At 27.8% G+C, this 57,671-nt stretch carries 55 protein-coding genes (2 of these 55 cut by a window edge); 41 read left to right on the top strand and 14 right to left on the bottom strand.

What is annotated here, in order from left to right; translation table 11 throughout:
- Positions 1–534: the 5' portion of a uroporphyrinogen-III C-methyltransferase gene (cobA, locus tag AC2TY9_RS00535; protein WP_489778731.1), read on the bottom strand. Its footprint begins 198 nt before the window's first position; only the first 534 of its 732 coding nucleotides appear in the window; it begins with the start codon at positions 532–534; the stop codon falls past the left edge of the window.
- A 136-nt stretch (positions 535–670) separates the two neighbouring features.
- Between cobA and moaA the strand changes: the two genes are divergently transcribed.
- Positions 671–1,639 carry a GTP 3',8-cyclase MoaA gene (moaA, locus tag AC2TY9_RS00530; protein WP_489778730.1) on the top strand — a complete coding sequence of 323 codons (969 nt, stop codon included), beginning with the start codon at positions 671–673 and terminating at the stop codon, positions 1,637–1,639.
- An 18-nt stretch (positions 1,640–1,657) separates the two neighbouring features.
- On the opposite strand, the gene AC2TY9_RS00525 is transcribed toward moaA, so the two are convergent.
- The 3 genes from AC2TY9_RS00525 to AC2TY9_RS00515 form a co-directional block, all read right to left on the bottom strand.
- Entirely contained in the window at positions 1,658–2,476 is an 819-nt protein-coding gene (locus AC2TY9_RS00525; protein ID WP_489778729.1) for a hypothetical protein, read from the bottom strand.
- 15 nt (positions 2,477–2,491) lie between these two features.
- The gene (locus AC2TY9_RS00520; RefSeq protein ID WP_489778728.1) at positions 2,492–3,148 is read right to left on the bottom strand and encodes a hypothetical protein; all 657 of its coding nucleotides are present in this window, start codon (positions 3,146–3,148) and stop codon (positions 2,492–2,494) included.
- 83 nt (positions 3,149–3,231) lie between these two features.
- Positions 3,232–4,020, bottom strand: a complete 789-nt coding sequence (locus AC2TY9_RS00515; protein WP_489778726.1) for an ABC transporter ATP-binding protein — start codon at positions 4,018–4,020, stop codon at positions 3,232–3,234.
- A gap of 113 nt (positions 4,021–4,133) precedes the next feature.
- Between AC2TY9_RS00515 and rpsO the strand changes: the two genes are divergently transcribed.
- The 4 genes from rpsO to AC2TY9_RS00495 all read left to right on the top strand — a co-directional run bounded on the left by rpsO (position 4,134) and on the right by AC2TY9_RS00495 (position 7,692).
- Entirely contained in the window at positions 4,134–4,406 is a 273-nt protein-coding gene (gene rpsO, locus AC2TY9_RS00510) for a 30S ribosomal protein S15 (protein ID WP_489778724.1), read from the top strand.
- A 141-nt stretch (positions 4,407–4,547) separates the two neighbouring features.
- Positions 4,548–4,949: an Rrf2 family transcriptional regulator gene (locus tag AC2TY9_RS00505; protein WP_489778723.1), complete on the top strand. Its 402-nt coding sequence runs from the start codon at positions 4,548–4,550 to the stop codon at positions 4,947–4,949.
- A complete protein-coding gene (locus AC2TY9_RS00500; protein WP_489778722.1) occupies positions 4,946–5,995 on the top strand; it encodes a DHH family phosphoesterase in 1,050 nt (349 codons plus the stop codon). Before AC2TY9_RS00505 ends, AC2TY9_RS00500 begins: the two co-directional genes overlap by 4 nt.
- Positions 5,996–6,072: 77 nt before the next feature.
- Positions 6,073–7,692, top strand: a complete 1,620-nt coding sequence (locus AC2TY9_RS00495) for a diguanylate cyclase domain-containing protein (RefSeq protein ID WP_489778720.1) — start codon at positions 6,073–6,075, stop codon at positions 7,690–7,692.
- 16 nt (positions 7,693–7,708) lie between these two features.
- On the opposite strand, the gene AC2TY9_RS00490 is transcribed toward AC2TY9_RS00495, so the two are convergent.
- A complete protein-coding gene (locus AC2TY9_RS00490; protein WP_489778719.1) occupies positions 7,709–10,492 on the bottom strand; it encodes a response regulator in 2,784 nt (927 codons plus the stop codon).
- Between the two features lie 232 nt (positions 10,493–10,724).
- Here AC2TY9_RS00490 and AC2TY9_RS00485 point away from each other — a divergent pair, with 232 nt between their 5' ends.
- On the top strand, positions 10,725–11,156 hold the full coding sequence (locus AC2TY9_RS00485) for a CoA-binding protein (RefSeq protein WP_489778717.1): 432 nt from the start codon (positions 10,725–10,727) through the stop codon (positions 11,154–11,156).
- On the opposite strand, the gene AC2TY9_RS00480 is transcribed toward AC2TY9_RS00485, so the two are convergent.
- Together AC2TY9_RS00480 and hsrA are read right to left on the bottom strand one after the other, a co-directional pair.
- A complete protein-coding gene (locus tag AC2TY9_RS00480) occupies positions 11,143–12,471 on the bottom strand; it encodes an ATP-binding protein (RefSeq protein ID WP_489778715.1) in 1,329 nt (442 codons plus the stop codon). The genes AC2TY9_RS00485 and AC2TY9_RS00480 overlap by 14 nt on opposite strands.
- 13 nt (positions 12,472–12,484) lie before the next feature.
- Complete coding sequence (hsrA, locus tag AC2TY9_RS00475; RefSeq protein WP_138151530.1) at positions 12,485–13,165, bottom strand: homeostatic response regulator transcription factor HsrA; 681 nt, start codon at positions 13,163–13,165, stop codon at positions 12,485–12,487.
- A 327-nt stretch (positions 13,166–13,492) separates the two neighbouring features.
- On the opposite strand from hsrA, the gene AC2TY9_RS00470 reads away from it, so the two are divergent.
- Entirely contained in the window at positions 13,493–14,314 is an 822-nt protein-coding gene (locus tag AC2TY9_RS00470; RefSeq protein WP_489778713.1) for a peptidylprolyl isomerase, read from the top strand.
- Positions 14,315–14,333: 19 nt separating this feature from the next.
- Entirely contained in the window at positions 14,334–15,401 is a 1,068-nt protein-coding gene (gene fbaA, locus AC2TY9_RS00465) for a class II fructose-bisphosphate aldolase (RefSeq protein WP_489778711.1), read from the top strand.
- 65 nt (positions 15,402–15,466) lie between these two features.
- Here fbaA and AC2TY9_RS00460 read toward each other — a convergent pair whose 3' ends face one another.
- On the bottom strand, positions 15,467–15,859 hold the full coding sequence (locus AC2TY9_RS00460; protein WP_489778710.1) for an ExbD/TolR family protein: 393 nt from the start codon (positions 15,857–15,859) through the stop codon (positions 15,467–15,469).
- Positions 15,860–16,339 carry a MotA/TolQ/ExbB proton channel family protein gene (locus tag AC2TY9_RS00455; protein WP_489778708.1) on the bottom strand — a complete coding sequence of 160 codons (480 nt, stop codon included), beginning with the start codon at positions 16,337–16,339 and terminating at the stop codon, positions 15,860–15,862. It lies immediately after the preceding gene.
- Positions 16,340–16,385: 46 nt separating this feature from the next.
- Here AC2TY9_RS00455 and AC2TY9_RS00450 point away from each other — a divergent pair, with 46 nt between their 5' ends.
- From AC2TY9_RS00450 to AC2TY9_RS00370, 17 genes are all read left to right on the top strand, one after another.
- On the top strand, positions 16,386–17,285 hold the full coding sequence (locus AC2TY9_RS00450; RefSeq protein WP_489778706.1) for a 1-aminocyclopropane-1-carboxylate deaminase/D-cysteine desulfhydrase: 900 nt from the start codon (positions 16,386–16,388) through the stop codon (positions 17,283–17,285).
- Positions 17,286–17,325: 40 nt separating this feature from the next.
- Positions 17,326–20,190 carry an ABC transporter substrate-binding protein gene (locus tag AC2TY9_RS00445; RefSeq protein ID WP_489778705.1) on the top strand — a complete coding sequence of 955 codons (2,865 nt, stop codon included), beginning with the start codon at positions 17,326–17,328 and terminating at the stop codon, positions 20,188–20,190.
- Positions 20,191–20,192: 2 nt separating this feature from the next.
- On the top strand, positions 20,193–20,864 hold the full coding sequence (locus tag AC2TY9_RS00440; RefSeq protein WP_489778704.1) for a response regulator transcription factor: 672 nt from the start codon (positions 20,193–20,195) through the stop codon (positions 20,862–20,864).
- Positions 20,865–20,937: 73 nt separating this feature from the next.
- Positions 20,938–23,484 (top strand): PAS domain S-box protein, encoded by a 2,547-nt coding sequence (locus tag AC2TY9_RS00435; RefSeq protein WP_489778702.1) that lies wholly within the window; start codon positions 20,938–20,940, stop codon positions 23,482–23,484.
- 11 nt (positions 23,485–23,495) lie between these two features.
- On the top strand, positions 23,496–24,038 hold the full coding sequence (locus AC2TY9_RS00430) for a SiaB family protein kinase (protein ID WP_489778700.1): 543 nt from the start codon (positions 23,496–23,498) through the stop codon (positions 24,036–24,038).
- 3 nt (positions 24,039–24,041) lie between these two features.
- Positions 24,042–24,425, top strand: coding sequence for a DUF1987 domain-containing protein (locus AC2TY9_RS00425; protein WP_489778699.1), 384 nt, complete (start codon positions 24,042–24,044; stop codon positions 24,423–24,425).
- Positions 24,422–25,288 carry a hypothetical protein gene (locus tag AC2TY9_RS00420; RefSeq protein WP_489778697.1) on the top strand — a complete coding sequence of 289 codons (867 nt, stop codon included), beginning with the start codon at positions 24,422–24,424 and terminating at the stop codon, positions 25,286–25,288. The genes AC2TY9_RS00425 and AC2TY9_RS00420 overlap by 4 nt, the downstream gene beginning before the upstream one ends.
- Positions 25,285–25,665: a DUF1987 domain-containing protein gene (locus AC2TY9_RS00415; RefSeq protein ID WP_489778696.1), complete on the top strand. Its 381-nt coding sequence runs from the start codon at positions 25,285–25,287 to the stop codon at positions 25,663–25,665. The genes AC2TY9_RS00420 and AC2TY9_RS00415 overlap by 4 nt, the downstream gene beginning before the upstream one ends.
- 12 nt (positions 25,666–25,677) lie before the next feature.
- Entirely contained in the window at positions 25,678–26,475 is a 798-nt protein-coding gene (locus AC2TY9_RS00410) for an HD-GYP domain-containing protein (RefSeq protein WP_489778695.1), read from the top strand.
- Positions 26,476–26,632: 157 nt separating this feature from the next.
- Positions 26,633–27,145: a shikimate kinase gene (locus AC2TY9_RS00405; protein ID WP_489778694.1), complete on the top strand. Its 513-nt coding sequence runs from the start codon at positions 26,633–26,635 to the stop codon at positions 27,143–27,145.
- Entirely contained in the window at positions 27,145–28,443 is a 1,299-nt protein-coding gene (hisD, locus tag AC2TY9_RS00400) for a histidinol dehydrogenase (protein WP_489778693.1), read from the top strand. The genes AC2TY9_RS00405 and hisD overlap by 1 nt, the downstream gene beginning before the upstream one ends.
- Positions 28,444–28,446: 3 nt before the next feature.
- A complete protein-coding gene (locus AC2TY9_RS00395) occupies positions 28,447–28,743 on the top strand; it encodes a DUF2018 family protein (RefSeq protein ID WP_489778691.1) in 297 nt (98 codons plus the stop codon).
- 8 nt (positions 28,744–28,751) lie between these two features.
- Positions 28,752–29,648, top strand: a complete 897-nt coding sequence (locus tag AC2TY9_RS00390; protein WP_489778690.1) for a polyprenyl synthetase family protein — start codon at positions 28,752–28,754, stop codon at positions 29,646–29,648.
- 38 nt (positions 29,649–29,686) lie between these two features.
- Complete coding sequence (hemA, locus tag AC2TY9_RS00385) at positions 29,687–30,976, top strand: glutamyl-tRNA reductase (RefSeq protein ID WP_489778688.1); 1,290 nt, start codon at positions 29,687–29,689, stop codon at positions 30,974–30,976.
- 11 nt (positions 30,977–30,987) lie between these two features.
- Positions 30,988–32,694 (top strand): proline--tRNA ligase, encoded by a 1,707-nt coding sequence (locus AC2TY9_RS00380; RefSeq protein WP_489778686.1) that lies wholly within the window; start codon positions 30,988–30,990, stop codon positions 32,692–32,694.
- Positions 32,695–32,848: 154 nt separating this feature from the next.
- Positions 32,849–33,658, top strand: coding sequence for a mechanosensitive ion channel family protein (locus tag AC2TY9_RS00375; RefSeq protein ID WP_489778685.1), 810 nt, complete (start codon positions 32,849–32,851; stop codon positions 33,656–33,658).
- Complete coding sequence (locus AC2TY9_RS00370) at positions 33,633–35,039, top strand: CCA tRNA nucleotidyltransferase (protein WP_489778683.1); 1,407 nt, start codon at positions 33,633–33,635, stop codon at positions 35,037–35,039. Before AC2TY9_RS00375 ends, AC2TY9_RS00370 begins: the two co-directional genes overlap by 26 nt.
- On the opposite strand, the gene AC2TY9_RS00365 is transcribed toward AC2TY9_RS00370, so the two are convergent.
- Positions 35,029–36,213, bottom strand: a complete 1,185-nt coding sequence (locus AC2TY9_RS00365) for an apolipoprotein N-acyltransferase (protein ID WP_489778682.1) — start codon at positions 36,211–36,213, stop codon at positions 35,029–35,031. The genes AC2TY9_RS00370 and AC2TY9_RS00365 overlap by 11 nt on opposite strands.
- A gap of 78 nt (positions 36,214–36,291) precedes the next feature.
- Between AC2TY9_RS00365 and yajC the strand changes: the two genes are divergently transcribed.
- The 12 genes from yajC (at position 36,292) to AC2TY9_RS00305 (ending at position 49,511) form a co-directional block, all read left to right on the top strand.
- Positions 36,292–36,564: a preprotein translocase subunit YajC gene (gene yajC, locus AC2TY9_RS00360; protein ID WP_489778681.1), complete on the top strand. Its 273-nt coding sequence runs from the start codon at positions 36,292–36,294 to the stop codon at positions 36,562–36,564.
- 67 nt (positions 36,565–36,631) lie between these two features.
- Positions 36,632–38,197: a protein translocase subunit SecD gene (secD, locus tag AC2TY9_RS00355; RefSeq protein WP_489778680.1), complete on the top strand. Its 1,566-nt coding sequence runs from the start codon at positions 36,632–36,634 to the stop codon at positions 38,195–38,197.
- Positions 38,197–39,165, top strand: coding sequence for a protein translocase subunit SecF (gene secF, locus AC2TY9_RS00350; RefSeq protein WP_489778679.1), 969 nt, complete (start codon positions 38,197–38,199; stop codon positions 39,163–39,165). The genes secD and secF overlap by 1 nt, the downstream gene beginning before the upstream one ends.
- A gap of 245 nt (positions 39,166–39,410) precedes the next feature.
- Complete coding sequence (locus AC2TY9_RS00345) at positions 39,411–39,899, top strand: hypothetical protein (RefSeq protein WP_489778677.1); 489 nt, start codon at positions 39,411–39,413, stop codon at positions 39,897–39,899.
- 74 nt (positions 39,900–39,973) lie between these two features.
- On the top strand, positions 39,974–40,318 hold the full coding sequence (locus AC2TY9_RS00340; RefSeq protein WP_138151509.1) for a DUF6394 family protein: 345 nt from the start codon (positions 39,974–39,976) through the stop codon (positions 40,316–40,318).
- Complete coding sequence (gene leuS, locus AC2TY9_RS00335; protein WP_489778675.1) at positions 40,318–42,783, top strand: leucine--tRNA ligase; 2,466 nt, start codon at positions 40,318–40,320, stop codon at positions 42,781–42,783. The genes AC2TY9_RS00340 and leuS overlap by 1 nt, the downstream gene beginning before the upstream one ends.
- Positions 42,784–42,785: 2 nt before the next feature.
- Complete coding sequence (gene lptE, locus AC2TY9_RS00330; protein WP_489778673.1) at positions 42,786–43,295, top strand: LPS assembly lipoprotein LptE; 510 nt, start codon at positions 42,786–42,788, stop codon at positions 43,293–43,295.
- 3 nt (positions 43,296–43,298) lie between these two features.
- On the top strand, positions 43,299–44,462 hold the full coding sequence (locus AC2TY9_RS00325) for a Mur ligase family protein (RefSeq protein WP_489778672.1): 1,164 nt from the start codon (positions 43,299–43,301) through the stop codon (positions 44,460–44,462).
- A complete protein-coding gene (locus AC2TY9_RS00320) occupies positions 44,452–45,381 on the top strand; it encodes a peptidoglycan DD-metalloendopeptidase family protein (protein ID WP_489778670.1) in 930 nt (309 codons plus the stop codon). The genes AC2TY9_RS00325 and AC2TY9_RS00320 overlap by 11 nt, the downstream gene beginning before the upstream one ends.
- Complete coding sequence (locus tag AC2TY9_RS00315; RefSeq protein WP_489778668.1) at positions 45,324–45,767, top strand: bactofilin family protein; 444 nt, start codon at positions 45,324–45,326, stop codon at positions 45,765–45,767. Before AC2TY9_RS00320 ends, AC2TY9_RS00315 begins: the two co-directional genes overlap by 58 nt.
- Complete coding sequence (locus AC2TY9_RS00310; protein WP_489778667.1) at positions 45,751–47,862, top strand: TOTE conflict system archaeo-eukaryotic primase domain-containing protein; 2,112 nt, start codon at positions 45,751–45,753, stop codon at positions 47,860–47,862. The genes AC2TY9_RS00315 and AC2TY9_RS00310 overlap by 17 nt, the downstream gene beginning before the upstream one ends.
- An 8-nt stretch (positions 47,863–47,870) precedes the next feature.
- Entirely contained in the window at positions 47,871–49,511 is a 1,641-nt protein-coding gene (locus AC2TY9_RS00305; RefSeq protein ID WP_489778666.1) for a cation:proton antiporter, read from the top strand.
- A 21-nt stretch (positions 49,512–49,532) separates the two neighbouring features.
- On the opposite strand, the gene olsF is transcribed toward AC2TY9_RS00305, so the two are convergent.
- Entirely contained in the window at positions 49,533–51,242 is a 1,710-nt protein-coding gene (gene olsF, locus AC2TY9_RS00300) for a bifunctional ornithine lipid synthase OlsF (RefSeq protein ID WP_489778664.1), read from the bottom strand.
- Positions 51,243–51,373: 131 nt separating this feature from the next.
- Between olsF and AC2TY9_RS00295 the strand changes: the two genes are divergently transcribed.
- The 4 genes from AC2TY9_RS00295 to AC2TY9_RS00280 all read left to right on the top strand — a co-directional run bounded on the left by AC2TY9_RS00295 (position 51,374) and on the right by AC2TY9_RS00280 (position 55,121).
- Positions 51,374–52,078: a DUF445 domain-containing protein gene (locus tag AC2TY9_RS00295; protein WP_489778663.1), complete on the top strand. Its 705-nt coding sequence runs from the start codon at positions 51,374–51,376 to the stop codon at positions 52,076–52,078.
- A gap of 143 nt (positions 52,079–52,221) precedes the next feature.
- Entirely contained in the window at positions 52,222–53,070 is an 849-nt protein-coding gene (locus AC2TY9_RS00290) for a universal stress protein (RefSeq protein ID WP_489778661.1), read from the top strand.
- A gap of 19 nt (positions 53,071–53,089) precedes the next feature.
- Complete coding sequence (locus tag AC2TY9_RS00285; RefSeq protein ID WP_489778659.1) at positions 53,090–53,746, top strand: response regulator transcription factor; 657 nt, start codon at positions 53,090–53,092, stop codon at positions 53,744–53,746.
- 1 nt (position 53,747) lies between these two features.
- Entirely contained in the window at positions 53,748–55,121 is a 1,374-nt protein-coding gene (locus AC2TY9_RS00280; protein ID WP_489778658.1) for a sensor histidine kinase N-terminal domain-containing protein, read from the top strand.
- A 2-nt stretch (positions 55,122–55,123) separates the two neighbouring features.
- On the opposite strand, the gene AC2TY9_RS00275 is transcribed toward AC2TY9_RS00280, so the two are convergent.
- The 3 genes in view from AC2TY9_RS00275 to AC2TY9_RS00265 are tightly spaced (at most 9 nt apart) and all read right to left on the bottom strand, a layout consistent with a single transcriptional unit that may run on beyond the window.
- Positions 55,124–56,086 carry a tripartite tricarboxylate transporter substrate-binding protein gene (locus AC2TY9_RS00275; protein WP_489778657.1) on the bottom strand — a complete coding sequence of 321 codons (963 nt, stop codon included), beginning with the start codon at positions 56,084–56,086 and terminating at the stop codon, positions 55,124–55,126.
- 9 nt (positions 56,087–56,095) lie between these two features.
- Positions 56,096–56,845, bottom strand: a complete 750-nt coding sequence (locus tag AC2TY9_RS00270) for a TSUP family transporter (protein ID WP_489778656.1) — start codon at positions 56,843–56,845, stop codon at positions 56,096–56,098.
- Between the two features lies 1 nt (position 56,846).
- Positions 56,847–57,671, bottom strand: the 3' portion of a protein-coding gene (locus tag AC2TY9_RS00265) for a 2-methylaconitate cis-trans isomerase PrpF family protein (protein WP_489778654.1). The gene runs 246 nt beyond the window's last position; only the last 825 of its 1,071 coding nucleotides appear in the window; its start codon lies off the right edge, out of view — the gene reads right to left on this strand; the stop codon is at positions 56,847–56,849.

Below are 57,671 nucleotides of genomic sequence, written 5' to 3'. Positions count from 1 at the left end.
AATCAAGCTTATATTGTGTAATCCCATTAAAAAAACAATAGTCTCATCTTCAATAAAAGATTGCCAATTTATGTTTGCCATATTATCACTAGATTTTCTATGCCCGGTTACTACTCTAAATGATGGAGTTACACCTCTATTTGTAACTGGAATTCCTGCATAAGCTGGAACACTTATTGCTGAAGTTACACCAGGAATTATTTCAAATTTTATATCTCTTTGTTTTAGATATAAAGCCTCTTCTCCTCCACGTCCAAAAACAAAAGGATCACCACCTTTTAGTCTTACAACTGTTTCGTACTTTAAAGCACTTTGATAAATAAGTTCATTTATCTCATCTTGGGGAATTTTATGGTTCCCTTTCTCTTTTCCTACAAAAATAAATTCTGCGTCTTTTCTTGCTTCTTTTAAAATTTCAGGGTTTGCTAATCTGTCGTAAATTATTACATCTGCTTTTTGGATTGATTTTAAAGCTTTTATTGTTAAAAGTTCAACATCACCAGGTCCTGCTCCTGTTAAATATACTTTACTCATGCCATATCTTTTTTGGTGGAATTATAACCTATAAAAGTAGTATAAACCTTAACATTAAGGATAGTATTTATACATATTCTAGATTTAAGCTAGATTATAATAAGCTTCATAAATTTTAAAAGATAAGTAGGATGTTATGTTAATTGATGGACATGGTAGAAAAGTTGATTATCTAAGGGTTTCTGTAACAGAACGATGTAATTTTAGATGTCAATATTGTATGCCTGAAAAACCGTTTTCTTGGGTACCTAGAGAAAATTTACTATCATATGAAGATCTATTTAAATTTGTAAAAGTTTCAATAGATGAGGGTATTAGAAAAGTTAGAATCACAGGTGGGGAACCACTCTTAAGGGAAGGGCTTGAAAATTTTGTAAAAATGATTGCTGATTACAAAAGCGACATTGATTTAGCCCTTACAACAAATGCATATTTATTACCTAAAGCTGCACAAAAATTAGCAGATGCTGGTTTAAAAAGAATAAATGTATCTTTAGATTCATTAAATGATGAAACTGCAGCTAAAATTGCACAAAAAGATGTTTTAAAAACAGTTTTAAAAGGTATTCAAGCAGCAAGTGATGCTGGGTTAAAAGTAAAAGTTAATTGTGTACCCATGAAAGGGATCAATGATGGTGAACTTGTTGAGATTATGGATTTTTGCAAAGAGAAAGGTTATCCAATTAGATATATTGAATATATGGAAAACCAACATGCAAAAGATACTGCAAAGGGTTTAGATTCTGAAGAGATTCAAGCAATAATTAGAGAAAAATACAATTTCAAGATGATTGAAAGGGAAGGAAGTTCCCCTTCTCAAAACTACAAGCTAGATGATGGTTATGTATTTGGGATAATTGAACCTCATAAAGATGATTTTTGTGCTACATGTAATAGAATTAGATTAACTGCAAGTGGAGTTTTAATTCCATGTTTATATTTTGAAGATTCTCAAAGTATTAAAGAAGCAATTCAAGCTAATGATATAGATAAAGCTGCAGCAATTTTAAAAGATGTATTAGCCAATAAGCCTGAAAAAAATAAATGGGCAGAGGAAGAAGGAAATGAAACCTCTTCTAGAGCATTTTACGAAACAGGTGGTTGATTTGAAAGTTTGATTGGATTAAAATCCAATCTTCTTTCTATGTCCTAACTCTTTCAAGGTTTTAAACTCTTCAATTTTTGGGACATTATAAAGCTCTATAAATAAACCTATTGCATTTGATCTTAGATAGATAAAGCTATCTTTCTTATCGTGATTTTCAACTAAATACTCATTGTTCCCATTTTTAACAATTTTTTTGTAATCAGTATATCTAGCTTCAATTTGAAGTCTTAAAGATAAAAACTCTTTTTTATTTTTTGATAAAAAACCATAATAATAAGATTTTCCATCTTTTTTTGTAAATTTGAAATCCTCTTTTGTTAAGTCTATATTTTTCTCTTTTACTAATTTTGCAAATTTCACGTCTTGGTCATGACCAATCTCATTGTCAAGTAAAAACCTACATAAATCTTCTGCTTTTTTTAATCCAAAATCATAAAAAATACCATCTGTTAGAACCATCTCTTCATTATTATTTAAAATAAAAGTTACTGAAAAACTTGAATAAAAATTTCCAGTTAAATAGTTTATTTCTGTTTTTACCTCTTTTATATTATCTCTAGAGATATGTTTTTCATTAACAAGTTTAGTATTATCAAATATTTTCCATGAGATATTCTTTTCATCAATATTTAATTCAACACTTCTTTTTACAAAAGTAACATAAATAGCTGATGCAATTTGAAAAGCACAAAGGGCTAATGCTCCAAAAAATAAAATTGAATAAACACCGCCACTTTTTAAATGACCTTGATACATAACAAGAGCGAAGATACCAAAAGCTAAAAGCATAAAAAGTTTGTAAGAAAACCCTTTATCTAAAATATATTTTTGCAAATTTAAACCTTAATATTAGATATATGTGCTTAAAAGTTTATCATCTTTATCATTAGGGTTTGAATTTTTTTCAAACAGCTTTACTCCAGATTGTAATAAAAGCTTCTGATGGGTTGATGATATACTATTATCAGTTTCTATTGTATCATCCCTTCTTCTACCACTTATCTCATTTTTTCTTCTATCGTTTAGCTCTTGATAAGCTCTTTTATCAATTTTGAACTTTTTTATAAATAGGTTTTTTTCCAATAAAAAAATTAATGAGTATAACTCATCTTTCGAGATTTTAGATTCACTATTTTCATTAAACTCGCTCTTCATCCAAAATAAGGTTGTAATTAAATCATGACTTACATGATTTATTATCCCTAAAATTTTTGCATATTCAATTAGATTGTGTTCATTGATTTTTAACCATCTCTCTTTTAATTTTGATGATTGAAAGTTATATTCATCTGAATCTTTTAAAATATTACTAAGGTTTTTTATTCCAAAAAATTCAATTCTTCTTTGAAGATTTGTAATTACACAATCCCACAAAGTAAATAAAACAAAGGAAAACTTTTCTAAATCAATTAATTCTTGTGCCTCTTTTAATGAATAAATTTCATTTTCTTCTAAATTATAAAGGGGATTATCTGGGTTATTTAGTATATCTGGTGTATCACTCATAATCTCTCCTTTTCTTTATTTTAGATTAAATCATAGAAAATTGTATCATATTTAATCTCTTAATGCAAGAAAAGTTAGTTTAATTATTCAATTGATTTTATATAATATCTTTGGTTTTCCTCCGCTAAGACAATTTTTGATTCAAAGATTTTTGACAAATTAGTTGAATTTAAAATTTGTTTTTTTTCACCTTGTTTAAAAATAGTTTTGTTATAAAGCATTGCAATATGGGAGATTTCAGGAAAAATTTCTTCTATATGGTGGGTAACTAATATAATTGAAGCTTTAGATGAAAGTTTTCTAACTATTTGTAAAAATGAGTTTTGTGCTTTTATGTCAAGACCAACAGTAGGCTCATCTAAAATAAAAGCCTTAGGTTCATGAATTAATGCACGACCGATAATACAACGTCTTAACTGACCTGTGCTCATTTGATGAACTTTTTTATCTTTTATATGTGGTATTTCTAAAAACTCTAAAACTTCTAAAGCTTTTTTGTGTTGAGTTTCATTAAAATCTTGATGCTTAAATACCCCAATTGTACTGTAATAACCACTTAAAATAACTTCGTATGCACTTAAAAAATTTCCATGTTTTTCAAAATAGTTATGTAAATCATTTGTAATAATTCCAAGATTTTTCTTTAAATCAAAGATACTCCATCTTTCTTTACCGAAAATAAGTTTTTTAAATTTGTATTTTGTGTTTGGGTATAAATCATTTGAAAGAAGTTTAATTAATGTAGATTTTCCACTTCCATTTGATCCTAAAATAGCCCAGTGCTCACCTTCTTTTACTTGCAAGTTTATATTTTCTAATACAGGACTTACTTCATAACTTACATATATATTGTCAAAATCTATTATTTTCATTTCATTATCCTTAAAAAAACAATTTTACTTAAAGAATGTTTAAAGTTGTTTAATATATAATTCGCGTCCACTTTGTAATAAGTGAGATTAATATACCTATTAGGAGGTCAATCATGGCTTTAGATCAGGACGTAAAAGCAAATATTATTGCAAAATACAGAAGAGATGACAAAGACACTGGTTCAGCAGAAGTTCAAATTGCTTTATTAACAGAGCAAGTTAAAGTTTTAACAGAGCATTTAAAAACTAATAAAAAAGATCACTCATCAAGATTAGGTCTTTTAAAAATGGTTGGTAAAAGAAAAAGACTTTTAGCATACCTTAGAAAAACTGACTATGCAAGATTTACTACATTAGTAGCTGATTTAGGAATCAGAGCTAAGTAAATTTAAATTTTTTAGTTTGAAAAAAGGTTGCAAGTATTTCCTTGCAACCTTTTTTTTTGATAAAGTAATAAATTAATTTACCAAGATAAACTTCTTTAATAGTTGTTTTTGTAAAATAATTTAAAAAAGATTAGGAACACTATGTTACTTACAAAAAAAAGTGAATATGCTCTTCTTGCTTTGATATCAATTGCCAAAAGTAAAGAGCTTAAAAATGTTGATGTTTTATCCCGTGAACTTAATATTCCTAAATCTTTTCTAGCAAAGATTATGCAAAACCTTGCAAAAAATGATATTGTAATTTCCCATAGAGGCGTAAATGGTGGATTTGTATTAAAAAAACCATATGATGAGATTACAATTTTAGAAATTACAACTGTTGCTGAAGAAAAGATTCCTTCTGTATTTGAATGTTCTCCTTCTGTCTCATCATGCCCTTCTGATATAGGAATGGTGTGCGGATTATGGCCAGTTTTAAATAATCTTCAAACAAGAATTAATGGCTTTTTAGAAGGATTAACATTAAAGGATATAGCTTCGTGAAACTTTTTCATTTGTCTCATACAGATTTAGATGGTTACTCTTGTCAACTTTTGATAAAAGAGTATTTCAATGATGGTTTTTATTTCAATGCCAATTATGGTTTAGAAGTAAAGCTGAATTTAAAAAAAATACTTCAAGATATTCAAGAGTATAAAGATGATGAGATTTTATTTTTTATTACTGATTTAAACCTTACTTTTAATGAAGCAAAGGATTTAGATAAGGCAATAAATGATTTAAATGAAAATGGCTTTAATATAAAACTTCAATTACTTGACCACCACGCAACTGGTCAAAAAAGTGCAGATACATTTAGCTGGTATTACTTAGATACAAAAAGATGTGCCACAAAAATTGTTTATGATTATTTAAATACTACATATAATGGTTTTTCAGATGAGAAAAACTTATGGATGAAACCATTAGTAGATGCAATTAATGCAATTGATATTTGGGTAGATAGTGAAGTTAGAAACTTTGAGTTTGGAAAAGTTTTACTTAGAATGGTTTCTCAAGTAAGAGAGATAAATAATATACTTTTTCCAGATTTAAACAGAGACTTTAGAATTTTTCTATTAAAAGAATCTGCAAAATATATAAATGAAGAAAATGGAAATATAAAATTAGATAATGAGATTCATTTTTTAAAGAAAAACTTTCTTATGCAAGATGGATGTGATGATACTATTGATAATCTAAGTGCAAAATATTTAGTTTCTTGTTTAGATAAATTAAAAGATAAATTAACAGTAACATACAAAGGACACAAAGGACTTTTAACTTATACTTTAGGTTCTATTTCAATCCCTGCAAATGCTTTTTTAGTGGCTAATGAAGACTATGATTTTTTCATTGATATTAGTAAAAAAGGAAATGCCTCTTTTAGAGCAGATGGAAAAGTTGATGTATCTTTAATAGCACAATCTTTAGCAAATGGTGGAGGACATCCAAATGCTTCTGGCTGTAAATTTGAAGACTTCAAAGAATCTATTGATTACAATGATATAAAATCTTATATCCAAAGGAAACTTGATAGCTTAAAATAGACTTTAGATATTACTTTAATTATAATTATTGTAAAATTCTTAAACTTTCACTTAATTGTTTAAGGATAAGGAAAAAAATGGATAAGTTAAAGTCAATTTTGTATGTTGAGGATGAAATTATAGTTCGAAATGAACTTTCAGACTTTTTACAATATTATTGTGAAGATTTGAGCGTCGCAAGTAATGGACAAGAAGCCTTAGATATATATACTACAAAAGATTTTGATCTTTTAATTACTGATGTAAGAATGCCAAAAATGGATGGCTTAAGTTTAGCAAAAAAAGTAAAAGAAATAAATTCTGAACAAGCAGTAATATTTTTAACTGCATTTAATGATACTAATTACCTATATGATGCTTTATCACTTAATGCTAGTGCTTACATCCTTAAGCCACTAGATTTTGATATTTTAGAAAAGAAAATTGAAGAGATTATAATCTCTAAACATTGGAAAATAAGTCAAGAAAACTATAAAAAAGAGTTAGAAAATATTTTAAGTACAACCAATGATGGTATAGCTATTATTGATTTTGAAACAAATTTTTTATATGTTAATAGAGCTTTTGAAAAAATTATTGGATACTCAAAAACTGAACTTTATAATTTAAAAAGTACTTCAATAACAAATGAAGAAAATATTCCGAATAGTTTTGAAAAAATTGATGAAGTTATAAAAAATGGTTTTGTAAATGATTATAAAAAAACATATATAACAAAATATAATAAAGAGATTGAAGTTAGTATAAATGCTACATTGATGTCTGATAAACAAAGAATTATATATGCAATTAGAGATATTACAGAACAAAAAGAAAAAGATCAAATACTTGAAAACTATATATCTATAGTTGATGAAAATGTTATAACATCAACAACAACTTTAGATGGGACTATAACAAAGGTATCAAGTGCTTTTTGTAGAATTTCTGGTTATTCAAAGGATGAGTTGATAGGTGAAAAACATAATATAATAAGAGATCCTGATATGCCAGAGTCTTTATTTAAAAAAATGTGGGAAACAATTAATTCAAATAAGTCTTGGCGTGGGGAAATAAAAAATAGAAAAAAAGATGGTTCTTTTTATTGGGTAGATGCAGTTATTACTCCAATAATAAATGAAAAGGGGATTAAAACTGGATATACATCAATAAGGAATGATATCACAGATAAGAAAAATATTGAACAATTATCTATTATAGACCCTTTAACTCAACTTTATAATAGAAGACATTTCTCTAAGATGTTAAGTAATGTTATAAATAGTGCAAAAAGAGAAAATAAAATATTCTCTTTTTTAATTTTAGATGTTGATTTTTTCAAACTATATAATGATACATATGGACACCAAAAAGGTGATAATGTATTGATTGAGATTGCAAAGTCTTTAAAAGATTCTTTACGTAGAGCAGATGATTATTCTTTTAGATTAGGAGGGGAAGAGTTTGCTGTTACTTATAAAAGTGATAATGTAGAGGGAAGTAAAGAATTTGCCCAAATAATTAGGAAATCTATTGAAGATTTGAAAATTATTCATACTAAAAATGAAGCATCTAAATATATTACTGTATCAATAGGCTTATTGATTCTTAAATCAACGAATGAAATGGATCTAAATGAGATTTATCGTTTAAGTGATAACCTTTTATATAAAGCAAAAAAAGATGGAAGAAACAAGATAGAAGTTAGTGTAATATAAACTATATTTTCTTTATCTAAAAAATCTCTTTTATTAAAGGAGTAATTTGTTGTTCAATTTTTTTAATTATTTGATTTAAATTATTTATCAACTTTTCTTTTAGTTCTTTTGATTTTTTATTATCTTGACATTCTTCTATTTCAATACAAAGATTATAAAGTGTATTGATTTTTAAATTTGCTGAACTTCCTTTTAATTTATGAATATAAGAGTAAAACTCTTTTGAAGTTAATTTTTCATCTGAAAATTTTTTTTCAAAATCTTTATAACTTTGTGCAAACTTAAGCATTAAAATAAATATATCTTCCTCTTTTAAATCAAGTTCTTCTTTTAATTTTTTAAAATTAAAAAAATCAAATTCTAAATAAGACTTTATATCTTTTTTTACTATTCCTTTCTTTTCCATTTCAAAATAGTTTTTTATCTCATTTATAAGTTCTTTTTTTTCAATTGGTTTTTTTACATGTCCATTCATTCCACTTTGAAAAGATTTTTCAATATCTTTTTCTAAAACAGCTGCACTAAGGGCAACTATAGGAATTTTTTTATCAAAAGTTCTTATTTTAAGGCTTGCTTCATATCCATCTAATAAGGGCATTTGAATATCCATAAAAATAATATCATATTTAAAATCCCTTGCCATATTTACAGCTTCTTCACCATTGTTTGCAAAAGTAACATTAAAATTAAGATTGCTTAAAATATTTTTTATTACTATTTGATTTACTTCACTATCTTCTGCAACTAATACATTTTTCTTTTCTTTTAAAATTTTTTCCACATTTTCTTTTTCGTGATTTAAAACCTCTTCATTACTATTGCTTAAAAATTTAAATGGTAAATTTACAAAAAAACTTGTTCCAACCCCTTCATAGGATTTAAACCAAATCTCTCCACCCATTAAAGTTACCAAAGATTTAGTGATTGCTAAACCAAGTCCTGTACCTTTAAACTCTTTTGTATTTCCCATCTCACCTTGTTCAAAAGATTGAAAAATAATATTTTGCACTTTTTGTGAAATCCCTAATCCCGTATCTCTTATGATAAACTTTAAAGTGGTCTTATCATCAGTTTTAGATAGAGATTCTATTTTTATTTCAATTTTACCTTTTTTTGTAAATTTAATGGCATTTCCAATAATATTTGTTAAGACCTGATTTATTCTTAAACTATCACCTATAAGATTGCTTTCAACATCTTTGCCTATTGTAACTGTAAAAGTTAGTTTTTTACTAGAAATCTGAGGTAAAAATAGATTTTTTATATCTAGTATTAATTCTTCTAAATTAAACTCATTTTTTACTATTTGAAGTTTTCCTGACTGAATTTTTGAGAAATCTAATATATCATTTATAATACCTTTTAGACTATTTGAGGATTTATTTACTATCTCAAGATATTCTCTTATTTTTTTACTATCAAGCTTTTTTTCCTCTAAAAGTATTTCAATTAATCCAATAATTCCATTTAATGGTGTTCTTATCTCATGACTCATATTTGCCAAGAACTCTGATTTAGCAGTATTTGCATATAGTAATTCTTCTTGCGTTATTAATAACTTCTCTTTAGAAGAAAGTGCTTCTTTTTCCGAAACTTTTGCTTCTTCTAAAGCTTGTTGTGCCTTTTCTTCCTCATATTTAGTTTGTAATAAAGCCTGTTGAGAAGTTAGCTTTTCAACTTCCAAGTTATATACAATTTTTTCAAGTTCAATGTTTTTTTCTTTTATTTTATCTTGATAGTTTTTTAACTGATTATTTGATTGCTTTAATTTTTCATTTAAATTCTCAAAATGGTTAAGATTAAATAAAGTAGCACTAAATTTTTTAATTACAAGATAGGCCAAGGCTATAGATAATAGTAAGATAAAAAAAGAAAAAACTATAAATGTCTCATCAGTTTTTTGCTGCTCTAATAGAAACTTTTTATTTAATTTCAAAAGAATATTAAAGCCTCCATGAATTCTATTATCAAGTTTTCTTGAAAAAAAATCTTCATCAATAAGAGTATCAGAATTTAAAATTTCTTTATAAGTTTTCGGAAACTCATTTGATAGACTATACTTTGATTCAAGGGAATTTCCCCAAGATTTAGTAGAATCACCTTTTTTTTCAAAATAGTGATATATAATAAAACCTTTATTATCAAAAAATATCATATCATATAAAGGGGCATCAGCTAAACTTTTTAAGAAATCTTGAACATAAATATTAAGTACTAAAATTCCATCAAAAACTCCATTTTTTTCTAAAGGCATCATTGCTCTTAGTGTAGATTTATAAGGTATTTGTACTTTCCCAAACTCTTTATTTAAATCTATTGCAGAAAACAAAACTTTATTAAACTCTTTTTCAATAGAGTTTTTAAAGTAGTATCTTTTTGATTTATCTTGTAGTTTACTTTTTGGGATTATAAAGGCTTTATTATTCTCTTTATTTCTATCAACTCTAATTTTTTCAAAGCCATTTTTATCAATATACCTTATCTGAAAATAGGTCTCTTCAGTTCTTGCTAAAGATAATAAGAATTCTTCTATATTTGCTGTGTTCTTTTCATTTATTTCATTTTTATATTTTTTAAAAAAGATTGAATCTTTTATTCCAAATAAATTGTGTTCAACATGATTTAAAAAGTTTGTCAAAACTTTATTTCTCTCTAAAGATTGATCAACAGCATTTTCTAAACTTATTTTTTTTGTTTGGTTTTTAAAATAGATCTCTTTTAAAAAAAGTATTGAAATAGTCGGTATTAGTGTTAGAAAAATAATAATAAAATAAGTTTTTTTAAAGTTATTTGAATTCATTTTTTATCCTATAATGCCACTATAACAGAAAATAGTATCAAAAGGGTATCATTATTTATATTATAAACTTTTGATTTAATAATAAAGAATGTTTACTCAAAATATAACTAAAAAATCTTTTAAAACTTTTCTCCCAAGATAAATTGTTGATATTTCTTATCTTTATTTATTAATTTGCTATAATAAATCTCAATATATTTTATGTATATAGTTAATATAAAAAGGAGTTAATATGGAGTGTGAATTTCCATCGGTTAATAGTAATATTGAAGAGATTAAAGAGATTTTTGAAAATACAAAAACAATTGCAGTAATTGGTTGTTCTCCAGACCCAAGTAAGGCAAGTAATATGGTTGCAAACTATCTAAAAAATGCTGGTTTTAAGATGGTACCTGTTTATCCTAAAGAGGATGAAATTTTAGGAGAGAAAGTATATAGAAGTTTAAAAGAGATCCCTTTTAAAGTTGACATGGTTGATATCTTTAGAAAACCTGAGGTTATAGGACAAGTAGTTGATGCAGCCATTGATCGTGGTGATGTTGATACAGTTTGGACTCAATTAGGACTTGTAAATAATGAAGCTGCAAATAAAGCACAAGAAAAGGGTATGAAGGTTGTACAAAATAAGTGTACAAAAATAGAGCATAGAGCTATTTTTGGCTAGACTCTTTTTTAGATTCTTTCTTTTTTGGTATGGTAGTGTTTGGCAATATTAGTGTTGCCACACAACCACTTTTATCATCTGTTCTATTTTTTAAACTTACAGTAGCTTCTAAAGAATCTGCTGCATTTTTAGCTAAAAACAATCCTAATCCAGCACCGCTTTCTTCTCCCATTCTTTTAAATGGAGCAAAAAGGTCAATTGACTCATCAATCCCTTCACCATCATCAGTTACAGTTATGGTTGTTGTATCAGGTTCTTTTTCCATTCTAATGGCAATAGATTTTTCATCGGGTGTAAATTTAATAGCGTTTTGAACAAAGTTTTGAATTATTTGATTTAATAAAGTTGGTTGAACATAAATTTCATGATGATTTACATTTGCAAAAAATGTAATTACAATCTTTTTCTTTGCACTTAGCATTCTGTAATCATTAGTTTTTCTTTGTAGATATTTAACTAAATCAATCTCTTCTGGCTTTTCAAATTGAGCACCTTCAGCCCGACCAATATCTAAAATTGAACTAATCATTTTGTTCATATCATTAATTTGTTCAACTGTTAATTTCATTGTTTCTTGATATTTTTCAGCTTCTCTTTTTTTCATTAGAGCAACTTCATTTTTTAGTTTCATAACAGCTAGTGGTGTTTTTAACTCATGGGCAACACCAATAAATAACTCTTTTTTAAATTTAATATTATTTTCAATTCTTGTCATTAAAGAGTTTATTGAATTTGCGAGTGGATGAAACTCAATTGGTAAATTATCTTTTTTTATTTGCGATAAAAAGTTTTCATCCATATTAGATAGTTTATTTGTAATTTGAATAATAGGTCTTAAAAGTGTTTTTGATACTGTAAATGCATATAAAACTACCATTATTAAACCTCCAAAAGAGATTAATAAAAGGTTATTAAATATTTTATTTAACATTTCAATAGAAGAATCTATATTTTTTACAATTTTTATATATTTACTTTTTGTTAAATCAAAGGGATAAAGAATTTGAATAAAATGTTTATTCCCTACTTTAAAGTATGTATATCCACTTTGTGGAACATTACGTAGTTCTACTATATCAACATTAATTCCATTACTTGTTATAAGATTAAAATTATTTGTATTTACATCTGAAGTTTTACTAACTTCTAAAATCAACTGTGCATCAGCATAAAGTGAATCTTGAATCTCATCAAAAATTGTTGATTTTGTATATCCATAAAAAATAAAAGATAGAATAATGATTAGTAGTGAAGTAGCAATTACAAGCTTTTGATGAAATTGCTTGTAAATGCTCTTTGGTTTTAAAATATTCATTTTTTAAGAAATATTATGCTTCTTCTTGAGTATCTGGGTAACAGAATCTGTAACCTCTTCTTCTAATTGTTTCAATAGTAGAGATATTTAATGGTTTATCCATTTTTTGTCTAATTTGGTTAATTGCAACTTCAATTACATTTGGAGTTACTAATTCTGGCTCTTCCCAGATAGCATCTAGTAATTGCTCTTTAGACACAATTTGATCTCTATGTCTTGCAAGGTGAGTTAATACTTCAAAAGGTTTACCTTTTAATTCAATCTCTTCACCATTGTATTCGATTTTTTCTTCATCAGGGTTAATTGATAAATCCTCGATTTCGATAATATTAGTTCCACCAAATCTTAATCTTGCTTCAATTCTTGCAAGTAAGATATCAAAATCAAATGGTTTTTTAATATAATCATCAGCTCCCGATTTTAATGCTTCAATTTCAGAATCTTTGTCATCTCTTGCAGAAAGGATAACAACTGCAGTTCTAGAGCTTCTGTTTTTTACGATTTTACATAATTCAATTCCATCACCATCTGGTAACATCCAGTCAGTTAGAACTAAATCATAATTTCTAATGTCGATAAAATATTCAGCATCTTTATAATTCTCAGCAGCATCTACTTGGTAACCAAAATCAGTTAGTCCCTCTTGTAGTGTTCTATTTAATGTGATTTCATCTTCAATAATTAATATTCTCATTTAGACATTCCTCTTATTAGTTTTTGTAAGCTTAAATTTAAGTTAAGTTTAAAATTGGTCGGCATTATAACACAAATTCAGTAAAATTTAAAGGTTTTTTAAGGTAAATTTTGAAATTCCTTAAAAAAATGTGCAAATTATCTATTATTTAGACAATATTTTTGAGAAAAGATGAAAAATTATATTAAAATTGACTTAAAATTTGAAGAAGCAAGTTTTAAAGAACTCTTAATTTTTACATACTTTGCTTGACTAAATCCAAAGTAGTTAACTTTTTATTAAAAAAAAGAAGATAGAATATTGCCTATTAAAAAAAGAAGGAAAATAATGAGTTTATTTACAAAGAAAAGATTATTAACAAGTTTAATTGCATCATTGGCAATTTCATCAATCTCTTTAAATGCAGCAGATTATGGATCTGTAAATGGTGATCAAATCACTAAAGAAGATATTGCAGTTGTGTTAAGAAACCCAAACGTAAAGTTTGATGATTTACCAAAAAAGAGTAAAGATAAGGTTTTAGAACAAGTTGTTGAAAAAAAACTATTAACACAAAATGCTGTAAAAAGTGGTGTTTCATCTGATAAAGAGTATAAAAAAGCATTAGAAAAACTAAAAGCAGATTTAGCTTTAGAAATTTGGATGCAAAAAGAGTTTAAAAAAGTTTCTGTTTCAGATAAAGATGCAAAAGATTTTTATAATAAAAATAAAGCAAAATTTAAAGTACCAGCAACACTAGAAGCTAGACATATTTTAACAAAAACTGAAAATGATGCAAAAGCTGTTATCAAAGATTTAGATAAAGCAAAAGATAAAAAAGCAAAATTTGTAGAGTTAGCAAAATCTAAATCAGTTGGTCCTTCTGGTCCAAAGGGTGGATATTTAGGTAAATTTACAGAAAACCAAATGGTTCCAGAATTTTCAAAAGCTGCAAAAGCTTTAAGTAAAGGTAAATACTCTAAAGCTCCTGTTAAAACTCAGTTTGGTTATCATGTAATCTACTTAGAAGATAAAAAACCTGCAAGTGATTTAGCTTATGATAAAGTTAAAGGAAAAATCAAACAAATGGTAGTTCAAGGTAAATTCCAAGAATATATCAAAAACAAAGTTGATGGCTTAAAAAGTAAATCAAAAATCGTTATCAAGTAATTTTAATTAAGGAGAAGAGATGGGTGTTTTAGAAGTTGTTAATGCAGGTGTATTAAGTGGTAGTGAAGCAAAAAAACTTTTCAGCTATGCAAAAGAGAATAAATTTGCTATTCCTGCAGTAAATGTAGTTGGTACTGATTCTGTAAATGCTGTTATGGAATCTGCAGCAAAAGTAAATTCACCGGTGATTATTCAGTTCTCAAATGGTGGAGCACAATTTTTTGCTGGTAAGGGATTGAAAACTGCTAACGCAGCTACAATTGGGGCAATTTCTGGGGCTATGCATGTTCATGCATTAGCAGAATCATATGGGATTCCTGTAATTTTACATACAGACCACGCTGCAAGAAAACTTCTTCCTTGGATAGATGGTTTGCTACAAGCTGGTGAAACTTTCTATGAAAAACATGGGAAACCTTTATTTACTTCACATATGCTTGATTTAAGTGAAGAGCCATTAGAAGAAAATATTGGAACATGCGTTGAGTTCTTTGAAAGAATGAACAAAATTGATATGACCATAGAGATTGAACTTGGTATCACTGGTGGGGAAGAAGATGGTGTAGATAATACAGATGTTGATAATGCACTATTATATACTCAACCAGAAGAGGTTTGTTATGCCTATGAACAATTAGGAAAAGTTGGTGAAAACTTTACTATTGCTGCTTCATTTGGTAATGTACATGGGGTTTATAAACCTGGAAATGTTGTATTAAGTCCAAAGATTTTAGATAACTCTCAAAAATATATTCAAGAAAAACATTCAACTGATATTAAGCCAGTTGATTTTGTATTCCATGGTGGATCTGGTTCTGCACTTGAAGAGATTAGAGAAGCTATTGATTATGGTGTTATCAAAATGAATATTGACACAGATACTCAATGGGCAACTTGGGATGGTGTAAGAGAATATGCAGCTAAAAATCATGATTATTTACAAGGTCAAATTGGAAACCCTGAGGGTGATGATAAACCTAATAAATCATATTATGACCCAAGAAAATGGTTAAGAGCAGGTCAAGAGTCTATAATCGCAAGACTTGAAATTGCATTTTCAGATCTTTGTGCCTTAGATAAAAATTAAGAATTTAAAAACTAAAAAAACTAATAGATTAAAAGCGTAATACTTACGCTTTTAATCCTTCTATTTTATTTATCAATTTTTTCATTTGTAATTAAAGCAAGGTTATTAAGACTATATTTTTGTAGAAGGTCTAAAATAGTTACAACTCTATCATAGGTTACATTTTTATCAATTCTAACAATAACTGCTTTTTTCTTGTCTTTTATTACTTTCAAACTCTCTTCTAAAGATATTAAATTTACTTCAACACCTCTAATCGCAATTTTCTCAGAACTTAGTTCTATAAAAACTTGGTCCTCTTTTATTTGTGTTTCTTTTGCATTTGCTTCGGGTAAATCAAGCATTAAAGCTAGTTGTTCTTTTTTAAAAACAGAAGTTACTATAAAAAATATTAATAAAATAAAAACTACATCAATAACAGGTGTTAAGTCAATTCCTAATTGTTCTCTTCTTTTCATTTAATCTATTAACTCTTTTTTAGCTTTTAATTCAATTGTATCAATCATTGAAATAAAATGATTATAGGCAATATGATGAGGAATAGCTACAATTAGACCCGCAATTGTTGTTATAAGTGCAATTGAGATTCCCCCTGAAAAAACTGTTGGATCACCTAAACCTTTTTGTGTTATCTCTTCAAAGGCTTTATATACTCCAAAGACAGTTCCTAAAAGTCCTAATAATGGTGCAACAGAAGCAATATTTTTAATATAGGTTAAGCCTGTTTCTAATTTTTTTACTTCATACTCAATCTCAATTTTTATATTGTGCTTGTTTTGTTCATTAAGTTTATTTTTTATTTTTCTAACCATTGCATTTTTTCTTGGAATTGTTAAAAATTTCCAAATAATTATAGTAAAACCAATAACATTTAAAAAGATTAAAATATAAACTATTAAACCACCTTTATCAATATATTCCATTAAATTTAAATTCATAATACCCCAATATAAAATTTTTGTTTATTTTAGTATAATAGTTTTAATGAATTATAAAAACTCTCCCATCACAAAAACAAAATTTAGAAATAGAACCATATATGTCAAAAGAGACGACCTTTTAGATGAACAATTTTCTGGAAATAAAGCTAGAAAATTTTACTATTTTTTAGAAAATGAGTTTCCAAATATTGAAAAAATAGTAAGTTTTGGTTCTGCTCAAGCTAATTCTTTATACTCATTATCAGTTTTAGCAAAACTAAAGAACATGAAACTTGATTTTTATGTTAAATCTTTGAGTTCATATTTGAAAGAAAACCCTTGTGGAAATTATAAGGCAAGTTTAGAAAATGGGGCAAACATTATTGAAAGAAATGATGAAAATATTCAAAAGTATATTGAAGAAAATTTATTAGATGAAAAGACTTTATTTATAGAAGAGGGTGGAAGAGTCCAAGAAGCCCAATATGGGATAAAAATTTTAGCTGATGAAATAAATTCTTGGGCAAAAGAAAATTGTATAAAAGAATTGAAAATCTTCTTGCCCAGTGGTACAGGAACAACGGCACTTTTTTTACAAAAAAACTTATCTTTTGAAGTTTTAACTGTACCTTGTGTTGGAGGGGAAGAGTATTTAAAAAGTCAGTTTTTTCATTTGGAAAAAAATGAAAAGCACCATCCAAATATAATAAAGCTTGAAAAAAAGTACCATTTTGGAAAACTTTACAAGGAGTTTTTTGAAATGTACAAAGAAGTTCTTAGCGATACAAATATTGAATTTGACTTATTGTATGATCCTTTAGGTTTTATCTCAATGTTTTCTTCTAAATACTTTAATGATGATATAACAATTTTATATATTCATCAAGGTGGAGTTTTAGGGAACAAGACTATGATAGATAGATATTTAAGAAAATATGAAAATAAAATTGACTTAAAAAATTGATTTAGATAATATTATGTATAGTTATTATTAAGGTAAAATTTTGAATATAATAAGATTAATAATCTTTTCTTTTCTTCTTGCCACAGAACTTTTCTCCTCACAAAACTTAGAAAAAGTAACTTTACAATTAAATTGGAAATATCAATTTGAATTTGCAGGTTTTATTGCTGCAAAAGAAAAAGGTTTTTATGAAGATTTGGGTTTAGATGTTCAAATAAATGAATTTGTTGGAGACATTAACGTAATAGATGAAGTTAAAAATGATAGAGCTACCTTTGGACTATACGATACTTCATATTTAAATCTTTACGATGTGAAAAAACCAATTGTATTGGCTGCTAACTATTTAAAGAAATCTGCTCTAGTCTTTGTAACAAAACAAGATATTATTGTTCCTGAAGACCTAAAGGGTAAAAAAGTAATGTATTTAAAAAATGAATTAATAGATTCATTACTTGGAGAACTATTAAAAAAACATAAAATAAAAGTAAGTGATTTTATTTCTGTTGACCATGATTTTACGGGAGAAAAATTTATAAATGGTGAGGTTGATGCTTTTTCTGCTTTTGTTTCAAATGAACTTTATCATGTAAAAAAATCACAAATGCCATACAGAATTATTGATCCCCAGAACTATGGGATTATTGGTGGTGGTTTAAATCTATTTACTTCTTATAGTAATGCAAGAAAAAATCCAATAATGGTACAAAAGTTTTTAGATGCAAGTAAGAAAGGGTGGAATTACGCCTTTGAAAATAAAGAAGAAATAGTTGATATAATCTATGAAAAATATTCAAAAATGAAGTCTAAGGATGCTTTATTATTTGAAGCAAATGAGACTGAAAAATTAATGATGACAGGTATTTACAAGATAGGTGAGGTTATTGAAAATGTTGTTAATCAAGATATCTTAAGGTCAGATGTTGATATCTCCCTTGACAAACTTCTTTTTAGTAAAATCTTTACATATGATAATATAAATTTTTCAAAAAAAGAAAAAGAATATATAAAAAAGAAAAAAGTGATTAAAGTATGTATTGATCCAGACTGGATGCCCTATGAAATGTTTAATGAAGATGGCAAACACATTGGTATGACAGCAGATTTTATTAAATTGATTTCTGAAAAAACAAATCTTAAGATAAATACAATTCCTACAAAATCATGGTCTGAATCTTTATTGTTTGCTAAAGAAAGAAAATGCGATATCCTTTCCCTTGCCCAAAAGACACCTTCAAGAACAAAATATATGAAATTTACCAGTTCATATATTAATTTTCCTGTTGTAATTGCAACTACAACTGAAAAATTCTTTTTACCAAATCCTGAAGAGATTATAGAAGAAGAAAAGGTTGGTGTTGTAAAGGGATATTCTATGGGAGAATATTTAAAAAACAAATACCCAAATAATAAAATTGTTGATGTTGATAGTATAAAGCATGGACTTGAAAAAGTTCAATCTGGAGAGCTATATGGATTTGTTGATTCTTTACCAACAATTGCATATGTACTCAAACATGAATTTATTGATAGTTTGAAAATTACTGGTAAATTTGATAGAAAATTTGATTTAGGAATTGCTGTTAGAAATGATGATGAACTTTTATATCAAATAATTCAAAAAGCTTTAGATAGTATTCCCTATACAACTAAGCAGGAGATTTTTAATAGGTATATTTCTGTAAAGGTTGAAGAATCCGATAATTATAAATATTTATATGAGGCTTTAGGAATATTCTTTATTGTTATAATAATTGCCTATTTTAGAAACAGAAAATTAAAAAAATACAATTATATATTAAGTAAAACCCAAAAAAGACTAGAAACCTCTTTAGAAAGTTTTGAAAAACTTTTAGACTCAGTAAATGAAGGAGTCTTTGTGTTTGACGAGAGTGGAAAATGTTTACAATCAAATAAAATTGCAGTTGAACTTTTTGGCTTTGAAAATAAAGATCAACTAATTGGCCTAGATATAAAAGATTTAGTTAGTGCCAAATCATATGATTTAGTACTTGAAAATATAAAAAATGATCAAGAAGAAGCTTATGAGATTGTAGCACAAAAAAGAAATGCTCAAGAGTTTCACGTTCTTGTAAAAGGGAAAGATGCTATTTTAGATTCAAAAAAAGTGAGAATCTCCTCTGTTCTTGATTTATCAGAGCTAAAACAAAAAGACAAACTTTTATCTCAGCAATCAAAAATGGCAGCTATGGGTGAGATGATTGAAAATATAGCCCATCAATGGAGACAACCTTTAAGTCTAGTTTCTAGTATATCAACTGGAATTATTGTAAAAAAAGAGCTAGGCGTATCGGAGATTGATGATGAAAAGAAAGACTTGGAAAAAATCAATGATACCGCACAACACTTATCTCAAACTATTGAAGATTTTAGAAACTTTTTTAAATCAGATAAGGAGAAAAAAGAGTTTTCAATTTTAAAATCAATAGAAAAAAATCTTATGTTGATTGAGGGGATATTAAAAAGTAATAATATTCAAATTATTCTTGGGCAAAAAGATGATTGTAAAATTAAAAGTTATGAAAACGAATTTACACAAGCTTTATTAAATATTTTTTATAATGCAAGGGATGTTTTAATAGAAAAAAGTCTAGAAGAAAAATTGATTTTTATAAATGTAAAATCAGAAAAAGAAAATATTATTGTATCTGTATTAGATAACGGTGGAGGGATAGAAAATAGTATTATAGAAAAAATATTTGACCCATATTTTACAACTAAACACCAAGCTCAAGGTACGGGGATAGGTCTTTATATGACACATCAAATTATTGAAAAACATATGGGTGGAAAAATTATTGTAGTAAATGAAAATTTTGAATATAATAATATAAAATATAAAGGTGCAAAATTTAGTATTTATTTACCTACAAAAATGGAGTAAAAATGTATTCAGTGTTAGTTATTGAAGATGATGAAATAACACTTGAGATAATTGTAAAATGTATAAATGAAGATTTTACAGTATACAAAGCAAATAGTGCAGAAAGTGGATATCAAAAATATTTAGACAAAAAGCCTGATATAATAATTTGTGATTTAAGCCTTCCTTTGATGGACGGCATTGAGTTATTAAAAAAAATTAGAATTCAGGATAAAAATGTAAGGATGATTATATCTTCATCTAAAAGTGATATTCAAACATTTTTAGATGCTTCTGAATTGGGATTAAGTAAGTATTTAATTAAACCAATTTCAAAAGAAAAGATATTTTTATCTTTAAATGAAGCATGTGAACAATTAAAAAATTACCGTATTGTAAATCTACAAAAAATAGAAATAGCAAATAATATCATTTGGGACAAAGATAAATTTGAATTGATTCAAGATGGTAAAATCATTGAACTTTCCCCTAAAGAAAAAATGATGTTAGATTTTCTTTTAAAAAAAGTAAATACAACACGAACATATGAAGAGATTTTAGCAAATGTTTGGAAATATGAAAGTGTAGATAAAACTAGTTTAAAAACAACTGCTACAAATATTAGAAAAAAAATTCCAAGTTTAGAACTTAAAAATGTTTATGGAATAGGCTACTGTATTAACACTTCAAAATAAATTCTAAAAAAAAGTATCATTTACCACTCCATTACTTTTTTATTATATTATTGCTTTATGGAGCAAGAATATAATGAAAATAAAAAATAAAAATATACAAATTTTTCTAGTTTTTATACTTTTTTCACTAAGTTTAGGACTTGTAAATCTATTATTAGAATCTACATATACTGTTAAAGATACAAAAAAAACTATTTTAAAAAGTGCAAAAGATACAATGATAGAAAAAGAAATAATAGTTAATGATTTCTTGAATCATGCCAAAAAAAATATTTTAGCTATTAGAAACTCTTATACATTCAAACAATTTTTAAGTCAAAAAGATAATGATGAACAATTAAAAGATCTATTTAAAAGCTTTGTTTTAGCAAATAAAGACTACATGCAATTAAGGTTTATAGGTAAAGATGGGAAAGAAACTATAAGAATTGATAGAAACAATAAAGAACATGAGAATATAAAATTTATAAAGAGTCTACAAAAGAAAGCTGATAGATATTATTTTACAGAATCTATTGAGAAAAAAGATTCTGAAGTGTGGTTTTCTACTTTGGATTTAAATGTAGAAGACGGAAAAATACAAATCCCATATGTTCCAACTATTAGAACAATCTTGCCTATTAATATTAATGGAAACTTTGAGGGTATATTAATCATCAATCATCATTTAAATTCTTTAATTAATGAAATAACAAAGTCATCAATATTTGAAACTATCTTAGCTGATGAGAATGGTTTCTTCTTATATCATTATGATAAAGATAAAAGTTGGAGTAAATATAAAAAAGAGAAATTTACACTTGAATCTGAGTTTCCCAAAAGTTATTTAAAAATTATTAACAACTTAGATTTTTTAAATGATGACATTGCAGTAAGAAATCTTCAAGTAGATCTTTTTTCTAATATATATTTAATCTATCAAATAAAAGAGGATTATCTAAAGAGTCAAAAAGAAGAAAAAATGAATTTAAAAATATTTGAATTCTTATTATTCATATTATTATCTATTCTTTTCTCTTCCTTGATTATAAAAATTTTTGGAAATATCTTTGATGATTTTGATGAACAAAAATTATTAAATCAAAGACTTGAACTTGCATCAAATGTAGCAAAAATTGGTTTTTGGGATTATGAAGCTGAATCTAAAATGGTTTTTTTAAGTAAAAATTTAAAAGAGCTATTTGGAAAATTAAAGTACGAAAAAATGTTAATGGAAGATTTTTTATTTTTAATTTTAGAAGAGAAAGAAAAATTTGTAAAAGAAAGATTTTACAACTCGATTAAAGAGAAAAAAGAGTTTTCATTAAAACATAAAATAGTTGTAAATTCAGAAGAAAGATTCTTTGAAATTGTAGGTAAACATTTTTATGATAGAAGTGGTGAACACTACAAAACAATTGGTAGTGTAATTGACATAACTGAAAGATATATTGCAGAAAAATTAAATGAAAAAATAACAAAACAAGCAAAAGAGTTTAAAAAGCTTTTTGATAGATTTGATGAAAATGTAATTGCTTCTGCAACTGATACACGAGGAGTTATAAATTATACTAGCAAAGCTTTTTGTGAAATAAGTGGCTTTAGTAAAGAAGAGTTATTAGGCTCACCCCAAAATATTGTAAGACATCCAGATACGCCACCTGAAGTATTTGAAGAGCTTTGGCAAACAATAAAAAGTGGTAAAGTTTGGCAAGGAGAGCTACAGAATAAAGCTAAAAATGGCGGAATTTATTGGGTTCATGCCTATATTTATCCAGAGTTTGATGAAGATAATAAAATCATAGGTTACAGTGCGATTAGACAAGATATCACTGCAAAAAAACAAGTTGATTTTTTAAGTAAAAAAACAAATGAATCAATTGAGTTCTCAAGATTTATACAACACTCGCTTCTTCCTCAAAAAGAAGCTATTAGAGCTTGTGTAAAAGATAAATTTATTATCTGGGAACCAAAAGATGTAATTGGTGGTGATATTTATAATCTTTCAAAACCTTTAAGTAAAGATGAATGTTTGATTATGGTGATTGATTGTACAGGACATGGTGTTCCAGGTGCATTTGTTACTATGCTTGTAAAGGCTATTGAAAAACAATATTTGGAGATATTAAAAAATAAAAAAGAACAAGAAGTAAATCTTTCTGATATTTTAAATTTTTACAACAAAATGATGAAAACAATTCTTAATCAAGATAACAAAGCATTAGCTTCTAATGTTGGTTTTGATGGAGGAATTTTATATTTTAATAGAGATAAAAAAATAATTAGGTTTGCAGGAGCCTCAAATAATATGCTCTTTTATGACAAAGAAAAAATAAATTTAATAAAAGGAGATAGAGTTTCAATAGGGTTTAAAAATTCAAAAGATGACTTCAATTATAAAGTACATGAAGTAAAAGTTGAAGAGGGTATGAAGTTTTATTTATATAGTGATGGATTTATAGATCAAATAGGTGGTGATAAAGGTTTTCCATTCGGAAGAAGAAGGTTAGTAAGTATTTTAGGAGATAACATTAATAAATCAATGTCTGAACAAAAAGAGATTTTGCTTGATGAGTTAAAAGCTTATCAAAAAGATTATGAGAGAGTTGATGATATTACTGTTATAGGATTTGAAATTTAAAAGGAGCGGGAATGGAAGTACTAAATTATGATCATTTTATTGATGATAATGAGATTGTTTTTATGACATATGTTGGGTTTATTACCCAAACTTTATTAACAGGTATGGTTGAATCTTTGGAACATGAAAAAGAGTTTTCAGATATACCAAGTAATTGTGCACATAATATATTTACTGTTTTTATAGAGATGACACAAAATATTATTAAGTATGCAAAAAGTGAGGTAAAAAAAGAATCTTCATATAAATCAAATGGATTAATTGTAGTTGGCAAATACGCAAGTAAAAACTATTTTGTTCATTCTCAAAATGTGGTTTTAGGAGGAGATATTGAAACCATATCAACAAGAATTGATGAGATAAATAAACTAAATTCTGATGAAATTAGAAAAAAATACAGAGAATTAAGAAGAGATGGAAAACATTTACATGATAAAGGTGCAGGAATAGGTTTTTATGAAATAGCAAAAAGAGCAGTTAATATTGAATATAAATTTATAAAGTTAAATGATGATAAATATTATTTTTATTTAACTGTTGAGATAAAGGAATAAAAAATGGATAATTTAATAATTGATGCAACAAAATATACTCCTGAAATAGATTTTGATTCAACTTCAAGGGTATTAACAATTAAGGGTAATTCTTATCCAGAAAATACAGCTGAGTTTTATGAACCAATCTTAAATTGGATTAATTGGTATTTGAAAATTAATAGATATGAAAATGTAACAATCAATCTTGAGATAGTATATTTTAACTCAAGTAGTTCAAAAGTATTTTTTGAAATTTTTGATTTAATTGATGAATTAAACAATAAAAATAGCATAAAAATAAATTGGGTATATGAAGAGGGTAATGATAGTATTTTCGAAATTGGAGAGGATTATAAATTAGATTTTGAAAAATTAGATTTTAATATAGTTAAGAAGGCTTTATGAAAAGATTAAAAGCAGATCAAGTTATTGAAAATGGTAACAAAACATTAGATGAATTGTTGCTAATTTATGATAATGGAATAGCTTATGATAAGTATTATGAGCTATTAGATCACTATATAAAATTGTACCAAAGAACGCAATCGATTCTAAAAATGTCCGATGATGTTGGAAAAATGATTTTTGACAAAAAAGAGGATTTGTCTGAAAATCTTGAGTATACAATAAAAACAGCAACGGAAAAATTGGTTTTCAATGTTGAGGAACATAAAAAGTCAAAAAAAGCAATAGGTCATTATAGAGAAAAGATATCTGAATATCAAAATGTTATTGGTGAATATGTCATTGAGAATAGTAAATTAAAAAAACAAGTTGATGGCTATAAAAAAAGATATGGTGAATTTAATCATACTTTCCATGAAGAAGTTCCTCAATTGGAAACTTCTTATGATGAAGTAGTATGTTTAAATCCTGAAGCTTATACTAATATGACTATTGAAGAAATTATTGAACAAAAAGCACAAGAGATTGATAGATTGATAATTATGAACTTAAAACTAAAAGATTTTGATTCTATAGTTACATCAATCAAACATTCTGTTGCTTTGAATAGTTTCTTGAAGAGTCTATACAAGTTTATAAAAGTTTGTTTTGATGACGATGTGTTAGTTTACCACCATAAAGAAAACAGTTTCTTTGTCTTAACTGACATAAAACAAAGTAAAAAATTAAATGATTGTAGCTTAAAGCTAAACTCAAAAAGAGTACTTTTTAACAATCATATTGTATTTGAGATAACTTCAACTACATATTCAAAAAATGACAAAATTGAAGAGTCATTGAAAAAGTTAAAGGATGAAAAATGAATAATTTATTAATAAAAGAGACAAAATATACTCCTTATATAAATTTAGATTTTGAAAAAAACTTAATAATGATAAAAGGTAAATCTTATCCAGAAAATACTTATGATTTTTATAAACCAATGTTAGATTGGATAGAAGAATTTATCGAACAAAAAAGCTCTACTGAAATTGTTATTGACATAGATATTATATATTTTAATTCAAGTAGTTCAAAACTATTTTTTGATTTTTTTGACATTATAGAAGAGGCGCAAGCTGATGATTTTAAAATAAAAATCAATTGGTATTATGATGAAGATAATGAGGGTGCATTAGAAGATGGAGAAGATTTTAAAGAAGATTTTGAAGATCTTGACTTTATATTAATTAAGAAATAAAAGGGAAAGAAAATGAATATGCCAGTAGAAAATAAATTGATTTTAGAAATAGAAGAATTAAAAGAAAAGTTTAATAAAACTACGGATAAATTGATTAAAGATATTAATCGTCAAGAAAGAATTATGCTTAGAAGTGATAAACGACAAAGACTAGAATATGATGCACTTCAAGATAAATTAAAAGAGGTAAAGATTTTAAGTAAAGAGATAGAAGAAACACAAAAAGAAGTTGTTTTTACTATGGGTGCTATTGTGGAAAGTAGAAGTAAAGAAACAGGGAATCATGTAAAAAGAGTAGCTGAATACTCAAAACTTTTTGCTTTAAAAATGGGCTTAGATATAAAAGAAGCGGAAATCTTAAAGCAAGCTAGTCCCATGCATGATATAGGAAAAATTGCAATTCCTGATTCTATATTAAATAAACCAGGTGTTTTAACACAAGATGAACGTGAGATTATGAAAACCCATGCAAAAATAGGTTATGAGATGTTAAGTCATTCTAAAAGACCATTAATTAAATGTGCTTCTATAGTCTCTTATGAACATCATGAAAAATGGGATGGTTCTGGATATCCTAGAGAACTAAAAGGTGAAGAGATTCATATTTATGGAAGAATCACAGCAATTGCAGACGTTTTTGATGCTTTAGGAAGTGAAAGGTGTTATAAAAAAGCTTGGAGTGATGATAAAGTGTTTTCATTTCTTAAAGAGCAAAGAGGTAAACATTTTGATCCAAAATTAGTAGATATCTTCTTTGATAATTTAAATGAATTCTTAAAAATCAGAGATGAATTAAAAGATGAGTTTTAGAAAATAAAATCCTAACTCGTCTTTTAAATCCCTCCACTTTATCCCCACTATTTTTTAATACACTTATAAAGTAATTTATTCTGTTGATTTAGGTCATTTATACTTTTACTTTAATTTAGATATAATCTTACGATTTAATCATTTACAGGAAATTTCATTGGAAAGAAAAAACAATATAATATTAATTGGATTTATGGGCGTTGGAAAGGGAACAACTGCTAGAGCATTAGTAAAAGCATCTGAGTATTTTGCTATCGATACTGATGATTTAATTGAGAGTATCGAAAAAAGAACCATAAAAAAGATTTTTAAAAAAGAGGGTGAACCCTATTTTAGAAATCTTGAAAAAAAATGTGCTTTATGGCTTGAAAAAAATGTTGATAACACAATTATCTCAACAGGTGGAGGTTTCTTTAGACAAGAAAATATTCATGAAATTGGAACTGTAATCTATCTTGAATCAAGTTTTGAAGGTATTTTAAGAAGAATTAATAAAGCACCAAATGCAAAAGCAAAACTTAGGAAAAGGCCACTTTTAAAAGATTTAAAAGAGGGTAAGAAACTTTATGAACAAAGAGTAGAAGATTATAAAAAAGTTGCCGATTTAATTGTAAATGTAGAAGATAAAGATATTGAAGATATCGTAAAAGATATATTAGGAAAGATATAATGAAGATTATTAATACAAATGATTCAAACTTTAAAAGTGAATTTGAAAATATTTTAAGTAGAGCAAAAACAGATATTAAACATGTTTCTGCAATTGTTACAGATATAATTGATGAGATTATTGATGAGGGAAACAAAGCAGTTAAAGCTCATATTGAAAAATTTGATAAATGGGAAGTTAAATCTGATGAGGATCTAATGATTTCTCAAGAAGATATGAAAAAAGCATATGAAAATATTAATGATGATTTAAAAAAAGCTTTACATATTGCATACGATAGAATTAAAACTTACCATGAAAAACAGCTACCAAAATCATGGATTGATTTTGAAAAAAATGGGACAATTTTAGGACAAAAAGTATCTGCAGTTGATAAAGCTGGATTATATATTCCAGGTGGTAAAGCAGCATATCCTAGTTCACTTTTAATGAATGCCATTCCAGCAATTGTTGCAGGAGTTGAAGAGATTGTGGTTTGTACCCCAACTCCAAATGATGAAATAAATGAATTAGTTCTTGCAGCATGTTACATCTGTAATGTAAGTAAGGCATTTAAAGTTGGAGGAGCAAGTGCTATTGCTGCTATGGCTTATGGAACTGAAACTATTCCAAAAGTTGATGTAATAACTGGACCTGGAAATATTTTTGTAGCAACTGCTAAAAAGCTAGTATTTGGTGAAGTAAACATTGATATGATTGCAGGACCTTCTGAAATTGGTATTTTAAGTGATGAAACTGCTAAGCCAAAATATTTAGCAATTGACCTTTTATCTCAAGCTGAACATGATGAAATGGCAAGTTCAATTATGATTACAACTTCAAGTGAAATTGCATCAAAAACTTCTGATGAGGTTGAAGCATATTTACAAACTTTAAGTAGAGAAGAGATAGCTAGAAAATCTATTGAAGAAAGAGGTTCTATTATTGTTGCAAACAATATGGATGAAGCAATTGAACTTATGAATGAAATTGCTCCAGAACACTTAGAAGTTATGACAACAAATGCCTTCGAACTATTACCAAAAATAAAACATGCAGGTGCGATTTTCTTAGGTGAAAATACACCTGAACCAATTGGTGACTATATAGCAGGACCAAATCACACCCTTCCAACTGGAAGTACTGCTAAATTTTATAGCCCATTAAATGTTGAAAACTTCATGAAGAAAAGTTCAATTATTAATTTCTCTAAACAAGCAATTGATGAACTAGGTGAAGCTTGTGCTATTTTAGCAGAAACAGAGGGACTTACTGCCCACGCTGAATCAGTTAGAGTTAGATTAAGAGAAGGCAAATAGTTTATGTCAAAAGATTGGTTTTTAGAAGATGAAGATGATATCTTCATAGGTAGTCCTAAATCAAAATATTTTGATGTTGCAAGAACTGCAAATAGTGAAATAGTAGAAGAGGAGTTTGATAAACTTCTTGAAAAAGTTGCAGTAATGGAGCTTCTTTTATCAAAAGATAAAGATTTAGATTTTGATATTAATGATGTAATAAAACAGTATGTTATACAAAACCTTGATGAAGTTGAGCAAATGAAAAAAGGTCTTTATGTAGAACTTACTGGAGATATAATTTGTAGATTAGATTCATAGAGGTTTTTGTGGAAGAATTAGTAAAAGTTAAAGAGCAAATAAAAAAATTTGTAATTGAGTGTAATGATGAAAAAAGTTTAGAACTTTTAGATTTACTTGCAACGGGAAAGATGTTAAGAAGTAAATTAATACTTAAAATTGCAGGTATTAACGATGAAACAATAAAACTTTGTGCAATTGTGGAGATGATTCATGCAGCATCTTTATTACACGATGATGTTATTGATGAAGCAGATACAAGAAGAGGGAAACCTTCTATAAATGCTCTTTTTGATAATAAAACTTCAATTATGTTTGGAGATATTCTTTATTCAAAAGCTTTTACGGAATTATCTCAAATGAATAGAGAAGTTGCCTATAGTGTCTCAAATGCAGTAACTTTATTAAGTGTTGGAGAGATGTTAGATGTAAATTTAACTGAAAACTTTAATACTTCATATGAAAAATATATTGATATGATTTATAAAAAAACTGCCTCATTAATTGAAGCTAGTGCTAAATCTGCAGCAATATTAGCAAATTTAGATAAAGAAAAATATGCCCTATATGGAAAAAATCTTGGTCTTGCTTTTCAAATGGTTGATGATATTTTAGATATTACTCAAGACAGTGATACCCTAGGAAAACCTGCTATGTTGGATTTTGTTGAAGGAAAAGTTACAATCCCTTATCTTTTATTACACGAAAGGATTGAGGATAAACAAAAATTAGAGTCTTTATATAAAAAAGAGTTAAGTTCTGAAGAGTCATTATGGTTAAAAGAGCAAATGATTAGTACAAAAGCTTTAGAAGATTCAATTAACCAAGCAAAAGAACTTGGACTTGAAGCAATAGAAGCAGTTAAAGCTGAAGAAAATGAATCACTAGTTCAAATTATGAGTGCAATGATAAATAGACAATTTTAATAAAAATAATTAGATATGCGAAGAGAGAGTTACAAACGATGAGTTATTTAAGTATTAGTTTTTCACACAAAAATACAGATATTCAAACGAGGGAAAAATTAGCATTTCCAAATGAAGAAAATAAAGAGAGATTCTTAAGACAAATCTTAGAAGATCAGCATTTAAAAGAAGCAATTTTATTATCGACTTGTAATAGAGTTGAAATAATTTCAAGGGCTTCAAATCCCACAAAAGCAGCCAAGAATATTATAGATAAGTTATCAAAATATTCAGCTTTAGAGTTTGATGATTTATATGAAAGAGCAGATATCTCTACAAACGATAGTGCAATTCACCATATATTTTCAGTTGCATCAGCCCTTGATTCACTGGTAATTGGTGAAACTCAAATTGTAGGTCAGTTAAAAGATGCTTATAGATTCTCTTTATCAAAAGAGTTCTGCGACCAAGAATTAAGTAGAGCCTTACACTACTCTTTTAAATGTGCAGCAGCAGTTAGAACTGCTACATCTTTAGGAACTGGTTCTGTTTCAGTTGCTTCAACTGCCGTTGCAAAAGCTAAAGAGATTATAAAAGATACAGCTGGTGTTAAAGCTCTTGTAATTGGAGCAGGGGAGATGAGTGAATTAACTATTAAACATCTTCTTTCATCTGGTTTTGATGTTGTTTTAACATCAAGAGATAGAAAAAAAGCACAAATCTTAGCTGATACCTTTGAAGATTTTATTCAAATTGTGGATTATGTAAATCTACCTGAACTATTGAGTGAAATTCCAGTAATGATTACAGCAACTTCAGCTCCATATCCAATTATTACACAAGATATTACCAAAAATTGTTCTTTTGAAAGATTTTGGTTTGATATTGCTGTACCAAGAGATATAGAAGAAATTGAATCTCCCAATCTAATGATTTATTCTGTTGATGATTTACAAGAAATAGTAAATGAAAATATGAGTTTACGAGCAGAACAAGCAAAAACTGCATACCAGATTGTAAATAAAATGTCTTTAGAATTTTTTGATTGGCTAAAGTCACTGGAAGTTGACCCTGTTATAAAAAACATGTACACAAGAGGTGATGATATAATTGACAAAAAAATCAGAAATGCCTTGAAAAAAGGTTTTATAGATAAAGAAAATGAAGAAAATATTAAAAAACTTTGCCAAACAATTTTAACTGAATATCTTCATCAACCACAAAAAAAGATAAAAAGTATTTCAAAAGATAGTCAATGTGACATAGTTGTAAGTACAGTTCAATCTGTATTTGGAATGGATTCAGATACAAGCTTTTTATCTCATAACTGCAATAAAATAAATGAATAGGATTTAAATATATGAAATTTTCAAAAATGTTTATACCAACGACAAAAGAGACTCCTAATGATGCAACATTACCATCTCACCAGTTTTTAGTAAGAGGTGGATTTATATCTCAAACAGGTGCTGGTATTTATGATTATATGCCTTTAGGAAAAATTGTTCTTGACAAAATTAGAGCTATTGTAAAAGAAGAGATGGATAAATCTGGAGCAAATGAAGTACAATTTGGATTTGTAACTCCGCTTTCACTTTGGGAAGAATCAGGCAGATCTACAACAATGGGAAATGAGCTTTTAAGATTTAAAGATAGAAAAAATGGTGATTATGTTTTATCTCCTACAAACGAAGAAGCTGTGGTTAATATGGTAAAAAATAGAATCACATCATATAAAGATTTACCAATTAATCTTTATCAAATCTATACAAAGTTTAGAGATGAGGCAAGACCAAGATTTGGTCTTATGAGAGGTAGAGAATTTCTTATGAAAGATGCTTACTCTTTCCATGAGTCAAAAGAAGATTTAGTAAGAGAATTTAATCTAATGGAAGAAACATATAAAAATGTTTACAATAGATTAGGGCTTGAATATAGAGTAGTTGAAGCTGATAGTGGTGCAATTGGTGGAAGTGGTTCTAAAGAGTTTCATGTTTTAGCAAATTCTGGTGAAGATACAATTGTAGTATGTGATTCATGTGATTATGGAGCAAATATTGAAGCAGCAACTAGAAAAGCTAATAAAAAAGAGAAATTAGAAACAATTGTTCAAGAAAAAATTGAAACTCCAAATTGTAAAACAATAGAAGAGGTAAGCAACTTTTTAAATGCTGATGCTTATTATTCAATGAAAGCCGTTATAAAAAAAGCAATTTTTGAAGAGAATAGTGAAATTGTAGTTTTCTTTGTAAGGGGAACTGACGAGCTTGAAGAAACAAAAGCTTGTAATGCAGTTAATGCATTAGAATTAGAAGATGCAAGTGAGGAAGAGGTTTCTAATGCTGGACTTTGTGCTGGATATTGTGGAATTGTAAATTTACCTGAAAACATAAAAGTATTTGTTGATAATGAGTTAAAAGAAGATAATAATTTAGTTTGTGGTGCAAATGAAGAAAACTACCATTTTAAAGGTGTTGATTTAACATCAATGGAAAATATTGTATATAAAGATTTAGTTGCAGTACAAGAAGGCGATTTATGCTCTTGTTGTGGTGGTAAACTTTCTTATACAAAAGGGATTGAAGCTGGACATATCTTCCAATTGGGAACTAAATATTCTGAATCTATGGATGCAAAATTTTTAGACTCAAATGGTAAGGCACAACCTTTTGAAATGGGATGTTATGGAATTGGAGTTAGTAGATTAGTTGCAGCTGTTATTGAACAAAACCATGATGAAAAAGGGTGTATCTGGACAAATGCAACTGCTCCATATTTGGTTGATGTTATTGTTTCAAATGCTAAAAAAGAGGATGAACTTGAAGCTGGAATGAAAATCTATGAAGGCTTAAAAGATGCAGGAATTGATGTTATTATAGATGATAGAAAAAAAGAAAGATTTGGTTTTAAAATGGGAGACTTTGAACTTCTTGGATTTCCATATGCAGTAGTAATTGGAAAGAAATTAAAAGAGGGTATTGTTGAAATTGTTGATAGAAGAACATTAGAAAAAGAAGATGTTTCTATTGATGAAGTTATTGTAAAAATAGAAGAAAAACTTAAATAAATTGTTATAGTTTTTTGCTATAATCCATAACTTAAGAGTAGCTCGCTACTCTCTTTAGAGTTTGCTTCTTTAAAAATGGCTCTACCATTTTGTTAAAAGAGGTTTTAAAGTAAAGGTCCCTAAAAAATTAGGGATTAATTTTTTAGGAGTGTACATGAATAGTGTTGAAACTGTTTCAGATATGATTGGCGTTTATGCTTTAAATATTGCAATTGCAATTGTAATATTTGTAATTGGTAAATGGGTAGCAAGAAAAGTTGCTGATGTATCTTATAAATTGATGATGAAAAATAGTAAGATTGATGAGACTCTTGCTAAATTCTTAGATGATATTATCTACTATATTTTAATAGTAGTGGTTGCTTTAACTGCATTAAAACAATTGGGAGTTGATACTACATCATTCTTTGCAATTTTAGGTGCAGCTGGTTTAGCTATCGGTTTAGCTTTAAAAGATTCTTTAGGTAACTTTGCATCAGGTGTGATGATTATTATATTTAGACCTTTTAAAGTTGGTGATTTTATCAATGCAGGTGGAGTTAGTGGTTCAGTTGAAGAAATTTCAATTTTCAATACAATTTTAAAAACACCAGATAATCAAACTTTAATTGTTCCAAATGGAGCAATTACAGGTGGAACTATTACAAATGTAAATGCAAAACCTGAAAGAAGAGTAGATTTAGTTGTTGGTATTGGTTATGATGACGATATTAAAAAAGCTAAAGAAGTTTTAACATCTATTTTAAGTACAGATGATAGAATTCTTCAAGAAAAAGGTTTAACTGTTGCAGTATCTGAATTAGCAGATTCTTCAGTGAATTTTGTTGTTAGAGCTTGGGTTAATACTCCTGATTATTGGGCAGTAAAATTTGATCTAACAGAAAATATTAAATTAACATTTGATAAAGAGGGAATCTCAATTCCTTATCCTCAACAAGATGTACACCACCACAACAACGATTAATCTACCCGTTGTTTTAGAAAATATTTTAAATGACCTACTTAAAATTGGAGTTACTCCAATTTTAGTAGGTGGTTGTATAAGAGACTACTTTTTTAAAATTCCAAATAAAGATTATGATATTGAATTGTTTGGATTAAACTGCTTAGATACTATAGAAAAAACGCTACAAAAATTTGGAGATGTTAAACTTGTAGGGAAATCATTTGGTGTTTTACTTTTAAAAACCAAAGATTATGAGTTTGATTTTGCACTACCTAGAACTGAAAAGAAAATTGGTAATTCACATACTGATTTTGAGATTATTAGCGATGGGAGTTTAACTTTTACAAGAGCAGCACTAAGAAGAGATTTTACTATAAATGCAATTGGATATGACTACAAATCAAAAAAGTTTTTAGACCCCTTTAATGGTTTAGAAGATATAAAAACTAAAACACTAAAACATATTGATGATAAAACATTTGTAGAAGATAGTTTAAGGGTTTATAGAGCTGTTCAGTTTGTTTCAAGATTTAATTTAAAAATTGATAATAAAACTAAAAAGTTGTGTAAACAAATAGTTGATAATGATGAATGTAAATATCTTCCAAAAGAAAGAGTTTACGAAGAGTTTAAAAAACTATTTTTAAAATCACCTAAACCATCAATTGGCTTTGAAGTTTTAAAAGAGTTTGGTTTATTAAAGTATTTCCCTGAATTACAAAGTTTAGTAGGGTGTATACAAGATAAAGAGTATCATCCTGAAGGTGATGTTTGGGTTCATACATTAATGACAATTGATGAGTTGTCAAAAATTATAAAAAAGCAGAATATAAAAGATGAATATAGAAAAATATACCTTTTTTATGGGATACTTTGTCATGATTTAGGAAAACCATTTTGTACTATAGAGATAAATGGAAGAATAACTTCCCACAAGCATGAATCTTTAGGCATAGAACCTACAATATCTTTTTTATCACGATTAACTGATGAAAAAAAGTTTATTGAAAAGGTTATTCCCTTAGTAAAAAACCATCTTGCCCCTTTTCAACTTTATAAAACAGAGTCAAGTTTAAAAGCAGTAAAAAGATTATCTTTAAAATGTAATATTGAAGATTTATGTTTGATTTGTCTTGCCGATTGTAAAGGAAGAACAATTCCAGATAAAGATAAATGTGATAAAGCAGTTACTTGGGTTTTAGAAAAAGCTTGTGAATTAAATATTTCAAAAACTCCTTTAAAACCATTTGTTCAAGGAAGAGATTTAATATCCCTTGGAATGAAGCCATCAAAAGAGTTTGCAGAGATTTTGGAATTTGCCCTTAATCTTCAAATTGATGAATATTTACAAAAAGAGCAAATCTTAGAAAAAATAAAAGAAAACTATATTAAGGCTTAACAATATAGTTTTCACTTCCATTAACTTGGTGAAATATAGTGATATCATATTTTTTTGCATAATATTTAAGTAAAAGTTTTTGTAATATTGGCTCGATTGATGGAGTAAACCAAGCATTGTTTGAAATTGCAATCATATATTTTGTATTCCCAAGATTTTGAAAAATTTTATCACTTGTTGCCTCATAACATATTGCATTTCTAAATTTTTCACCTTTTATTACAAAATCTGTTGGGTTTTCAGCTTTTTTATAATCTTGCGCACCATCATAAAAAATCTCATTTATTATGTCAACCAAAAATTGTGGAAAAGGAATCTCTTCTCCAAAAGGAACTAAAACATATTTTTTTGCAATTTCTACTTTTCCTTTTGAAAAAAAGTATGTGGCATTATAAAAATTATCCTCTTCATAAAATAAACTGCCTACAATAATATCAATATTGAGAGACTTTTCTACTAATTTTTCCATTAGAAAATCATCATGATTTAACAATATTGGGAAAACTGTTTCGGGTAAAATTATCAATTCATTTTTTTCTTTTATGGAACTTTCTATAATCTTAAGATTTTGTTCAACAATATTTGATAGGTTATGTTTTAACCATTTTTTATCTTGCGAAACTTGATATTTTGGCATATCAATTTTAATATCTGGAAGGTTCGTTTTAGAGTTATTATTTGAGTTTAAAATTACAAATATTAAAGGAAAAGCTACTAGAAACTTGTATCTTTTTAATTTATTAAACATTACTAAAGAGGCAAGTATTACAGCAAAATATTCTTTTTGAATAGTAAAATAAGTATCAATAAAAACAAGCTCTGGAACAAACCAATTAAAGCCTAAAGGGTGAATAAATGAAAGACAAAATATAAATATTGCCCGAAGGAAAATATTATCAATAAAATTTATTAGGTAAAAAATAAGAGCAAAACCGAGCCCAAAAAGAATTACAACAAGGGGTGCAAGGAAAGTAAGCTCATAGTATTGTAAAGAGATACTTACCCAATAAAACCAGAAAACACCTATGAAAAAACCAATATAAAATGCTACTTGTCTAGAAGAAGTAAGGATAAAATATAGGGAAACAATAGCAAAAATAGAGTTTATTGTTTTATTATAAATTTCAAAGTGAGCAAGATATATAAAAGCACTAAAGCCTAGAGCTATTATCAAGCCCTTTATTATATTAGTTTTGTTAAAATATTCGCGTTTTACTAAAAACATAGAAAAAACTTTTTAAAAGGAAATTTGATGGAAGGTCAAAGCGCTGATTTAATAAGCTCATTATTACCCCTAGTTGCATTATTTGCAATTTTTTACTTTTTGATTATAAGACCACAGCAAAAACAAGCTAAACAACATAAGCAAATGATTGCTGACTTACAAAAAGGCGATAAGATTGTAACTAATGGTGGCTTAATGGTAGAAATTACAAAAGTTGATGAAGATAACTTAATTGTAAAAAACCATGACAACACTGAAATGAAACTTGTAAAAGAGTTCGTTGCAAAAAAACTTGACTAATCTTTAAAACATGTAATCTTTTACATGTTTTAAATTCTATGTTTTACTTTCACTTAAGGACTAAGATTTGAAAATCTTTAATTACAGAATGATTATATTCGCACTAAGTATTATTTTTGGAGTAGTTTTCTCTATCCCTTCTTTTCTACAAACAGATTCAGGTAAAAAAATATCTCTAGGACTTGATTTACAAGGTGGACTTCATATGCTTTTAGGTGTAAAAACCCAAGAGGCAGTAACTTCTAAAATTAAATCAATTGCTACATCTGTAAAATATTTTACTGATGATGAAGATATTTTAATTGATGGTTTATCTATTAGAGAAAAAAGTATTGTTTTTACTGTACTTGATAAAGATGAGATACCAAGAGTTGATAAAATGCTTTCAGAAATAAAAGGGCTTGATGTTACAAAAAACGATCTTGACTATAAGGTTGAAATTACTTCAGAAGAAGCAGCAATCACAAAAGATTTAGCAGTTGCACAAGCTGTTGAAACTATAAGAAATAGACTTGATCAATTTGGTTTAGCAGAACCTACTGTTATTAGACAAGGGGCAACTGATATTGTTGTTCAACTTCCAGGTATTAAAACTCAAGAAGATGAAAAAGCGGCTAGAGAACTTATCTCAAAACCTGCTAACCTTGAACTTATGGCAGTTGACGAAGAAAGAGCTGATCAAGTTTATACATTAAGTAGAGCACAAGCATCAGAGTATGGTGATATTATTTTAGAAGATACAAATGATCCAAATAGAAAATATCTTGTAAAAGAGATTCCAATTTTAAATGGTAGACAAGTAGTTGATGCTCAAGTTGCCTTTGACCAAGGGAATCAACCAATTATTAATTTTACACTAAATGCTGCTGGTGCTAGAATTTTTGGTGATTTTACAGGTAAAAATGTTGGTAAAAGACTTGCTGTTGTATTAGATGGAAAAGTTTATTCAGCACCAAATATCAGAGAGAGAATTGGTGGTGGATCTGGACAAATTTCTGGTGGATTTACAACAGTTGAAGCTGGAAATGTTGCAATTGCATTAAGATCAGGTGCACTTCCTGCAGGTGTAACTCTTCTTGAAAAAAGAAGTGTTGGACCATCACTTGGAGCTGATTCAATTGAAGCTTCTACTTTTGCATTAGTATCTGGTTTTGCTTTAGTATTTATTTTTATGATTGTTTATTATGGATACGCTGGAGTTATTGCAAATGTTGCTCTAATTACTAATATATTTATTATTGTTGCAGTTATGGCAATGTTTGGGGCAACTTTAACACTTCCTGGTATGGCAGGTATTGTATTAACAGTTGGTATGGCAGTTGATGCCAATGTTATTATTGGTGAAAGAATTAGAGAACTTCTAAGAGCTGGAGCCTCTATTCCAAAAGCTATTGAAGATGGTTATTCAAATGCAATGAGAGCAATTCTTGATGCAAATATTACAACACTTTTAGTTGCTGTTATTCTTTACGCATATGGAACAGGACCTATTAAAGGTTTTGCTGTAACAATCTCTATTGGTATCTTAGCATCGATGTTGACAGCAATTTTAGGAACTCATGGTATTTATGAGGCAATTATGCCAAAAATATCAAGGGACAAAAACTTAAGAAAATGGTTTGGGATTAAGTAATGGAAATATTTAAAAGCGGAAAAATATATGATTTTATGGGAAAAAGAATCCCATTTCTTGGACTTTCAGCCCTATTAGTTGCAGCTTCTATTGTATTACTACTTACAAAAGGTCTTAACTTAGGTATTGACTTTGCTGGTGGTACATTGGTTCAAGTTAAATATGAACAAAAAGCACCAATTGATAAAATCAGAGAAGTATTAAATGAAACTCAATATAAGGGTTCTTCTATTACTGAATTTGGTAGTCCTGAAGAAGTAGTAATTAGAATTACAGGAACTTCTACTGATTTAGCAACTGATATTGGTGACCAAATGCACGAGGTACTTGATTCAACTGGAAACTTTGAAGTAAGAAGAGTTGATATGGTTGGACCAAAGGTTGGTGGAGAACTAAGAGAAAAAGGTCTTATGGCTCTTGGTCTTTCTTTAGTTGTGATTTTAATTTATGTTTCATTTAGATTTGAGTGGAGATTTGCAATTGCATCTATTTTGGCCTTGGCTCACGATGTTACTATAGCTTTAGGTGCAATATCTTTATTTAGTGTGGAAGTTAATCTTGATATTCTAGCAGCTATTTTAACAATCTTAGGGTATTCATTAAACGATACAATTATTGTATTTGATAGAGTTAGAGAAGGTATTCAAAGTTCAAAAGAAACTATCTTGGAGGATGTTGTAAATGATTCTGTTTCTAAAACACTTTCAAGAACAACTCTTACTTCATTAACAACATTCTTTGTTGTAATTACACTATTTATGTTTGGTGGTGAGATTATTCATGGATTTGCATTTACTCTACTTGTAGGTATTGTAGTTGGTACTTATTCATCTATTTTTATTGCTGCATCATTTTTAGTTCAGTTAAAGTTTTCAATCGCTAATTTTAGAGCAAAAGAAGCTGAGAAAACAAAAAGACAAAAAGAGAAAGATAAATTGCGGGCTATGTATGAGCAAGGAACTGTATAAACTGTTATAAAACAGTTCCTTTTTCAATAACTTCTCGTCATCAAGAAAAATTTAGTCGGTCATTTACTTTGTGTAAACTCCCTTCTAAATTTTGCTTTCTTCCTTAATTTCTTAAAAAAACTCCAATTTTCTAACAGTTTATCTTTACTCAAAAATTAAAAATATAAAAATCATATATCTTCTTAAACTTTTCTTGACATATGTTCATATATAATTATCTATATTGATTTTTTATCGGGGTTATCATGGCTAATAATGGCAAATTTAAAAAAGTAAAATATGGTTTTGATAAGATTACTTCAGCTCATTCTACAAATTGGAAATTAGTTTTTGTTTGGATTATTGTTTTTGAACTAATTGCCTCAATTATTGAGTTTTTTAATATAGAAAGCTCTGCAAAATATACAATTAAAATAGAACATACTTTAACTACAGAGATTATTTTAGGCGTATTAGTTACTTTATTTATCTGGTTTTGTATTTATAATATTATTTTTACAAATAGAGTATATATTAATAGACTTTTATTTATTGGGGTTATAGCCTCATATTTTATATTAACTGGAGACTTTACTTTAGGGTTTTTACTTCAAAATTTAAATCCACTACATTTTTTTGATTTGGAGTTTGGTTTAATATTTATTATTGAAATTGTTTTAAAACTAGTAATATTATATTTAATCTACCAATTTGTAAAAACTCTTAAAAAGAATAATATAATTAAAGACAGTTAAAACTTAGCTCAAAAGTGATTTTTTAGCATTTCTTAGATAAAATCTAGCCTTATAGAAACTTTAGAAGGATGATCATGGATTGGGGTAAGGTAACTTATATATTCTTTTCACTTATGTCTTTAACGACTACTGCAGGATTTTTGTATGAGCCAAATGCAGTTGCATTATTTTTAGCAGCTGGGGTAAATGTAATTTCAACAATTTTAAAAATTGGGGTAAAAAATCTTCTAGCAGCAGAATTACTTGCAAGTTCATTAGTTGCAGACTTACACCTTATACCTGCATTTATGGTTTTAACTTTTATTGGTGATGAACCGATGGCTACATCACTTGCAATTGGTGCAGTCGTAGCAAATATTTTCTCAATTGCATTAGCTTTAATTGAGAGTGCAAAAAGTCAAGATAAGGATGATTATTAATGGAGTATAATCCAAAGGATATAGAAAATAAGTGGCAAGGTTATTGGGATGAAAACAATAGCTTTGAACCAGATGATAGTTATAAAAAAGAGAAAAAATATATTTTAAGTATGTTCCCGTACCCAAGTGGTAGAATTCATATGGGGCATGTTAGAAACTATTGTTTAGGTGATGCTTTTGCTAGATATTTTAGAAAAGCAAATTATAATGTTTTACACCCAATTGGTTGGGATAGTTTTGGTATGCCAGCAGAAAATGCTGCAATCAAACATAAACTTCACCCAAAAAAGTGGACTTACGAAAATATAGATTATATGAGAGATGAGCTAAAAGCTTTAGGTCTTTCATTTTCAAGTAAAAGAGAATTCGCAACTTCTGATGAACTTTACACAAAGTGGGAACAAGAATTCATTATTAAAATGTATGAAAAAAATCTTTTATATAGAAAATCTACAACAGTGAACTGGTGTGAACCATGTCATACTGTATTAGCAAATGAACAAGTTGAAGAGGGTTGTTGTTGGAGATGTGATACACCTGTTCAACAAAAAGAGATGCCTGGATATTATGTTGCAATTACAAAATATGCTCAAGAGTTACTTGATGATTTGAAATCTTTAGAAGGGGAATGGCCTTCTCAAGTTTTAACAATGCAAGAAAACTGGATTGGAAGAAGTGAAGGTTTAGAGTTTACCTTTGATTTATCAAAAGATACAAGATACAAATTAAATAAAAACTTTTCTTCATATAACGTATTTACAACAAGACCAGATACAATTTATGGAGTTTCATATTCAGCTTTAGCTCCAGAACACCCAATTGTAAAATATATAGTGGATAATAAACTTTTATCTGAAGAAAAAATAAATAAAATTAAAGCTATGCAAAAGGTAAGTGAAAGAGATAGGGCAATTATGCCTAAGCAAGGGGTTTCATTAGAGATTGATGTTATCCATCCTTTAACAGGTGAAAATATTCCTGTTTGGGTTGCAAATTTTGTATTAGCATCATATGGTGGTGGAGCAGTTATGGCCGTTCCAGCCCATGACCAAAGAGATTTTGAGTTTGCAAGAGAATATGATTTACCAATAAAACAAGTTATTATTGGGCCTGATGGTCTAATTGAAAGAATGACTGAAGCTTACACAGGAGAGGGTGAATTAATCAACTCTGAAAGCTTCACAGGTCTTAAAAATACAAAAGCAAAAAAAGCTATTATTTATCAATTTGAACAAAACTCTAATGGAGTAAAACAAATCAATTATAAGTTAAGAGACTGGGGTGTTTCTAGACAAAGATATTGGGGAGCACCAATCCCTTTTGTTCATTGTGATGATTGTGGCTTAGTTCCCGAAAAAACTAAGAATTTACCAATTGCACTTCCAGATGATGTAGAGATTACAGGTGAAGGAAATCCCCTTGATACACATCCTACTTGGAAACATTGTAAATGTCCAAATTGTGGAAAAGATGCAATAAGAGAAACTGATACACTAGATACTTTTGTTCAATCATCTTGGTATTTCTTAAGATATGCAACAAATCCAAAAAAATGGAATAAAGAAGGTGTTAACCAAGCTGATTCTGATTATTGGATGGATGTTGATCAATATATTGGTGGAATTGAACACGCAATTTTACACCTTTTATATGCAAGATTTTTCACAAAAGTATTAAATGATTTAGAGTATACAAATTCTAGAGAACCGTTCAAAAGATTACTTACTCAAGGTATGGTTTTAAAAGATGGTGCAAAAATGTCTAAATCAAAAGGTAATGTAGTAGACCCTGATTTAATTGTAGAAAAATATGGGGCAGATACAGCAAGATTGTTTATTCTTTTTGCAGCACCACCTACAAAAGAGTTAGAATGGAATGATTCTGCAGTTGATGGAGCTTTTAGATTTATTAGAAAATTTGCAGAAAGAAGTTCTCATGTAAGCGAAGATGCTGCTAAAAACTTCTCAAATATTGACCACTCAACTTTAAATAAAGAAGAAAAAGAAGCTAGAAGAAAAGTTTATGAAGCCTTAGAAAAATCAAATGATGTATTTGCAAAAACTTATGCTTTTAATACTTTAATTGCTGCTTCAATGGAAGCAATGAATGCTCTTCAAGCCCAAGACAATGAACTTGTATGGGCAGAGGGGTATTATATTTTAACAAATATTTTAGAACCAATTATTCCTCATCTTTCTTGGGAATTAGCAGATAAACTTTTTGAAAGAAAGAATTTTGATGCTAAACTTGAAGTAAAACAAGAGGTATTTACATTAGATTCAATAACACTTGCTGTAACAATTAATGGTAAAAAAAGATGTGAAATTGAAGTTAGTCCAAGTGCTTCAAAGGAAGAGATCTTAGCAAATGCAAAAGAAAACTCTTCAAAATGGATTGAAGGTAAAGAGATAATCAAAGAGATTGTTGTTCCAAATAAATTAGTTAACCTTGTTATAAAAGGATAGGTGTGAAGTTAAGTCAATTACTAGGTTCATTTTTTTTAGTAGTATTTTTAACTGCTTGTGGGTATAAACCATCAACTACATATGTAAAAAAAGAGTTGGGTGAAAAAATCTTTGTAAATCTTATTATTGATTTAAGAGACCCAAGAAATGCAGTATTGATAAAAGATGCTATGAATGAACTTTTAGTACATAGACTTGACTCAAAACTTGTTTATGATAGAAAACTTGCTGATACTATTATGGATTTAAAACTTTCATCAGTATCTTTACAAGTTTTACAAGATGATGATTCTGGATATAACAAACTTTATAAAGCAGTTGTAAAAATTGCAGTGGATTATAATAATGGTTCAAATAAAAAATCATTTAGTGTTTCAGGGGATTATGATTTCTCAATTGACTCAGGAACTACGATTACAGATACAAGAAGATTTGAAGCAATTAAAAGTGCTGCTAGTGAAGCTTTAGAGGATGTAATCTCAACTATTGCTGTTCAATCTTTTAAAAAGTAAACAATGGATTTCAAAACTGCCTCACTAGCAGAGGTCTTAAGCCATAAAACAATGTATTATGAAAAGATAGATTTTTCTATAGTGAAAAAATCTTTTCATTTAATTTCAAAGTATATTAACTTGCCATATGTAATCCACATAGTTGGAACAAATGGTAAGGGAAGCACAGGAAGATTTTTAGCTCACTATTTAAATAAAAAATCATACAAAATCCTTCATTATAGTTCTCCACATATTTTAAGATTTAATGAAAGAATATGGATAAATGGTAAAGATTCAAAGGACTTTGAACTTGAGTTTGCAAATAAAAAACTACAAGAATATCTACCAAATAATCTTTTAGAGAAACTAACATATTTTGAGTATACAACTTTATTAGCTTTTATTTTGTGTGATGGTTTTGATTACATAGTTTTAGAAGCAGGACTTGGTGGAGAGTTTGATGCAACAAATGTTGTAAAAAATGATTTATCTTTAATTACAACAATTGATTTAGATCATCAATCATTTTTAGGAGATTCTATTGAACAAATTGCAAAAACAAAGATGCGTTCAGTTGATAGAAAAATGATTATTGGTCATCAAATTCATAATGAAGTTTTTGATGTTGCAAATAGTTTAATTAAAGAATTAAAAGATGAATTTGATAAAGATATACTTATACAAAGTGTTAAACAATTTGATAAGTATTCATTAAATGAGAAGTTTGCAAACTATTTAAAACTAAATCTTCATTTAGTGATTGAAACTTTAAATGAATTAAAAATAGATATAGATACAAAACTTTTTGATGATGTAGAGCTTTTTGGAAGATGTCAGAAAATAAAGCCAAATATTACAATTGATGTTGGACATAACCCTTTAGCCGCAAAAGTTTTAGTAAAAGAGTTTGAAAATAAAAAAGTAAATTTAATTTATAATTCATATAAAGATAAAGATTTTGAATTAGTTCTTTCTACTCTTAAACCAATAATTTCCAAAATAACTATATTAGAACTAAATGATAAGAGAATAGTAGATAAAAATAATTTATTAGAAATTTGTAAAAGTTTTAATATAATAGTAAATAATAATATAGAAATAAAAAAAGATGAAGAGTATTTGGTCTTTGGTTCTTTTTTAGTTGTGGAAAAATTTATTAAATATATGGGGTTTAATGAAAAATAGATTAATAATTACAATTTCAGATGTAAAAGGAACAAGAGCATTTAATATTCATCAAATTGCAAAAAAACTTATTGTTATAATTGTTCTTGTTGTTGCTTCAATTATTGCAGGTGCTTTTTGGTTTATCAATGAATTAAATGATCAAATGGATGATTTAAAAACACAAAAAGAAAGAGAAATTGAGTTAAAAGAGATTGAGATTGATACACTCAATGATAAAGAGAAAAAATTACAAGCCCAAAATCAATTTTACTCTATGCAAATAAAAGGAAAAGTTGAAGATATTGAAGCTCTAAGTTCTAAATTAGACCATATTGAAGAGATGATTGGTCTTAAAAATGAAGAAGATAAAAAAGAAGAGATATCAAAAGAAACATTAAAAGCAATAAACCAAAAACTAAAACTATTTATGTTAACAACAATTCCTAGTGGAGCACCATTAAAAGAATCAACAGTTACTTCAAGATATGGATATAGAGTACATCCAATCACGAAGAAAAAAACTTTTCATAAGGGGCTTGATTTAAGAGCAAAAAAAAAGACACCCGTTTATTCAACTGCTGATGGAGTTGTAAGTTTTGTTCAGCCAAGAAACAGAGGTGGTTTTGGTAGAGTTATAAAAATCCAACATAATTTTGGATTTCAAACAGTTTATGCCCATTTAAATAAGACTAATGTTAAAGTTGGTGATATAATAAGAAAAAATCAAGAGATTGGCTTAAGTGGTAATAGTGGAAGAAGTACAGCACCCCATCTGCATTATGAGATAAGATTTGGTTCAATGGTATTGAATCCAAGAGAATTTATAAGATGGGATTTTAAAACATATGAAACAATTTTTAAAAAAGAGAGGAGAATTCAGTGGGAATCTTTGGTAAGGCTAATAAACGAACAGTACAGAATGGTGCAACAGTTATAGCACAAGGAACATGTATCATAGGTGGAATTACCACTGAAGGAAGTGTTCATATTGATGGAAAGTTTGAAGGTGTAATCCTTGAAGCTGATTTAATTTCAATTGGTAAAACAGGGGAAGTTATTGGTGATATAAAAGCCAACAATTTAATCGTAAGTGGACTTCTAGATGGAAAAATTGATTGTAATGAAGTACAAATCTTACCTGAGGGTAAGGTGATTGGAAACATGAAATATAATGAATTGATAATAGAAGAAAATGGAAAGTTTGAAGGACAAGGAGTTAGAAAAGGTTCTAAACTTGAAAGTAGATATGATGAAGTTGAAAATAAAATCAATAATATTATATTAAGTCCAGCTCACCAAATTAAGCATGATAAAAATTCATGAAAAACTAAAAAAGCTTTATTCTCAGAAACAACAAATAGAAGAAGAGATAAAGCTTCTTGAACAACAACTACAAGAAAGTAAACCTTCAAAACAGTTAAACAAATTTGAAAAAATTGAACTTTTCAAAACTTTATTTATAAATAGAGAAGATATCTTTGCAAAAAAATGGGTAAGTAAAGATGGACAAAAACAAGGTTTTTATCCAGTTACTAGAACTTTCAAAGGAAATGATTATATCCCTATTTCAAACAAAGATATAGAAAGCCATTTAAGGGGACAAATACAATTAGCTTCTTATTTAGTTGATAATGAAAATAGATCAAGCTATGTGGTTTTTGAAATTTTGCAGAGTGATATCTTAAAAATCTTAGAGACTTTTTCTATGTTAAGAACAAATTTCTTATTTGAGTATAGTTCTTACAACTCTTGTTTTTTATGGATATTTTTTGAAGAAAAAATAGAAACAAAAAATGTAAAAAGTTTTGCAGAGTATATTTTAAAAAAAGCACACATAAATGCAAGAATTTTACCTAATAATGAGTTTGTTACTAATGCTAATTTAGGTGATTATGTGGAATTACCTTTACATTTGAAATTTAGACAAGAGAACAAAACACTTTTTTTTGATCCACAAACAAAAAGTATATATAAAGACCAATGGGAAATTTTACAAAAAATAAAAAAAGTTAGTAAAGATACTGTTTTAAAATATGTGGATTTTAAAACTGTAAATAGTACAAGTTATATATTTGAAGATATAGAGTTTCCAAGTTTTAAATTACAAATTAGGCTTTATGATTTTGTTTATATCCCAACTAAAAACTTATCAAAAAGTTTAATAAACAAATTAAAAAGCTTTGCAACTTTTGATAATCCCCAAATAAAAGTTTTATTAGGTCTTAGAAAACCTCTATATAACACTCCAAGACAAATAAAAAGTTTTGAAGAGGATGATGTTTATTTAAAACTTCCAAGGGGTTTAGTTTACAAAGTAAAAGAGTTTTTAGAAGAAAATAATGCAGATTTTATAATAGAAAATAAAACGCAATTTGAAGAGTTTGAAACAAAGAAAATCAAATTTGAGCTTAGGGAAGAACAAGAAAAAGCAATTAAAGAAATAAATAAAAAAGATTTCTGTATTTGTGTTGCTCCACCAGGTTTTGGGAAAACACTTCTTGGGGCAAAAATGTTTGAATTAAGAGCTTGTAAAACACTTATTATTGTAAACAAAAATATGCTACTTACTCAATGGATTGATAGATTTGTTGATTATTTTGGATATACAAAAAAAGATATAGGTTACTTAGGAAAAGGAAAAAATAAACTAAATGGAAATTTAGATGTTGCAACAATGCAAAGTTTAAAAAACAATACAGATGTAATAAATAACTACTCTTTTGTAATTGTTGATGAGTGTCACCATATCCCTGCAATAACCTTTGAGCAAATTGTAAAGCAGTTTTTTGGAAAATATATTTTAGGTTTAAGTGCAACACCAAGAAGAAAAGATGGTCTTGATCCAATTTTAATTGAGCAGTTAGGGGAAATAGCCTATGAGCATAAGAAAAAAAGAACTTTTAAAAATAAATTAGAAATAATAAGAACAGATTTTGAAAGTACAGCTGATACTTATGCAGAGTTGATAAATGAACTTTCAAGAGATGAAAAAAGAAATAATCTTTTAATTGATCAAATAAAAATAAATAAAAACAGAAAAATTTTAGTTTTAACTGATAGAATTGAACATATAAATATTTTAGAAAGCAAACTTTTAGAAGAGGGCGTGGATTTTGTTTCTATTCACGGAAGTCTAAATAAAAAAGAGCAAGAAAAAAAGATGGCTTTAGTTGACAAAAGTGCTCTTATCTTAGCTACAACTTCATATTTTGGAGAGGGGATTGACTTTCCCCATCTAAATACGATTATATTTGCTACTCCAATCTCTTATTATGGAAGATTGATTCAGTATTTAGGCAGAATTGGCAGAGGAAATCAGGAGTGTTTAGCAATCGATTTCCTTGATAATAAAAATGCAATGTTGAACTCAGCTTATAAAAAAAGAGTTGAAGGTTATAAACAAATGCATTATCTATAGGGATAAAAATGTTAGGGATTATAGTTTCTACACTACTAATTGCAATAGTAGTAAATATTATATTAAAAAAGTTTCATTTACCAACAATTATAGGATATATTGTTACAGGTACAATTATTGCTTATGTTTTTAACTTACATGATGCAGTTAATAATCATAATTTAAAAGAGATTGCTGAATTTGGTGTTGTTTTTCTAATGTTTACAATTGGTTTAGAGTTTTCAATTGAACATTTAAAAAGGATGAGAAAAGAGGTTTTCTTTACAGGTTCATTGCAAATATTTGTAACTACAGCCTTTGTGGTAATTATTTGCCAATATGTTTTAGGTTTTGATTTTCAAACCTCACTTATTATTGGTGCAGCATTATCTTTATCTTCAACTGCGATTGTATTAAAAACTTATAATGAAACAAATGATATTAAAAAAAGGCATGGGCAAAGGGTTCTTGGAATTTTGATTATGCAAGATATTGCCGTAATCCCTATTTTACTTTTAATATCTTTTTTTACAGCAGGGGATGAACAATCTGCATTAAAAGTTATCTTTGATACAACTGTTGCAGCACTTGTTTTATTAGCACTTTTATATTTAGTTGGTAAATATTTACTAGAACCATTTTTTGAGCATGTTACAAAAGCAGAATCTGATGAACTATTTGTAGCTTCAGTTTTACTTGTGGCAATTGGTTCATCTTATATGGCACATTACTTTGGTTTTACCCATTCTTTAGGTGCTTTTGTTGCAGGTATGATGATTAGTGAAACAAAGTTTAAACATCAAGTTGAAGCCGACCTTACACCATTTAGAAATCTTTTATTAGGTGTTTTCTTTATTACAGTTGGTATGCAAATAAACTTTTCTGTAATTGCAGAAAATATCTTCACAATCTTGATTTTATTACCTATTCTTTTAATCCTTAAATATGTAATTATTTATACTATTGTAAGAATTGATGATACAAAAAGAGTTGCTTTTAAAACAGCAGTTTCTTTAGTTCAAATTGGAGAGTTTTCTTTAGCTATTTTAGAACTTGCTAGAAGTAATAGTTTAATAGACCCTACATATTCTCAAATACTAATAGTAACAATTGTAATCTCAATGATTTTAACACCAATTGTTCTTAAAAATTTATCTTCGTTAGCTTCTACTTTAGTTCCAGAAGACCCAATGCAAATTCAAAATACTTATAATATTGATAAGGATACAAAAGGTCATATTGTAGTGATTGGATTTGGACATTTAGGACAAGAGATTGCTCATAATTTAAGGGAAGAGGGGCATGAATATATAATTATTGAGCATAACTTAAAATATTTTGAGATGGGATATAAAGATGATGAACCAATTTTATTTGGAAATGCGGCGCATAAACATATACTTGAATCTGTAAATATTAAAAATGCGTGTGCAGTAATTGTAGCAATTGACAATGCAGAGAAAGTACATCTAATTTGTGAAGTAATAGATGATTTAACAAAAAATACGAAAACAATTGTAAAAGTAACTAGATTTAGTGAAAAAGAGGAATTAAAAAACCTTCACTTAGAGCATATAATAGTTGAAGATGATGTAGTAGCAAGGGCTTTGGTTGATGAAACAAAAGAGTGTAAACTAGACTTTTTTCAAGAAGAAGCTAAAAAAGAATAAAGAATAAAGATATATTAGAGTTTACTCTCCAATATATCTTTTTCTTGCAGTTGGTTTTATTTTTTTAACATTAACTAAAATAAAGCCATCAACACAATCTGAAAAATCTGTATCTACATTAAATCCTAAAAACTTAACTCCACCCTCTTCACAAATATCTGAGTATTGTTTAAATAAAGTTGGAACAGCAAAACCCATATTTAAAAGATTTGCTTTTAATCTTTTAAAATCCTCTTTTTTATCATCAAGAACAAACATATCTTTTAAGTCTTGAATATGTGAAGAGTATTGATAAGGTAGTTTTGATTCAATCAATTCTTTATTATTTGAAAAATAGTGTGAATAATAAAAAATCATCATATCTTTTGCACTACTAGGAAAAGTCCCAGAGATTGACACAGGACCAAACATATACTTAATTTGTGGATTAGCTCTTAAATAAGCTCCAATTCCATACCATAAATAATCTAAGGCTCTAGTCCCCCAATACTTTGGTTGAACAAAACTTCTACCAAGTTCAATAGAATCATCTAAGTATGGATCAAATCTTTTATTATATTTAAAAAGTGAATTTGAATAAAAACCTTTAATACCAATATTTTTATTAATGAAATTACCATTTCCAATTCTATATGAACCAACAATCTCTAGGTCGTTTTCATCCCAAAGAATTATATGTTGGTAATAAATATCATATTTATCTGTATCTCTTTTTTTATTTATACCCTCACCAACTTTTCTAAATGAAAGTTCCCTTAACCTTCCTAATTCTTTTAAAACAATTGAATCATCCTCATAATCATACAAATAGATTTTTTTCCCATCTTTTGTTTCACCAATTAATTGTGATTTTTTTAACTCTTTAATTAATTGATCTTTTTTTTGTGGATGGGCTATAGCTTTTTGTGTTAGGAAATAAGACTTTTTACCCTTTTTTAAAGAATAGAGATGCTTTCTATAAAGATTAACAATAACCTTTTTATCCAAACCTCTAGGTTTGATATTATCATTTGGAATTAGCTCACCAATTTTCATTTGTATTGTCATTGATTTTTTATTAAACATCTCATTTGATAAAAGTAAAGTGGAAAATGTTTTATTAATCACGGACATTGTATAAAATGTTTTAGAGTTTTTACCACCAATAAATATTGGTAAAATTGGAGCATTTGAATTTATAGCAAAGTTTAAAAAGCCTTTATTCCAAAGCGGGTCTTTTATCCCTTTAGCTCCTGCACGGCTTACTTCTCCTGCTGGAAAGATGATAACTGCACAATCATCATTTAAAGTATCATAAATAGCTTGAACATCTTTTTTTGATTGTCTAGCTTTAAAATTATCAACTGGAACTAATAGTGATTTTAATGCATCTATTCCATTTAAAAAATCATTTGCAACAATTTTTACATCACTTCTTACAGTTCCAATTAGTTTTAACAGTGATAAGGCATCTAATGCTCCTAATGGATGGTTTGCAATAATTACAACTTTACCCGTAGGTGGAATGTTTTGAATATCATTACTTGAAACAGTATAGTCAAACTCAAAAAAGTCTAATACTGCATCTACAAACTCAAAACCTTTTAGGTGAGCGTTATTTTTCAAAAATTCATTTACAGAATCTTCATGGATTACTTTTTTTGCAATTTTTATCAAAGATTTACTCAAAAAATTAGGTTTTTTAGCAAGTTTTGGAAACTTTTTTTCAATCTCTTTTTGCACATCAATCATTTTTTCTCCTTAGAATATAGAATTCTAAGTAAAATCCATTACATCTAAGTTACAAGTAATTTTAACTCTTAACAATTAACTCTTTAAATATTTTATGCTAAAATCCAATTTTTATAAAATAGGAGGATTAAATGAACAAATCAGATATTACAAATATATTTACTATTCTTCTTTTAGCTTTTGGTTACAGTACTCAAAACGATACAGTTTTTACAATTGGACTCTTTGCCTTTAGTGGAGCTATCACAAATACTTTAGCTATTCATATGCTTTTTGAGAAGGTGCCATTTCTTTATGGTTCGGGTGTTATAGAAAAAAAGTTTGATACTTTTAAAGCATCAATTCATCACCTAATTATGGAACAATTTTTTAATCCCAAAAATTTAAAAAAGTTTTTTGAAGATGAGATGAGCAGTGTAAAAAATACAGTTGATTTTGAATATATTTTAAATAAAACAGATTTTACACCTGCTTATGATTCCTTAAAAGAAGCAGTTATAGAATCACCTTTTGGTGGTATGCTTGGGATGTTTGGAGGGGAATCAGCATTAGAGCCTTTAAAAGAACCTTTTACTAAAAAATTGCAAGTTTCAATTATAAAAATATCACAAAGTGATTCTTTTCAAAAAGTTTTAGAAGAAGCAATGAGAACTGAAGCTTTAAACGAAGATGTACATGAAAAACTAAGTTTAATTGTTACAAAAAGATTAGATGAATTAACTCCAAAAATGGTTAAAGAGATTGTTCAAGAGATGATAAAAGAACATCTTGGTTGGTTAGTTATTTGGGGAGCTGTTTTTGGTGGACTAATAGGACTTATCTCAACATTTTTATAGAAAGCTTATTTAAGTAGGCTTTCTATAATATTTCACTTCTTCTTTTATATAAATTTTTGATTGATTTATCTTTTTGAACTTATGCAAGTTTCATGACAGACTTATTTTTTATAATCTCATAATATCTTTAGAAAGGATTACTTATGAAATATAAAAAACTATTTTTTCCTATTGGTGGTGGAGATGAATTAGAAGAGAGACTTTACGGAGCTTTCTTGATTGCAAAACATTTTAATGTCAGTCTTGAAGTTTTAAAATGTGGACTAAAAACGAATATGATTATATATAAAGCACTATCAATACCTAAAGATATTATGCAAAAAATTGATGAAGTAGTTGATACGAAACTAGATGATGAAAATCATCAGATGCAAGAACTATTTGAGAAAATAGCAGCCAAAGTAAGTATAAAAGTTTCACAAAAAACTCTTGAAAATGAAGCAAATACTTTTTTAAATATAAAAGAAGGTTTGCGAAGCTCCCTAGTTGAACAAGAGTCAAAGTTTTGTGATTTGGTTATAGCAGCAGCTCCTCCTTCTGGTGTTACAACTGCAACTTTTGAAACGGCTGTGTTAAAAAGTGGTAAATGTGTACTTATGTTCCCTAGAGTAATGAAAAATTTTAAAACGGACTCAATCATTATTGGATGGAACAATTCCCCTGAAGCATCACGTGCAGTTACTTCATCAATTGATATTTTAAAACAAGCTCAAAGAGTACATATAGTCTCTTCAGAAGAGTATACAGATGATTTAGAAAAAATGAATAGATTAAGAGAATACCTTTTACATCATGGAATTGATGCAAGTTATGAGATAGTTAAAACAACAAGGATACCAGGACAAGCTCTTTTAAATGCAGCTCTTGACGGAAATTTTGATTTGATTGTTGCAGGTTCTTACGGACATAAGGGTTTAAAAGAGCTTATGTTTGGTGGAGCTACAAGATATTTATTGGAAAAATCAACACTTCCTATTTTTATGTCTCACTAATTTATGGTAGAATTTACTTATGAAACTATTAATCCTTGAAGACAATGAAACTTTAGCAGATGGTATTTATAAAAAACTAAAAGAGATAGGTTTTATTGCAGATGTTTTTTATGAGGGGGAAGAGGGACTTTTCGCTTTAGAAACATCTACTTATGACCTTCTTATTTTAGACTTAGGTCTTCCAGGTATTGATGGAATCGATATTATAAAAAAGTTACGTAGCTCTCAAAAAAATCTTCCTATTTTAGTTATATCTGCAAGGGATAGATTGGATCAAAGAATTTTAGGCTTAGATACTGGTGCGGATGATTATATATGTAAACCTTTTGAACTAGATGAAGTTGTAGCAAGAGTACAAGCTCTTCTTAGAAGAAGTAATAATCAAACTTCAAATATCATAAAATACAATGACTTGGAATTTAACTCTCAAACTTTAGCTCTAACAAGAGATGAAGAAAAAATTGAATTAAGTAAAAGAGAATTAACTATATTTGAATATCTCCTTCAAAACCTAAGTGCAATAGTAAGTAAAGAGAACATAGTAGAACATATAACCTCCATAGATGATGAATTTAATCCAACTGCCGTTGAAACCTATGTCTCAAGACTTAGAAAAAAACTGGGAGATTCCATAAATTTAAAAACAGTTAGAGGTTTAGGTTATATGATGAGTTAATATGGATAAAAACACTACTTCTATTAAATCAAGCCTTATTGCTTGGCTAACTTTCCCACTATTTATCTTCACCATGATTCTTTTTGTATATATATATTTTGTTTTAGAAAAAAAAGTTACAGATTTTTTTGATAATAGATTAAAAGCTAGTGCTAAAAGTATTGAATATAGTATTGGAATAAAGAATTCAAAACTTTATGTTGATATACCTAGTTTTTCAATTGAGTTACTCTCTTCAAACGATAAAGGTTTAATTTACTACTCTGTAGTTGATGAAGATAATAGACTTCTTGTGGGATATGAATCTTTATTAAATAAAAAAAGACTAGTAGATGAAGAGGTTATATTTTATAATACCAAATATAATAATTCTAATTTAAGAATAGTATCATATAAAATGTCCCTTTATAGTGCAGGAAAAGCCTATAATGCCTATATTACTTTGGGAGAAACCACAGAAGAAAGAGATGAAAATATAAACTATGTATTGAGTCTACTTCTAATAATAATGGTAATTGTAATAGTCTCAACTGTATTAATAACCCTTATTGCAGTTTCTGAGGGCTTAAAGCCACTAAATAGGCTAAAAAGAATCATAAAAAAAAGAGATGAAAGGGATTTAGAACCCCTTGTTTTTAATGCCCCTAAAGAGGTTGAAGATATTGTAAAAAGTATCAATATTTTATTAGAAAGAAGTAGAGGTACTATTGATTATATAGAACAATTTAACTCAGATGTATCTCATCAACTAAGAACTCCACTTGCAGAAATGAAAGTGAAATTAGAGTTTTTATATGATAAAGATGATAAAGATTATATAGCTTTAAACTCACTACTAAATAATATGTCACATATAACTGAACAGCTTCTTTTATATGCAAAAACAAATCCAAATACTATAAATCTGAAACGATTTAAAAAACAAAGCTTAAATAAAATCTGTAAAGAATATAGTCTAAAAACTGCTCCAAGAGTATATGAAAAAGGTTTTGAATTTGCCTTTGAAAATATGGAAGAAGAGATTTTTATTAAGTGTGATCAAATCCTTCTTGAGAGTATGTTAGATAACATAATAAACAATGCTCTACACTATGCAGTTGATGAAAATGGAAATCCTATGGGAACAATTACCTTATCTTTAGAAAGACACAATAATACTGTTTGGTTAAATGTAAAAGATGAAGGGAATGGTGTGGATAAAAAGTTTTTAAAGACTATTTTTGAGAGATACTATAGAGTTGACTCTAAAAAAAGCGGTTCAGGACTAGGGCTTAGTATTGTAAAACAAATAGCTACTCTTCATAATGCAAAGGTTCAAGCAATAAATGAAAAGGGATTAAAAATATCTTTGATTTTTGATTTACCAAAAGATTAAAACTAATCTTCTATTAAATAGTTGTATTTTTTAAAATCTTCATAAGAGTTTTGTAAAATTTTTGTAGAATTTTGTGAACCTATCCAAGTATAGCCAATATTTTTTCTTTTTAAATATCTATGTACAGATTTTTTTGCCAATGTCTTTTTAATTGCATTTTCTAGAATTCTAAATCTATGAGGAAAATCTTCTTTTAATTTTTTTGAAACGGCAATCCCTCTTATTGGTCCATGTATAATAGGCATTGTGATACCTGTATTCTTTATTGTCTCATTTAAGGTTGGAGCATCCCATCTTTTAGATGGTTTTGTTGATACAATGGCAAGTGGTTTTATATATTCTCTATACTTTTCACTTCCTTGAGCTGCAATAATAAGAAGGTCAACCTTTGATTCAAGTAATGCTTTTCTTGCACTTCCTCCTCCATTATAAAGTTTTATATCAACATTTTTAAAAGGGATATCAAATTTTTCTAGTAAGAGTTTAAAAAGAATATGTCCACTTGATTTATTTATTAGTGCTACTTTTAACTCTTTTGGATTATTTTTTATATAATTTAAAACTTCAATTATAGAGTTAAATTCAGAGTCTTTTTCCACTGCAATAAAATCTTGTTCAAACCACTGAAGATTTATTATTTCAAAATCATTTAGTGAAAAATCTGTTTTTTTACTTATTATAAGATTTAATAGATATGGAGAAAAAGTAGAACAAAATACCTTATATCCATCATGGGGGTCCTCTAAAACATAATTAGCAGCATCTAAAGAGCCATTTGTTTTGATAGTTTTTACATTTATATATACACCTAACTCTTCTTGAAGAAGTGATGCCATGTTTCTTGTCATCCTATCAGCACTTCCTCCTTCACCAAGACTAACTACAAACTCAATTGGTTTAGTAGGATAATCAAGTGAAAAAAGCAAGCTTTTTAATAAAATAAAAAATAAAAAGATAAATCTCATATTAAAACCTTACATCAAAACAATTCCATCATAAATTAATTTACTTCCTAATATAAGTATAACAACTTTTAAAATCATTTTAAATAGTTCATTACTACTTTTATCAAGAAGTTTTTTACCTGCAAGTGTTCCTAAATATGAAAATAGGATTAACAAAAGGATTAAAAATATCCAAGGAGTGTAATCAAATCCTAATCCACCAAAAATAATTGCCTTCCCAAAATTTTGAAAAGATACACACCAAGCAAGAGTTCCAACTATTAGATGTCTTTTTGTTAAAATTGAAGATAAAAAGATTGCAATTAATGGTCCCATAACACCAACAAACATTGTTAAGAACCCTGTTATTATACCAAAAATTACAATTAGAAGATTAGAGACTTTTTCAAACTTTAAATTAGGAAGTAGGTTTAATACAATAATTCCAACTCCCAAAGAAAGCTTCATTATATATTCAGGTAAAGATATCAAAAAGTAGATACTTAAAGTATATCCTATAAGGGTTCCAATCATAAAAAGAATAAAAAATTTTACTAAAAAAGATTTTCTAAATAGAAAAGAGCGTAAAAGCCCTGAGCCTGATTGTGTAAGCGCATGTATTGAAAGAAGTGCAGTAGGAGGAAGAACCATACTCATTCCTCCTATTACTAAAAGTCCTCCACCAGAACCAACTGTTGTTGATATAGCTGCTCCTATAAAACAGCATATTATTAATATAAATATATCAAAAAGCTCTAGTGGAAGATAAAAAAAGTCCATCTTATACAAAAACCTCTCCGGCCATTAGAAGTCTAGCCGTTCTTGTTGTTTTTCCTTCCACATCTTTTATATCTGTTGTAGGAAAATTTACTCCAACATCGATTGTTCCTGAAGGTGTTTCTATTTTCACAATGTGTTCTCCAATTTCAAACTCTTTAGAGTTTATTTCATGTAAGATAGTCCCTTTTATAAAAGAACCAGTTGCTACACAAAAACCTGCACTAACTGCAAGAGCTGGATGAGCAGATGTTGGAGTAAAATATCGAATGTTTATATCCCCGTCATTTTTTGCCTCTGAGATAACTGCAAATTTTGGAATTACATTTCCTTTTGCACTACCTAATCCCATCTTTTGTGAAGCTTGTTCTCTAATTAATTCTATTTTTTTAAATAGCTCTTTTTTTGCATCAAGTTCAGCTGGAGTTTCGTATCCTGTTAAACCCATATCCTTAGCTTTTACAAAAACAACTGGCATAGAGATATCTAAACAAGTTGCCTTAAGCCCATCAAAAATATCATATGTATTTCCAGTAGGAAGATAATGTCCTGTTTTCCCACCAGTTATATTTTTAAAAAACATTTTTATAGGAGAAGCTGTACCTGGAACTCCAGCTATTTCAAAGTCACCATGGTATTGAACTGTTCTATTTGGAGTTTTGATTACTTGAGTAATAGTTGCACCAGTATTTACATCATATACATTTACTGTTGTCTCACCATCTTCTACAGATACTAAACCTCTTTCAATTCCAAATGCTCCAACAGCTGTGAGAATATTACCGCAAGTTGGTTTATCATCAGCTGTTGCTTCATCTATACTTGGTTG

This window comes from Arcobacter sp. ISO1, from assembly GCF_058105185.1.
This window is presented reverse-complemented; position numbering and strand designations above follow the sequence as displayed.

Excerpts from the sequence above, each read along its gene's own strand:
- moaA (WP_489778730.1), top strand. The coding sequence starts at position 671 with ATGTTAATTGATGGACATGGTAGAAAAGTTGATTATCTAAGGGTTTCT.
- AC2TY9_RS00520 (WP_489778728.1), bottom strand. The coding sequence starts at position 3,148 with ATGAGTGATACACCAGATATACTAAATAACCCAGATAATCCCCTTTAT.
- AC2TY9_RS00515 (WP_489778726.1), bottom strand. The coding sequence starts at position 4,020 with ATGAAAATAATAGATTTTGACAATATATATGTAAGTTATGAAGTAAGT.
- rpsO (WP_489778724.1), top strand. The coding sequence starts at position 4,134 with ATGGCTTTAGATCAGGACGTAAAAGCAAATATTATTGCAAAATACAGA.
- AC2TY9_RS00505 (WP_489778723.1), top strand. The coding sequence starts at position 4,548 with ATGTTACTTACAAAAAAAAGTGAATATGCTCTTCTTGCTTTGATATCA.
- AC2TY9_RS00495 (WP_489778720.1), top strand. The coding sequence starts at position 6,073 with ATGGATAAGTTAAAGTCAATTTTGTATGTTGAGGATGAAATTATAGTT.
- AC2TY9_RS00490 (WP_489778719.1), bottom strand. The coding sequence starts at position 10,492 with ATGAATTCAAATAACTTTAAAAAAACTTATTTTATTATTATTTTTCTA.
- AC2TY9_RS00485 (WP_489778717.1), top strand. The coding sequence starts at position 10,725 with ATGGAGTGTGAATTTCCATCGGTTAATAGTAATATTGAAGAGATTAAA.
- AC2TY9_RS00480 (WP_489778715.1), bottom strand. The coding sequence starts at position 12,471 with ATGAATATTTTAAAACCAAAGAGCATTTACAAGCAATTTCATCAAAAG.
- hsrA (WP_138151530.1), bottom strand. The coding sequence starts at position 13,165 with ATGAGAATATTAATTATTGAAGATGAAATCACATTAAATAGAACACTA.
- AC2TY9_RS00470 (WP_489778713.1), top strand. The coding sequence starts at position 13,493 with ATGAGTTTATTTACAAAGAAAAGATTATTAACAAGTTTAATTGCATCA.
- fbaA (WP_489778711.1), top strand. The coding sequence starts at position 14,334 with ATGGGTGTTTTAGAAGTTGTTAATGCAGGTGTATTAAGTGGTAGTGAA.
- AC2TY9_RS00460 (WP_489778710.1), bottom strand. The coding sequence starts at position 15,859 with ATGAAAAGAAGAGAACAATTAGGAATTGACTTAACACCTGTTATTGAT.
- AC2TY9_RS00455 (WP_489778708.1), bottom strand. The coding sequence starts at position 16,339 with ATGAATTTAAATTTAATGGAATATATTGATAAAGGTGGTTTAATAGTT.
- AC2TY9_RS00450 (WP_489778706.1), top strand. The coding sequence starts at position 16,386 with ATGAATTATAAAAACTCTCCCATCACAAAAACAAAATTTAGAAATAGA.
- AC2TY9_RS00440 (WP_489778704.1), top strand. The coding sequence starts at position 20,193 with ATGTATTCAGTGTTAGTTATTGAAGATGATGAAATAACACTTGAGATA.
- AC2TY9_RS00435 (WP_489778702.1), top strand. The coding sequence starts at position 20,938 with ATGAAAATAAAAAATAAAAATATACAAATTTTTCTAGTTTTTATACTT.
- AC2TY9_RS00430 (WP_489778700.1), top strand. The coding sequence starts at position 23,496 with ATGGAAGTACTAAATTATGATCATTTTATTGATGATAATGAGATTGTT.
- AC2TY9_RS00425 (WP_489778699.1), top strand. The coding sequence starts at position 24,042 with ATGGATAATTTAATAATTGATGCAACAAAATATACTCCTGAAATAGAT.
- AC2TY9_RS00420 (WP_489778697.1), top strand. The coding sequence starts at position 24,422 with ATGAAAAGATTAAAAGCAGATCAAGTTATTGAAAATGGTAACAAAACA.
- AC2TY9_RS00415 (WP_489778696.1), top strand. The coding sequence starts at position 25,285 with ATGAATAATTTATTAATAAAAGAGACAAAATATACTCCTTATATAAAT.
- AC2TY9_RS00410 (WP_489778695.1), top strand. The coding sequence starts at position 25,678 with ATGAATATGCCAGTAGAAAATAAATTGATTTTAGAAATAGAAGAATTA.
- hisD (WP_489778693.1), top strand. The coding sequence starts at position 27,145 with ATGAAGATTATTAATACAAATGATTCAAACTTTAAAAGTGAATTTGAA.
- AC2TY9_RS00395 (WP_489778691.1), top strand. The coding sequence starts at position 28,447 with ATGTCAAAAGATTGGTTTTTAGAAGATGAAGATGATATCTTCATAGGT.
- hemA (WP_489778688.1), top strand. The coding sequence starts at position 29,687 with ATGAGTTATTTAAGTATTAGTTTTTCACACAAAAATACAGATATTCAA.
- AC2TY9_RS00380 (WP_489778686.1), top strand. The coding sequence starts at position 30,988 with ATGAAATTTTCAAAAATGTTTATACCAACGACAAAAGAGACTCCTAAT.
- AC2TY9_RS00375 (WP_489778685.1), top strand. The coding sequence starts at position 32,849 with ATGAATAGTGTTGAAACTGTTTCAGATATGATTGGCGTTTATGCTTTA.
- AC2TY9_RS00370 (WP_489778683.1), top strand. The coding sequence starts at position 33,633 with ATGTACACCACCACAACAACGATTAATCTACCCGTTGTTTTAGAAAAT.
- yajC (WP_489778681.1), top strand. The coding sequence starts at position 36,292 with ATGGAAGGTCAAAGCGCTGATTTAATAAGCTCATTATTACCCCTAGTT.
- secF (WP_489778679.1), top strand. The coding sequence starts at position 38,197 with ATGGAAATATTTAAAAGCGGAAAAATATATGATTTTATGGGAAAAAGA.
- AC2TY9_RS00345 (WP_489778677.1), top strand. The coding sequence starts at position 39,411 with ATGGCTAATAATGGCAAATTTAAAAAAGTAAAATATGGTTTTGATAAG.
- AC2TY9_RS00340 (WP_138151509.1), top strand. The coding sequence starts at position 39,974 with ATGGATTGGGGTAAGGTAACTTATATATTCTTTTCACTTATGTCTTTA.
- leuS (WP_489778675.1), top strand. The coding sequence starts at position 40,318 with ATGGAGTATAATCCAAAGGATATAGAAAATAAGTGGCAAGGTTATTGG.
- AC2TY9_RS00325 (WP_489778672.1), top strand. The coding sequence starts at position 43,299 with ATGGATTTCAAAACTGCCTCACTAGCAGAGGTCTTAAGCCATAAAACA.
- AC2TY9_RS00320 (WP_489778670.1), top strand. The coding sequence starts at position 44,452 with ATGAAAAATAGATTAATAATTACAATTTCAGATGTAAAAGGAACAAGA.
- AC2TY9_RS00310 (WP_489778667.1), top strand. The coding sequence starts at position 45,751 with ATGATAAAAATTCATGAAAAACTAAAAAAGCTTTATTCTCAGAAACAA.
- AC2TY9_RS00305 (WP_489778666.1), top strand. The coding sequence starts at position 47,871 with ATGTTAGGGATTATAGTTTCTACACTACTAATTGCAATAGTAGTAAAT.
- olsF (WP_489778664.1), bottom strand. The coding sequence starts at position 51,242 with ATGATTGATGTGCAAAAAGAGATTGAAAAAAAGTTTCCAAAACTTGCT.
- AC2TY9_RS00295 (WP_489778663.1), top strand. The coding sequence starts at position 51,374 with ATGAACAAATCAGATATTACAAATATATTTACTATTCTTCTTTTAGCT.
- AC2TY9_RS00290 (WP_489778661.1), top strand. The coding sequence starts at position 52,222 with ATGAAATATAAAAAACTATTTTTTCCTATTGGTGGTGGAGATGAATTA.
- AC2TY9_RS00285 (WP_489778659.1), top strand. The coding sequence starts at position 53,090 with ATGAAACTATTAATCCTTGAAGACAATGAAACTTTAGCAGATGGTATT.
- AC2TY9_RS00280 (WP_489778658.1), top strand. The coding sequence starts at position 53,748 with ATGGATAAAAACACTACTTCTATTAAATCAAGCCTTATTGCTTGGCTA.
- AC2TY9_RS00275 (WP_489778657.1), bottom strand. The coding sequence starts at position 56,086 with ATGAGATTTATCTTTTTATTTTTTATTTTATTAAAAAGCTTGCTTTTT.
- AC2TY9_RS00270 (WP_489778656.1), bottom strand. The coding sequence starts at position 56,845 with ATGGACTTTTTTTATCTTCCACTAGAGCTTTTTGATATATTTATATTA.